The sequence below is a fragment of the Psychrobacillus sp. FSL W7-1493 genome (genome assembly GCF_038004905.1).
In the GTDB taxonomy this organism is placed as follows: domain Bacteria; phylum Bacillota; class Bacilli; order Bacillales_A; family Planococcaceae; genus Psychrobacillus.
Genome location: NZ_JBBOSB010000001.1, coordinates 1288529 through 1346199, shown reverse-complemented (window position 1 = coordinate 1346199; position 57671 = coordinate 1288529). Strand labels below are relative to the sequence as shown.

Sequence of the window (57671 nt, the reverse complement as noted above, 5' to 3'; positions counted from 1 at the left end):
TAAGCGAATGCTTCATCTGGAACCATATTTGTACGCTTACCGGCCTGGAAAAATTGGATCGTTTCGGTCTCAGAAGAACCTGTCTGAGAAAAGATTAAATTAGCAATTCCTTTTTCTGCATTGATAATCGGAAAGTCCGCATCCGGAGCAAAGCCTAGGTCAGGCATCTCTTCTTTCTCAAAATAACGAGTCACACATCTAAATCCACTTTCTTCGTCTGAACCTATGATCAGCCTTACACGTTTCGAAAGCTCAATCCCAGATTCTTTTACTAGCTTCATCGCCATCCACGCCGCAATCGTAGGACCTTTATCATCAATTGCTCCTCGACCGTAAATGCGATCATTTGCAACAACACCTTCAAATGGCGGGTAAGTCCACCCCGTCCCTTCAGGTACTACATCCACATGACAAAGTATCCCTAACAATTCCTCGCCACTGCCCATTTCAATGTGACCAGCCATATTGTCTATATTTTTGGTAACAAAACCTTCTTTTTCTCCTTCGTTTAACATATATTGAAGTGCCTCTAGTGGTTTTACACCGAAGGGAGCTTGCTCTGTAGCCTCTTTTTCATCTAAAACACTAGGTATTTGAATTAAAGCTTGTAGCTCTTTTATAATATCCGTCTTTCTTTGTTCTGCTATATCTAACCAGTTCATTGTAATCCTCCTATGTACTATTGCATATTTCTTATTTTACACTTATTTTATTCAAACACACAGTAAAAAGAAGGTTTTTTTGACTGCTGTTTAGTTAATACATCATTTGTTCTCATTAACCAATAGAAGCATTCAATACTCCACCTATTTGTGGTTATTCATTTATCAATATAATTCTATTTTGTTATGTAGAAAATTCAGTTATAACGGCTTTTTCTACTAGTTTCATATAAATTTCATGTATTTTTTTGTAAATAATCAGTAATTTTTATAGAAATTTCTTTGCAATTCTACTATAATAAAATTGTCAGACAATATAATTCTGACTACCAAAATTGTAAAGGGGCTGTCATTTGCAATACCACTGTTGCTTTTCGCCCAAGTCGTCCGCTAGTCTTGCCACGAGATATCAAGATGAAGGAGTGGTTATTTTTGAAACCTACTACTGATCGGATGCTCACTCGAATCAAAGATATGTATATGTTCATCCGAAACAACGGAACTGTTACTACACAAGATCTGGTCGATGAATTTGGCATCACTCCTCGAACTATTCAGAGAGATTTGAATGTACTTGCGTTTAATGATTTAATCATTAGCCCAACAAGAGGCAAATGGACCACGACGAACAAACGAGTTAAAATGACATCTTAGATACACCATATGAAAAAGAATGACCACGCCTAGGCATGGTCATTCTTTTGTTATAGACTTAATAATTCATCTTCCGTCAGCTCTCTGTAGGATCCTTCTTCCAATGACTCATCTAGCTTCAAAGCCCCCATAGACAACCGTTTTAAATATACGACTTCCTTATCTACTGCCTGGAACATTCTTTTCACTTGATGGAATTTACCTTCTGTGATGGTTAACTCAATTTCAGAAATTTGGTCACTCTTTAAAATAGTCAGGTAGCCTGGCTTCGTGTGATACCCATCATCAAAAATGACTCCTTCTTTGAATGCCACTATATCTTCTTCTGTTACTCTACCTGCTACTTTCGCATAATATACTTTAGGGACATCCTTCTTAGGAGACAACAAACGATGTGTTAGCGCTCCATCATTAGTTATAAGCAGCAGTCCAACCGTATCCTTATCAAGTCTTCCGACAGGATACGGCTCAAAATGCTTAACATCATCATTCAATAGGTCAATTACAGTTTGATCTCTAGAATCCTCCGTTGCAGAAACTACTCCTGGTGGCTTGTTCATCATTAAGTAGATAAACTCTCTATATTCCACTTTCTCTCCATAAACTGTTACTTTATCCTCTAATTCATTGACGTGATTAGATCCATTTTTAGCAACTACATCGTTTACTTCAATTGCCTTTGATTTAATAAGAACTTTTACTTCACTTCTTGTACCGTATCCCATATGAGATAGAAATTTATCTAATCGCATTTATTTCTCCTTAAAGCCTAATTTTTTCGCAATACGTGTAACTTTCTCACCTAGTAATTTCTGAGCTAATCCAAGACGAAGCGTCACATAGCCATAAAAGGCTGCTCCCACACCAGCACAAACTATAATAACTAGCAGCGCCTCCATTTTACTATCAATTACAAATAGGTTTTGTAACCCTGACTTTACAACATACACAAGTACAAGCATAACAGCATTGATGATGAGGATGAGAAGAATTCTTCTTGCTACCATAGTAGACTTATAATGCAACGTTTTTCGAATCGCAAACAAGTTCAATCCTATAGCTACTAAATAACCACATGCAGTCGCCATAATTGCACCATCGGTTTCAAATGCTTTGATGAAAGGTGTGTTTAACAACAGCTTTGTCAAAATACCTAATAAAAGATTTAAAATGATAAGCTTTTGACGATCAATACCTTGTAGAATTGCAGTCGTCACTGGATACAAGGCAAATAAAATGGCTACCGGTGCATAGTGTGCTAACACCGTTGAACCGGTTTCACTCTGTTCATAAAATAAGTGATAAAACTCCCCTGATAACACAGCAATTCCCATAGCTGCTGGAACGGTAAGAAATAATAATATTTGAAATGATTGATCGAGCGATTTTCTCACTTGAACAAAATCTCGCTTTGCATAATAGCTCGTAATATAAGGTATTAAAGCCATGCTAAATCCGGTAGCCAACATCACGGGAATCATGACCAATTTATGTGCAGAAAAATTCAGCATCCCTAATAAAATGTTGGAAATATCCCCACTTATACCGATAATAGACATAGCGCTATTAAAGGTGATCATATCGATGAATTGGAAAAGCGGGTTAATAACCCCAACTAGAGCAAATGGAACCGTATAAACTAAGATTTCCTTGTAAATATTTCTAAGAGAAACATCCGAGCTCGTTTTACCAGAATCATTCATCATTACATTAAATTCGGGCTTCAGCTTCTTCCAATACCAATATAGAACAACCATGCTCGCCAATGCACCAAGGAAGGCTGCAAATACTGCAAAGGAAACAGCTGTCTTTTCTGTACCCTTCAATATGTATACTACAAAAAATCCCCCAGCTAACACAAACATAATACGAACAACTTGTTCCCACAGCTGAGAAATCGCAGTAGGTGTCATGTGCTGATAACCTTGGAAGAAACCTCTTATCAAACTCATAAGTGGAACAACTATTACTGCAAAGCTGACATACTTAATCACAGTAGCTACATCACTCACAGAAAAAGCTGCTTCATCATCCTCAATAATCATATGAGCGATTGGATCTGCTAAAAAGAAAAGAATGATGAACCCTAACAATCCAGTGATACTCATTAAGAGCATGCTGGATTTCATTAGCTTCCTACCTGTCGCATAGTCCCCTAATGCATTGTATTTAGATACAAACTTGGAAACCGCAACCGGCACCCCTGAAACTGCTATTGCTAGCATGATTGAATAGGGAGTATAAGCGTATTGATAAAGGGCAATGTACTCTTCGCCGATTATCTGATAAAAAGGAATTACATAAAGAACTCCTAAAATCCTGGATAATAAGAGACCAACCGTTAAAATCATTGTCCCTTTTAGTAAATTCGATGCCATCTAACCCGTCCAATCCTTTAAAATGTCTATATTACAGTTTACAACTGTCTCATCAAAACTACAATCATGTATAATAAAGAAAAAAGTGAAAGTGTGAATATACTATGTATGACGTAATTATAATTGGTGGGGGTCCCTCAGGACTTATGGCCGCTGCAGCAGCAGGTGCTGAGAACAAAAAGGTTTTATTGATCGAAAAAGGCAACAAGCTAGGAAAGAAATTAGCAATATCTGGCGGAGGACGATGCAACGTTACAAATAGGCTTCCTCAGGAGGAAATTGTAAAGAACATTCCCGGAAACGGTCGTTTTTTATTTTCCCCGTTTTCCGTTTTTAATAATGAGGATATTATCGCTTTCTTTGAGAATTTAGGTGTTCCATTAAAAGAGGAAGACCATGGTAGAATGTTCCCGGTCTCTAACAAGGCAATGGACGTTGTGAATGCCCTTCTGGACGAATTAAAAAGATTGAAGGTAGATATTAAGCTAAACGCTCCCGTTGCTAAATTATTAATGAACGAAGAAAAGATAATCGGAATTCGATTGGCAACAGGCGAAGAAATTACTGCTGGAGCAGTAGTAGTGGCTGTTGGCGGTAAAGCTGTTCCTCAAACCGGCTCTACAGGAGATGGCTACCCGTGGGCAGAGAAGGCTGGTCATACGGTAACTGATTTATATCCAACCGAGGTACCTCTGTTATCTAGCGAGACATTCATCAAATCTAAGGAGCTTCAAGGATTAGCCTTAAGAGATGTGGCAGTTTCTGTTCTAAATAAAAAAGGAAAAGTAATCATTACCCATCAAATGGATATGCTCTTTACACATTTCGGCTTAAGCGGACCTGCTATTCTACGTTGCAGCCAATTTGTTGTAAAGGAAATAAAGAAAAATGGCGGCCCGGTTTCTGTTAGAATTGATAGCCTTCCCCACTTGAACGAGGAAGAAACATTCCAAACGCTTCTGTCTTCAATTAAAGAAGAGCCCAAAAAAGCAGTTAAAAACGTCTGGAAAGGATTAGTTCCTGAAAGATGGCTATTGTTTTTGTTAGAGCAAGCGAAAATTCAAGAAAGTGAGGATGGTCAAAATCTTTCTCACGAGAAGATAAGATCTCTTGCCCACCTTTTTAAACAATTTATCGTTAAGGTTCACGGCACCCAGCCACTAGAGAAAGCTTTTGTTACAGGCGGTGGAGTTTCCATCAAGGAAATTGAGCCAAAAACGATGGCGTCTAAGAAAAAAGAAGGATTATATTTCTGTGGAGAAATATTAGACATACATGGATACACTGGTGGCTACAATATCACCTCTGCCCTTGTTACGGGAAAGCTAGCCGGGATGAGTGCTGCAAAAAGCCTTCTGAATTAATTGGATAAAATTTGGATTCTTTTATAAGAATGCATTGAATTTTTAAACTATTTATAATACAATGGTCTTTAATGAGCGATGACGAAGAGTAGTAATCATATGTGACGCCATAGAGAGCTGACGATTGGTGCAAGTCAGTGCAAAGCATATGATGAATGGGCTTCTGAGTTCCAAGGCCGAAATGGCAGTAGGCCTTGGCGTTTGTCTACGTTATAGGACTAGCAGCTAATCGCTGCAAACAAGTGGATTACAATAGTAATCAATGAAGGTGGCACCACGGCTCTCCGTCCTTTTAGGATAGAGAGCCTTTTTGTATTCTTTTATAATTGAGCCGAGCTGAGAAAGAGGAGAGTGTAGAAATGACAGTTGAGACGAGAAGCTATGAAATGAAAGAAGTCCAAGGAGATATGATGACTCCCATCTCCATTTACCATGCACTAACAGGAAAAAAGAAAATGCTATTTGAATCCTCTGCTAAGCATGAGGAGAGCGGTCGGTATTCGTTTATCGTACTTAATCCAGTTGCAGAAATAATAGGCAACCAGTATCACTATGTCTTTACAGATGAACAAAGAAAGGAACACACAGGACATGGTATTTTAGAAAAACTAAAAACCATTCTCCCTGAACACAAGGAGCAATACCCCTTCTCTTTTTTTGGTGGAATGCTAGGTTACTTTGGTTATGAAACAGCATTTTACAGTGAACAGATTGGAGAGTATCTCCCCGATGATTTAAATATGCCTGATATACATGCTTTGTTTTATGATACCTTTCTTGTTTACGATCATTTGAAACAAACCATAACTATCGCAGCAATCGATTTGTTCCAGAACGGTCGCACTTCAAAAAATATGTTGGATTCGATTAATGAAATATATGAGGATCTTCAAGCAAGTGCTTCCCACCATGAGGAAGAGTTAGCACAGAAGCTTTCTTTTAAGCCTTCGATTCAAAAAGAAGACTTTAAAGAAATGGTAGAGAAAGCTAAGCAACATATTGTACAAGGCGATATATTTCAAGTAGTGATTTCCCAGCGTTTTAGCTCCCCTTTCACTGGGAATCCTTTCTCTCTTTATCGACAGCTTAGAACTTCTAATCCGTCACCTTACATGTTTTATATGGATTTCGGAAAGTACGTCGTTTTCGGCACCTCTCCCGAGAGTCTTGTAAAAGTAAAGAATGGATATGTCACGACAAACCCTATTGCTGGTACAAAGCCTCGTGGGAAATCTCCCGAAGAAGATCAGCAAAATGCTGCTAGTTTATTGTTAGACGAAAAGGAAGTAGCAGAGCATCGGATGCTTGTTGACTTGGGAAGAAATGATATAGGTAAAATATCAGAAATTGGTACGGTCCAAGTAAACAAGTATATGCAGATTGAATTGTACAAGTACGTCATGCATATAGTTTCAGAAGTAACTGGTCGTTTAAGAAAAGACACTCATGCATTAGACGTTTTAGCTGCTTGTTTACCAGCTGGTACCGTTTCAGGAGCTCCCAAAATCCGTGCCATGCAAATTATAAACGAATTAGAATCTATAAAGCGCGGAGTATATGCAGGAGCAGTTGGTTATATTTCCGTTACAGGAGATATGGACCTCGCCTTGGCCATCCGAACAATGATTGTAAAAGACCAGTTAGCTCATGTTCAGGCAGGTGCAGGAATAGTATATGATTCCGTTCCTGAAAATGAATATGAGGAAACCTTAAACAAAGCAAAAGCACTGTTGGAGGTGATTCGATGATCCTTCTAATAGATAATTATGATTCTTTCACGTACAACCTTTATCAACAATTAGGAATGCTTGGAAAAGATGTTATGGTTGTCAGAAACGACACTATTACCATTTTAGATATAGAGGAGCTTCACCCAGAAGCAATTGTCATCTCTCCTGGTCCAGGTAATCCATTAGATGCAGGTGTTTCTATTGAAGTGATTCAAGCATTATATAAGAAGTATCCTATCCTTGGAATCTGTCTAGGTCACCAATCTATTGGGGCTGCATTTGGAGCAAATATAGTGCAGGCTAAAACAATTATGCACGGTAAAACCTCCACTATTTCGCATAAACAAAATGACTTATTTTCCGTGTTTGATGGCCCTATCTCCGTCATGCGTTATCACTCCCTAGTAATTGAAGAGAACAGCTTACAAGATTGCTTTGAGGTACTGGCTAGAGCTGAGGACGACCTGGAAATAATGGCTATTAAACACAGTGACTACCCTCTGTATGGATTTCAATTTCATCCAGAGTCTATCGGAACTGAGCAAGGGACTCTGCTGATGAAAGGTTTTATAGATACGTTAAATTAACCGTTGAAAGGAGAGTTTCATGGTAGCTGCGATTGGTATTATTATTGTTCATGTTGTTGGGTTACTTTCATTGAAATTCATGTTTCGAAATGAAGAAGGCACTTCCTGATTTCTTAAGTAGTTACAACAAGATAAGACAGACTCACGTTCTAAGCGGACGCTTTCCATGGGGTTAGCGATCAGCAGGTGCTGTAATGTAATGTCCTCTTAATTAGAAAGCATGAATAATTTCATATTGAGGAAGAACACGAACAATTAATAGATGCTATGAATAGTAAATACTTTTATAAAAAGAAAGTAGAATTGATTTTCGCTTTCGGCGGACGCTTTCCGCAGGGGAGCGATAAGCCATCACCCATCGCTTACGCGCGTGGTTGTGACGTCTTATCTGTCTCCCTCCTCCCGCTGGAGTCGCCGCCTTTCGCTACAATCAATAACCTGTGAATGCTCGTGTTTAATAAGTAAAGCGTTAAATGTGAAAGTAATTGGTATATATAAAACAGATACGATGGACAACCATAATATTTAAGGGGTTTATATATAATGCGATTTAATGCAGTGGATTTGAAATTTCCATTATTTTTTAATTTCTTTATCATGTTAGTTGTTTTTATATTTTCTAAATGGTTTATTTTCTTGGTTTTAGCTTTAATGTTTCTTATTTTTACAAAGATAAAATACCAATTTGTTATAAATAATCATAACTTGTCTTTTATAGTTTCTCTATTTGGCTTAGATATTTCCAAAAGAAAGGTGAATAAAGAAAATATAAAATTGATTGAATTTAAAAGAATAGGTTGGCACCAAAAGTCAGTGTTTATTAGGTTAAAAAAAGGATTTACATGGAAAGTTTTTCGTTTTCAACCAGATAATTTTGATGAATACTTAGAGAGCTTTGCTACTACTAACTCAATAAAAATAAATAGGCATAAAAATTATTGAATTATTGGGTGCTTAGAAAGCTCTTTTTCTTATTGAACTATATCTAAAAGTTAGGGGGACCATTCAAATATTTGAGAAGTTTAATTTCGACTTAATTTATAGTGAACGCGATGATTTCACTCCTCTAGTGGTCATGATGTGTGGTGTAGCTGGTTCCGGCAAAACTACATTCTCACAACAATTAGAAAAGGAAGGCTTTGTGCGGCTTTCTATTGATGAGGAAATATGGGCCACTAATGGTCGGTATGGGATCGATTTCCCGATTGATAAGATTGAAGAATACAAGAAAGTTGCTGAAAGGAAACTGCGGAATTATTTAATTAAGTTAATTCACGATAAGCAGCAGGTAGTAATTGACTTCAGTTTCTGGGATCGTGCAAGAAGGAACGAATATAAGCAACTAATTGAAAAGTCCGGCGGTAAATGGAAGCTTATTTATTTAAAAGTTCATGCTGATGATTTGCGTCAACGGCTTAAAATTCGAAACAAACGCTTTGATGCTAATGCTTTTCCTATTACAGAAGAAATTTTAACTTCCTACCTTAATGGATTCGAAGTACCCATAGGTGAGGGAGAAATTGTAATTGATAATTAGTCCTATCAATCCATTACCTTAAAAATTTCCTTTTGGATAAGTGTATCTACAAAAAAAGCTGCTTATCTCCCATAAGAGATTAAGCAGCTTTATTATTTATTAAATAACGATGTTCACCATTTTACCAGGTATTGCAATGATTTTTTTGACTTCATTGCCATCAATCCATTGTTGAACCTGTTCAGATGCTAAGGCTAAGGCTTCTAGCTCATCCTTCGTAGCATCCTTAGAAACTACAAGCTTCGCACGAACCTTCCCTTTAATTTGGACAGGGATTTCAACTTCATTGTCCACTAGCTTCGACTCATCAAACGTCGGCCAAGATTCATAAGCGACAGACCCCTCATGACCTAGTATGCTCCAAAGCTCTTCAGAAATATGAGGTACGATAGGAGAAATAAGCTTAATGAAGCCCTCTACATATTCTTTAGAAATTTTCTCAGCTTTATAGCCTTCATTGATGAATACCATCATTTGTGAAATAGCCGTATTATAGTGCATTGCCTCATAATCTTCAGTTACCTTCTTCACGGTTTGGTGATACGCTTTTTCCATATTGTCAGATGATGTGTCGCTGACCTTAGGACTCAACGTACCTTCCTCTGTGACAAATAGTCTCCAAATGCGATCTAAGAATCTGCGAGATCCATCTAGACCGTTTGTGGACCATGGCTTAGAAGAATCTAGAGGACCCATGAACATTTCATATAAACGTAGTGAATCTGCACCGTGGCTCTTCACGATATCATCTGGGTTAACTACATTCCCTTTTGATTTAGACATTTTTTCGTGATTTTCACCTAGGATCATTCCTTGGTTAAATAACTTTTGGAATGGCTCCTTAGTTGCTACAACACCAATATCATAAAGGAATTTATGCCAGAAACGTGCATATAGCAAGTGAAGTACAGCATGCTCTGCTCCACCTACATAAAGATCCACTGGCAACCAGCGTTTTACTAGCTCAGGGTCAATAAGCGCTTCGTCATTATGTGGATCGATGTAGCGAATATAATACCAGCAGCTACCTGCCCATTGTGGCATTGTATTGGTTTCACGACGACCTTTTTTACCTGTGACTGGATCTACTACATTTACCCATTCTTCAATATTAGCTAATGGAGACTCTCCTGTTCCACTTGGCTTAATGTCTGTAGTCACAGGAAGCATAAGCGGAAGCTCTGATTCGTCTACTGGAGTTGAAGTTCCATCTTCCCAATGAATGATTGGAATTGGCTCTCCCCAATAACGCTGACGGCTAAATAACCAGTCACGTAGACGGTAAGTAATTTTCTTCTCACCTTTTCCATTTGCTTCAAACCATTCAATTGCTTTTGCGATGGCGTCTTGTTTATTTAGTCCGTTTAGGAAATCCGAATTAACAAGGACGCCATCCTCTGTGTAAGCAGCTTCTTCAACGTTTCCACCAGAAACTACTTCTACAATAGGAAGGTCAAATTGTTTTGCGAACTCATAATCACGCTCATCATGTGCTGGAACTGCCATAATAGCACCAGTTCCATATGTTGCTAAAACGTAATCAGCGATCCAGATTGGCATTTTTTCACCACTCACTGGATTAATTGCATAAGCACCAGTGAATACACCTGTTTTATGCTTAGCAAGATCAGTACGCTCTAAATCACTTTTCAATTTAACTTGATCTTTATATGCTTGCACTGCCTCCATTTGCTCTGGAGTTGTAATAGTATCCACTAATTTATGCTCAGGTGCCAATACCGCATACGTTGCACCAAAAATCGTGTCGGGACGAGTTGTAAATGCTTGGAATGATTGATCAGTATCCGCAACTTCAAATGTAAGCTCTGCACCTTCTGAACGTCCAATCCAGTTACGTTGCATTTCCTTTAAGCTCTCAGGCCAATCAAGATCATCTAAATCCTCTAACAATCTATCTGCATAAGCCGTAATACGCAGAACCCATTGACGCATTGGACGACGTTCCACTGGATGTCCCCCACGCTCGGATAGCCCATCAATTACCTCTTCGTTTGCTAATACTGTACCTAATGCAGGACACCAGTTTACCGGCACTTCATCCACATATGCTAAGCCTTTTTTATAAAGCTGGATAAAGATCCATTGTGTCCACTTGTAATAGGAAGGATCCGTTGTATTAATTTCACGATCCCAATCATATGAGAATCCAAGATCCATCATTTGACGTTTGAATGTTGCAATATTTTTTGCTGTGAATTCCGCTGGATCATTACCAGTGTCAATTGCATATTGCTCAGCAGGAAGACCAAAAGCATCCCAGCCCATTGGGTGAAGTACGTTATATCCTTGTTTGCGTTTATATGCACTTAAAATATCTGTTGCTATATATCCAAGCGGATGTCCAACATGCAGTCCAACTCCTGATGGATATGGGAACATATCTAATGCATAAAATTTTGGTTTGGAAGGATCGTCAATCATTTTATATGTTTTATTTTCTTTCCAATACCTTTGCCACTTTTGCTCAATTGCTTCATGATTAAAGCTCATTTTTCTTCCTCCTTCAGGTAATGGTGTTGTCTAAACCGTCATTTCACCAATAAAAACAACACCAAATAAAAAAACTCGCCCCTTAAAAAACTTAAGGGACGAGAGATATACTCACGCGGTACCACCCAAATTAGTGGAAAATTCCACTCAACTTGTCTCCTTAACGCGGAAAACGGTATAAGCTACTAATCGTTCACTTATACAGACTCAAAGGCGAGTTCAATAATTCGTAACACTAACTTGCACCATACGTTAGCTCTCTTTAGAAACGAGTGTTATTTACTATTCCTTGTCTTAGTCGAAAATTATTTATGGTTATTGCATTAATTCTAATTGAAATGAAAAGAAAACACAAGATGCACTCTCATCAAATATCGTAGAAAATAGTAAATTAAATAGCTACATTCTCTTTTACGTCTTTAATGATTAAATCAGCTTCCGTAGCATCTATAATATCCTGCACAGAATATCCCTCAAATACTTCTTTTAATTCTAGCCCATCTTCTGTTACTTCAATCATTGCCCGTTCTGTTATGATTTTATTCACAACGGCTTTACCTGTTAAAGGAAGCTCACATTGTTTTTTAATCTTTGCAGAACCGTCCTTCGCGCAGTGGTCCATAATTACGATAATTTTTTTGGCACCATGCACTAAATCCATTGCGCCGCCCATTCCTTTAATCATCTTACCTGGAATCATCCAGTTAGCTAAGTCTCCCTTTTCAGAAACCTCCATTGCCCCTAAGATTGCAACGTCTACATGTCCCCCGCGTATCATGGCAAATGACTCAGCACTTGAAAAGAAGGAAGAACCCGGAATGGTAGTAACTGTCTCCTTTCCGGCGTTGATAAGATCTGGATCGACTTCTTGCTCAGTTGGATATGGCCCAATACCTAAAAGACCATTTTCTGATTGAAGCACAACTGTTTTGTCTGGAGATATAAAGTTGGCAACTAAGGTTGGAATACCTATTCCTAAATTCACATAGTTCCCATTTTCTATTTCTTTTTCTGCTCTTCTCGCAATTTTTTCTCGTGTATTCATCCGAATCTCCCCCTTATGAACGTGTCGTTAAACGTTCGATTCTTTTTTCCTGTTCTGCTTGGAACAGACCTTGGACATAAATACTTGGCGTATGTATTTGAGCTGGATCTAAATCGCCTGTTTCTACGATTTCTTCTACCTCAGCAATTGTAATTTTCCCTGCAGCAGCCATCATTGGATTGAAATTTTGAGCTGTTTTGTTATAGATTAGGTTTCCAAATTTATCTGCCTTAGCTGCGCGAATCAACGCAAAATCTGCTCTAAGTGCCTCTTCTAGAACGTATTCTTTTCCGTCATACATTCGTACCTCTTTCCCCTCTGCAACAACTGTCCCTACACCTGCAGGAGTAAAGAACGCAGGTATTCCTGCTCCACCAGCACGAATTTTTTCTGCTAAAGTACCTTGAGGAGTCATCTCTACTTCAATCTCTCCTGAAATTACTTGTCTTTCAAACTCTTTATTTTCCCCTACATAAGAGCCTATCATTTTTTTAATCTGTTTATTTTTAAGTAAAAGGCCTAGACCCCAGTCATCTACTCCACAGTTATTAGAAATTACGGTTAAATCCTTTACCCCTTTTTCAACTAACGCTAAAATTAACTGCTCTGGAATACCAACAAGTCCAAAACCACCTACCATTAACGTCATGCCATCTTCAATACCTGCAACGGCATCTTTTGCTGAATTGTATATTGGTTTCATGCTCCCATCCCCTCTCAAAATAATTACTACTCTATTATATTCTCAAAAATCCAACAACTCCGCAAATTTTTTACATTAATCTCTAATTTTACAGTCGATTTCTGTAACATTAAAAAATGGAGTAAAACCCCATTTTTCACACAATACCAATTAAAATGAATCGGAATAGATAGATCATCTAATGACTAAACTCGAAGTCTTCCTTCATTTCATAAAGTTGAAAATAATCCTCTTTAATTACAATGGATATAATAGTCCCCTCTTTACTAAAAAAGTGGACATGCCCATTTTGTTCACTTTTCAACTCTTCCCAACCCCAATTTTTAATTTCCTCAAAGTATTCTTTAGGTGGATAAAGTCCTTGTTCCCCTCCAATATTTTTTAAAATATACTTCTCACCCTTTTCAATATTAGGATTGTCAAATTGATCTGTGCTTGATTTTGCATTAGCTGGTACTGGAATCTCTTCATTTATTCCCGCTTTTTTATAACTGCTAGTTTCGTTAATCGATGTTGAACATCCAAACAACAACATTATGCAAATGACGCATGTTATATATTTGTTTATGTTCATTAAATTCCCCCCCTAACAATGCATTGATATGGAGCTCTTTGCATATTAGACTCTTAGCCAGCCTCGGAACCCTCTGGATCCATAGTAGGATTCTGCTCCATTGTGGTACATAAAGACAGTATCGTAGCGACGATCACAAAAGATAGCGCCACCAAGTTTTCTAATATTTGCAGGTGTTTTTACCCAACTCGAAGTCTTCAGATCGAAATTTCCAAGTTTCTGCAATTCACGGTATTCTGCTTCTGTTAAAAGATCGATGCCCATGTCTGCAGCCATTTCCACTGCGCTATTTTCAGGTTTATGTTTTTTCCTTGACTCTAATGCTTCACGGTCGTAACAAACAGTTCGACGACCTTTTGGACTTTCTGTTGCACAATCATAAAAAATATATTCGTCGTGTTTCATATCGTATCCAACGACATCCGGCTCTCCACCTGTTCTTTCCATTTCATTAAGAGACCACAGTTTTTCTGTATGAGCTTCCAGCCTTTCATGAACATTAGCCCATTTCACTTCTGTATGGCGTTTCATATTTGCCTCAAAACGATTTTTTAATATTTGGAGTAGCTCTTCACATTGTTCCGATGACAGCTCTTTATTTTTTTGAGTCACAATCGTTTCTCCCCTTGTCATTAGTGATTTAACCATTTAGAAAGCTATTAGCGTTGAGTTAATATCATTTTCATCAGTTATATATTCTATGTTTGTGTAGCCAGTAGCTAATGCCTTGGAGAATATATGCTGAATGGCTAGTTGATCCTTTGAATAAATGATTACGTCTGAGCAATCTACCAGTAGGATTACAAACTGACATTCACTTGCAATAAATTCTTGATAAGTTGCGACTTCCCTTACATCAGACCCTTTTGGAAATCCCTTTAAATCAACAAATATAAGGTAATAATCTTTTTTTGAAATTTGTTTCCATAATTCTTCACCATTTAATGAGGAGCTATTTGGAAACAGAGGGTTTCCTAAAGTATTATTTTCAATAAAATATGATTCTCCGTCACCTATTTTCCAAGTTAATTCCCTAATATTAATACACTCTAATATTTCCCATAAATGTTTGCCATAAGAATTTGGAATTTTAAATGATATACCTCTCACTAGTAATCCCCCTAGCTCTTTTTTAATAACATTTGGGCTATCGAAAATAAGTCTATAAAGTTTTGCTCAGGTCGGTGTTGATTATTAAGAAATGAAATAAGAACAGTGTTTTAAAAGTCATTTCTCTCCTTGCAGTAAAGTAACCGTTAGCTTACCAAATTTCGCTTATACAGCCACTTTAAAATAAACCAAGCAGCGATTAGATATATAATGTATAAAATTATCGCAAGTGCTTGATTTAATAACCATGGTATAGTTGCTAAAAATACTTCTGATCCAACAGATTGGAACCAGTCCAAAAGAAAAATAAGCAATATAATACTAAGAACAAACATAAAGAAAAAGCCATTTTTGTGGTTTTTAGAGATTTTCATAATTGCAAAACCCGAAAAAAAACTAATAATACCTATGACCAATAAAATTAGGAAAAATATGTTCACAACCGTTTGTATATTCATATCCTACATCACCCTTCAACATAATTTATCAGTTAACTATTTAATCCAACTATCTTAATAATTTAAGTAACAGTAACCTATAAATAAACCAACAGGTGCTTTTCTTTAAGAAGAAAATTGCCATGAAAGATGGTCTTATTTAACAAAAATATCTTTTGTAATCATTTGCAAGACATAATGGCTGTTTATCTTACTTACCTTTATTTTATAAGTACACATTGAGTGAAAATATCATTTAGAACTATACGTTTTAAATGCTATACATTTTTTTTCATTAAAGTCTTTGTATTGCATACTTATGATTTGACCTGACAATGAGTGATTGAATATGAGTTCCTCATTAATCATTTCGGTTATAAAAGTGGTTTTTGATGCATTATGACTAACAGGCACTAGTTTAAACTTATATAATACCCCGTACATTTTAGGTACTGTTAAATATAATTCACCATTTTTTAGTGAGATATCTAAGATTTTGCTGTGGTCATCTTCGATAAAATATTTACCTGCAACAAGTTCAAAACTTGTAAAATTTATTGGTAGAGTAGGTATAGGTAATGAAACGTGTTCATCAAAAATTATCTTAGCCATTTCTTGAGTGATATGTGTTACGGGTGTAACGTTCATATTGCTAAGAAAAATTATTGTAACCTTTTCATCGATAAATCTAAGAAAATTACTTACAAACCCACTAATATCTCCAGAATGATGCATACATTTTCTACCCAACTTATCAGAGACTGCCCAACCTGAAGCGTATGAACCGAGGTTAGGGGTTAACATTCTTACCGTTAGTTCTTCGTTAAGGATCTGAAATGACACTAATGCCTGACTCCATCGGAACAAATCCGCTGTTGTTGAGTATAAACCATAGGCTCCTAGAGGAAAGGATAAATCAGCATATGCTGAGTGAATTGGACGCTCCCAATAGGAATAACCAGAAGCTAAATCTTCTACTATTTCAATCCCATCATTACAGCCTGTATTACTCATCCCCAATGGAAGACATATGTTTTCTCCTATATAGTTTGCATATGACATGCCTGAAACTTTTTCAATGATTGCTGTTAACAAAGAGTAGCCTGAGTTTGAGTATTCAAATTTCCTACCGGATTCAAAGTTCAATTCAAGATGTTTAAATGAATCAAGCAGTTGATGTAAAGTCATTGGTAGTCTCATTGTTGTAGACCAAAAATCAGAAGCACTTGTATAGTTTGGAATCCCTGATGTATTTGTTAAACAATGATATATTGTAATTTTTTCTCCTTGTGGATAATTAAGAAGATACTTCCCTATAGAATCATCTATACACAATTTCCCTTTTTCGTGTAATTGAAATATACTCATCGCTGTGAAAGCTTTACTAAGTGAGCCTATGTGAAATTTTGTAGTAGGTTTATTTGGTACACCATGCTCCCAATTAGCCATGCCAAATCCTTTGTTTAAAAGAATCTTTTCATTAGAAGCTATTAAAATTGAACCATTCAAATAATTGTTTTCTTCATACCTTTTTATCCATTTATCTAACCGTTCTTCATTCAAAGTAGTGGTTCCCCCTGTATTTCATGGTCTTTATTCACCTAGTATTTAATCATTTACTCAATCGGTAACTGGGTCAATAAGAATAACTCCACCTCAGTAGACTCTTCAAACATTTTCACCATCTCTAGCTCGTTAAGAAAAGAACTTCTAAATTATAGTTATGATTTATAAGGAATTGTCATTTATAACTAGCAGCTAACAGTTACTCTCTTAACATAAATAGATTCCCCTCTCATACTTATTCGACTTGTAGGCTGAATAACCTTTCAATTTATTTCCAAAGATTATCTTTCTTATATTTGAAAAAGACCTAAGCCACTAAGGACTTAGGTCTAAAATATTTTTATTCTTGCTCATTCAATGCTGCTTCTTTTTTTAAAGGTATATCGTATAGTAAGCTCGTAATAATTGAAACAAAAATTAGACTGGCTAAAATTAATATCATCGCTGGAGTGCCATGAGCTTCAACTAAAACTCCTCCTATCAATGGTCCAATCATACGTCCCACGGTCGCCATACTATTTACAATCCCTTGGTAGAAGCCCTCCCTGCCTTTAGGAGCCAGCTGGCTAGCAAGTGTGGGAACTGCTGGCCATACGAACATTTCCCCAAAAGTTAGAATAACCATCGCAGTGACGAACATCGTATAGTCTTTCGCAAATGCTACCACTATAAAGGAAATCATAAATATGACAAGTCCTAAAATCATCTGCGTTTTTATCTTATGTTCTAAACGATTAATAATTGGCTTAATAATCGGCTGTGCAACCAAGATCAGTATCCCATTGACCGTCCATAAAAGACTATACTGCTTTAATGTAATTCCTAAATCTAGTACATAGGTTGATATAGTCGAAGTCCATTGAACATAAATAATCCAAGTAAGCATATAACCAAATGTTACAATCATCATTGCATAAAAAGGTGCCATTTGTTTAATTTTCTTCTCTTCTCCTAAAATGGAGGCCTGATGGTTTGAAACGTTAGACATGTTTCCATAGAACTGACGAGCGATAACAAAAAAGAACACATAGGCGAGTAGATTTGCTCCAAAAATATTATTTATATTATGATCTGCAACTATTCCAGCTAAGGCTGGACCAATAGCAACACCTAAGTTTTGAGCTAAATAAATAGCATTAAACGCTTTACGTCCACCTTCCGGCCATACATTCCCCACCATCGCATACATGCTTGGGAAGATGATACCACCACTAAACCCGAGAATAGCGACTAGCCATACATATTCTGGCCAATCATGCCAAACGGTTAGCGCTGCTAACGAGAGTATGGATAACAGAATTCCAAACACTATAGATTTATAGCCGCCTATTCTGTCAAATAAAAACCCGCCTAACAAATTACCGATCACACCGGTTCCAGCGTTTAGCATCAACACTAACCCCGCCATCGTTAACGATTGACCAAGGTAGTCATGCATATAGATTGTATGTAAGGGCCATAAAAATGAATTCCCCAGTGTATTAATAAACATTCCAATAATTAAAAGCCAGACTGCTTTTGGCATTAATATTCCTCATTTCCTTAGACACTCAAAATATTGTAGCTTTTTTTAAACTGCACTTCAAGATAATTAAATCTACCAAGTCAAAGTTTCATGATAAAATAATCCTGTTAAGGAGTGAAACTAATGAACAATAACTTTCCATTCCCTTCAGACGGGAAGAGATACTTTACATGGAACCGATATTTGCGTGATACCTTTGATATGAAAATTTTCAAGGTGGCGCTTGATGCAGGGTTTGATTGTCCAAATCGAGATGGCACGGTCGCTTATGGTGGATGTACATTTTGCAGTGTTGCTGGTAGTGGCGATTTTGCAGGTGACAAAGTAGATCCTATACCAGTGCAGTTTGAAAAAATTCGAGATAAAATGCATGAGAAATGGAAGAAAGGAAAATATATTGCTTACTTTCAGGCTTATACGAATACACATGCCCCCCTCCCTGTGTTAAAAGAAAAGTTTGAAGCTGCTCTGGCACTAGAAGGAGTTGTGGGGATTTCTATTGCAACTAGACCTGACTGTTTACCAGATGACGTAGTAGAATACTTAGCAGAGTTAAATGAACGGACGTTTCTATGGGTTGAGCTCGGTCTACAGACAGTCCATGAAAGTACAGCAAGGCTAGTTAACAGAGCTCATGATTTTAATACTTATATAGAAGGAGTCTCTAAACTTAGAAAGCATGGTATCCGTATTTGTACTCACATTATAAACGGGTTGCCATTAGAAAATAGAGAGATGATGATGGAAACAGCCAGAGAGGTAGCTAAGCTAGATGTTCAAGGGATTAAGATTCACCTTCTGCACCTATTAAAAGGAACTCCTATGGTGAAGCAATATGAAAAAGGAATGCTGGAGTTTATGGGGCGAGATGAATATATCCAGCTAGTAGCTGACCAATTAGAAGTTCTCCCGCCTGAGATGATCATTCATCGTATTACAGGAGATGGCCCTATTGATTTAATGATTGGTCCAATGTGGAGTGCCAACAAGTGGGAAGTATTAAATGGTATTGATGCTGAACTAGCTAAGAGAGAAAGCTTTCAAGGAAAACTATTTACGAAGACTGGTGAGTTAATATGAAGCTAAAAAGAATTCTTCCCTATGCAAAGGAGCTTCTTCAGGATGTGATAAAAGAAGGAGATACGGTAGTTGATGCAACCGCTGGAAATGGTCATGACACCTTATTCCTTGCCAGCTTAGTTGGCGATCAGGGACATGTATTTGCATTCGATGTTCAAACAGAAGCAATTGAATCGACCTCTGAAAGACTGAGTAATGCGGCTGTCAGAGATCGTGTCTCTCTAATTTTAGATAGTCACGGCAATGTAAGTAATTATATAGACGAACAGATTTCAGCAGCTGTTTTCAATTTAGGCTATCTACCTGGAAGTAACCATGAGGTAGTTACTAGAGGTAACTCCACTATACAAGCTATTACGTCCTTACTAGATATTCTAAAAATTGGAGGTCTCATTGTTTTAGTAGTTTACCATGGACATGAGGGTGGTAAACAAGAAAAAGATGAAATCATTTCTTTTGTTCAACAACTCCCTCAATCTTTCGTTCATGTACTATGCTACCAATTTCTAAATCAAGAAAATGACCCTCCATTTATAATTGCCATAGAAAAAATGAAGGAAAGGTGAATATATGGACGAATAGTGGAGAAACTAACTCAAAAAGGAGATTACCATGCCAAAAATCGCTTCCGTTAGTACATATAAACCTCCATACTCCCTAGAACAATCCAACATAGAGCAATTAACGAAAGAGCTTTTTCAAGATAAAATCCCACAGCTTGAACGCTTGCTTAAAGTATTTGAAAACGGTGATATCAAATCGAGAAATTTTTGTGTACCACTAGAGTGGCATCAAACGAATCATTCATTTGAAGAGAGAAATTCTCTGTATATTGAGCTTACTACCAAATATAGTGTAGAAGTAATCCAAGCCTGCCTCCAAAACAGTTCATTCCTAGAGAATAACGTATCGCCTGAAGAAATTGATGCTATTATCTTTGTGAGCAGCACTGGAATATCTACTCCAAGTATCGATGCGCGGGTGATGAATCATCTCCCCTTCTCAGACAGGCTAAAACGAATTCCTTTGTGGGGACTAGGCTGTGCAGGCGGTGCAGCAGGCATAAGCAGAGCATTTGATTACTGCAAGGCACATCCTTCTGACAAGGTGCTCGTTGTTTGTGTTGAGCTATGTAGCCTGACCTTTCAACCCAATGATTATTCTAAGAGTAATCTAGTCGGAGCCTCTCTTTTTGCAGATGGAGCTGCCTGTGTGTTAGTTTGCGGGGACGATGTGGAAATTGGAACCAAAAGACCAGTACCTCATATCATTAATACAGCGTCCAAATGGATGCCAGATTCTGAAGATGTCATGGGCTGGGAAGTAAAAAATAGTGGCTTACATGTAGTATTCTCGAAAAGCATACCGACGATTATCTCCAAATGGCTTGGTCCGTTTATGCACGAATTCTTGAGCGAGGAAAAGATTACTAGTGAGGATATCGTTAACTTTGTTGCGCATCCAGGAGGAAAAAAAGTGTTAAAGGCGTATGAGGATAGCCTCCATCTATCCGAAGACCAAACAGCAACCTCAAGAGAAGTGCTAAAAAATCATGGAAATATGTCTTCTCCAACGGTTCTCTATGTATTAGAGCAATTTATGCTTAAAGAAAATGCTCCTAATGACTATGGCATGCTAGTCGCTCTAGGCCCTGGTTTTTGTGGCGAAGCAGTGCTATTAAATTGGAGGGATTGATATGTTATTTTTCATCGTTATAGCACTAGTCATTGTTCAGAGATTAGTCGAAGTAGCTGTTGCTAAGAGAAACGAGAAACGAATGCTAGCTCAAGGGGCCTACGAAGTGGGAGCTTCCCATTACCCTTACATGCTAGCACTTCATATAAGCTTCTTTCTTTTTCTAATTGCAGAGGTTGTTTTATTGGATCGAGGAATTTCTCCATTATTCCCAGTATTTTTATTTGTTTTCTTGTTAGTCCAATTGCTTCGAGTGTGGTGCCTGACATCTCTCGGAAAGTTTTGGAATACCAAAATAATTATCCTTCCCGGTGCCAACGTTGTTACAAAAGGACCTTATCTTTATTTTAGGCATCCAAATTATATTGTTGTATGCACCGAAATTCTATTACTTCCTTTAATGTTTCAGGCATATTTCACAGCACTTGCATTCACGCTATTAAATTTAGCAATGCTGTCGGTCCGAATTCCATTAGAAGAGAAGGCATTAATAGAAGCAACAGATTATGAAGAAGCATTAAAAAAGAAGAAGATTTCAGCTTCCTAGCTGGTATCTTCTTCTTTTTGCTTTTTAGATTAAGCTTGTTTCATTACAGCCTCTTCCACTGCGCGAGCGACAATATAATGGACTGCAGGATCTAATGGGTTTGGTATTAGCTCACCCGGTCTTGTATAATCCACAATTGCCTTCGCCGCTGCAATCAGCATTGGATACGTGATTTCTTTAGCTCCAGCATTTAAAGCACCTTTAAAAATTCCTGGGAATCCTATTACATTATTTACTGAGCGACCATCTGCAGCAAAAGCTGCTCCAGCCGCAATCGCTTCAGATGGAAGGATTTCTGGATTAGGGTTAGAAAGCGCTAATATGATTTGACCTTTTCGCACCATCTCCGGTTTTATCAAACCTTGAACACCAGTAGTAGCTACGATAATATCACAGTTCTCCATCATTTCTTCTAAAGAATTCATTGTCTGACCACCGTACTGAAGCAGACGCTCTTTGGCTGCTTCCTGACGATCCAATCCATATACCTCTTCTACTCCATAAGCCATTAACATACGGCATATAGCCAATCCTGCTGCTCCTAAGCCTATCTGACCAATCTTCGCATTTTTGATGTCTACCTCCGTTGCACGGCATGCAGAAAGTATAGCAGACAATGCTACCACTGCAGTTCCATGCTGGTCATCATGCATAACAGGGATAGGAAGCTCTGCTTTTAATCTTTCTTCTATTTCAAAGCAATGTGGTGAACCGATATCTTCCAGCAATATCGCACCAAACCCTTGGTGAATATGTTTGATCGTTTCTACAACTTGGTCTGGATCACTAGTATCTAATAGAATCGGTATACCGCTCAATCCTACAAACTGATCTAACAGTACAGATTTCCCTTCCATTACAGGCATACCTGCAACAGAACCGATGTTACCTAATCCTAATATAGCAGTTCCATCCGTAACAATAGCTACAGATTTTCCGATAGAAGTAAAATATTGAGCCTTATCTGGTTCATTTACAATTTCCATGCAAACGCTAGCTACACCAGGTGTATATATTCTTTGAAGGTCTCCTAATGAACGAACGTCATATCTGCTCTTCATCGCAATCTTTCCACCTTCATGTGCTTTCAACACATCATCACTGATCGCTTGAATTTTCACACCGTTTCCAATAGCTTCTATATTACTTATAATTTTTTCAAAATCTTTTTTAGACTTGCTTGTAACAGATATGTCGCGAATAGTAGTTAAAGCACCACTTTTTAAAGTTGTAATATCCCCTATATCGCCTTCTCCCATTCCAATGGCAGTTGCTACCTTAGCAAAGTTACCAGGTTTAGAAAGTGTTTCTACTATTATATTACGAATAATATGTTGGTTTTCCATAGTTTTCTCCTAATCTCTCACTATTTTTGAATTATATGATTATAACACAAAAATTCTATTTGTTTGATAATGAAGACATTTATTATACACATAAAAGTGATAGTTAAGTAAGTGTTTATCTTATCTATTGGGAGCATGAAATTATTAATTTAGAAATAGAGATAAGGAAAATTCAAACTTACTAATATATAACCAATAACTCTTCTCTTTAAAATTACTTTTTTCACCATTATAAAGTGGTATAATTAGGAAGATATAGGAGGTCATTATGGATATTATTATGTTAATCATTATTTTGGGTTTAATCATGCTAGGAGTAATATCATTCACACTTTTTATAAGAAGAATATTAATAAATACCACACCAAGATCGTCTCATACCTCTTCTGACTCAGATATTGACAAAAAGTTGGACAAAATTATCATGTTGTTAGAAGAGAATAAATCTTCTAAATAGAAACGCTGTATCTATTTGTTATAGAGGGAAAACTTGTTCGAGCGGAGAACTACAGCGAAGAAAAACCACCAAAATTTTACTGTTCATAAAATTTTAGTGGTTTTTTATTTGACTATGTTAAAGGCTAGGGTTGGTTTTTCGTGCGTTGGTTTTGTTTGTGAAATGTTACACTTAAACTAACGCAGCAGGTTAGTTCAATAAGAAAAAAATTTAAAATAACGAAAAGAAGGAGTTATTGAATGAAGAAAAAGATTAACATAGGGTCATTTATCTTATCAATAATTTGTATTTTACTATTTCTCCTTGTTTCATTTTCAGGTCTGATTGATTATTCCGTTATGGGTACACACCCTTTAAATCTGGTTTTATATATTACATTGCTAACTTTAATTTTAGGAGTATTAGGTTTTTCAGGTATTCATGATTGGAAGGGAATGGCGAGGAGTGTAACTACAATAGTTATCACTTTGGGATTATCAGCGTTTTTGACTTTCGTTATTTTTTTCGGAAGTTTATTAAGCTAAACCAGCCAATAGTTTGTCAATATTTATTAATGAAAAACAAAAATAGTTCATGCTATACTAAATTTGTGCATGCCAAATAACCTTTCAAATTTCTACGTTTGGAAAGGTTTAGGATATTTGGATATATTTTGAACTAGGCTAGATCTTGGAAATCTGACTTGCTTTTTAATAGTGCATAAATCCAATGTAAAAGCTTATTTGCACATGCTATTACAGCCACTTTAAAGGGCTTTCCTTCTTCACGTTTCTTATCATAAAACTCACGTAACCTCTTATTTCGAGGAATGAGTTCATCTGTCGTTTTCTTCTTGCGACAATCACGAATGGCACTTTTTACGGCCATATATAAGGCGTGTCGTAGTCTACTAGAACCTCTTTTGGTAATCCGATTCAAAGTACCTTTGAATGTACCAGATTCAAAAACACTTGGATCAATTCCTGCAAAGGCAACTAATTTTTTAGGGTGATTAAACCGATCGATTTCCCCAATCTCAGAAATAATCGTTGCCGCGATTTTCTCGCCGATACCGGGAATAGATTGGAGAATCTTATATTCTTCCATGTTTTTCGCTAAAACATCTATCTCTTCTTCCAGATTGGATAGGTGTTTTTTGTATTCCAGAAGCATTTTAATATACATATCCATGCTTAAAATAAGGCTGTGGTATAAGGTTTTCTGAAATGGATTACGATTTGCGGCTGTCTTCAATTTTTCTGACTTGCTGTTTGCCCATTGTTGCGAACGGCTTTTACAGAATTCTTTTATCTTTTTTGCGATTGTTTCTTCACTAGTAGCCAATACTTCCTCTGAAGTAGGGAATGATTGGAGCGAAAGTAAGGAAACGTCTGAATACAAATCTCCAAAAACACCACAGTATTCAGGAAATACTTGGTCTAAAACGGACTGGAATTGTAGTTTGGTTTGTACATACATACCAGTAATATTTTCATGTTGTCTTGTAAGGTTACGTAAATTTAAGAGCTGGATTCCTCGTTGTTTATAAGGCTCTAGATCCTCTTTATAAAACATCTCGCAGAGATGACGAGCGTCTATGATATCCGTCTTTACTTTACGTAAACTTGAACTCTTTGCTCGATACGAAACGAGTGGATTAACCATGATTAATAAATATCCTCTCTCTTCGAAAAATTGGACAACTGGTGTATGATAATGGCCTGTAGATTCCAAAACAATCGGGGGCCTTTCTCCAGAAGCCTCTTCTATTTCTCTAATAAACTCTAAAAGAATTGTAAGCCCTTCAAGTGTATGAGCCACTTTAAAGCTCTTTTTGTACGGTTGCTTTTTCTCCAAGAATGCTTGAACCTGACTTTCGCCTTTTGCCACATCCAGACCAATTACTGGATTCATCATTATTTTCCTCCTTGTCATACAATTAACCGGTAACCCCTATTCCTCCATGTAGTATCATAGCTTCGCTTGTTATACGAGATCAGAGTCCCAACCAGCCTCAATCATGTTTCTACAAGTAGGGGGCGAACTGTTTAATTGACGGGATCATTAGCCCCACGGGTGCTTACGTTCTACCCCGGCTACCGCAATCATATATCGATATAAAAAAAGGTCAACCAGAAATATCTGGCTAACCTTATAATACGAACGGGTGCTTTAGCAAAATATGGCCATCATTTTGGATGGTCTATTTTTATGTCCAAAACGTTAAGTTGATCTCAGATATGCATTGTGAAATGTTACACTTAAACTAAAGGCGAAGGTTAGTTTAATAGAAAGTGTTAAAATAATGGAAATGTTTATGGTGAGGTGATATAAAAATGAAAGGTTATCTATATGGGGTATATGCTCTAATAATTGCAATAATCTCGATGTTTACAGGAGAAATAGTAACATTTATTATGCTTGGATTTATTTTAATAAGCCTTCAAAATATTCATTTTACTTTAAAGAAGATACTAGAAGTTAACCAGAAGAAGATTGACTAACGGGTGCTTTCCAAAGTAAAATGAGCCAGGAGAAAAATATCCTTGCTCATTTTTTAAGTCTATTTAAAATCAAACTTTACCTTTAACATAGCCTTTTATTTCTAAGGTGGCTTTGTCCTAGCCTCATATTAATGTTTATAATATTTTTTTCAAATGATGGATTATTCGTTTGTATATTTTGAGGAATTGTAATTCAAATTATACATGTCCTTCGTTTCGTTTAAAGCATTTCTATTAGAACTTCAGTTTCTAGTGGTTAGTTAATTATTACACGATATAACCAATGGATCTTAATACATTATTAATGAAGGAATGAGAATAAGTAAATATTTCTTCTCTTTCTGGCTCTAGATACAAGTCATGAAAGCAATTCTTCCATTCCTTAAATTGATAATCCGATAACTCTTGTTTTTTCAGCCATACTTTAGCTGCAGTTGTATCCGTAATTTTATCTCTTTCCCCTGTCATCAATAGCAAAGGAACATTAGGAATAGATTCATGATATTGACTTACCGTTTTCATCTCATTTTCCAGCTCTTTATACCAGCCATGTGAAATTATTGTTCGATAATAAGGATCATCAACTAGATTTTGATAAGCGCCGTAGTTTCTAGTGAGTTCCTTGAGCTGAATATCATGGTTTATCTTTTGCTGCACGGAGATTTTAGCTAAAGTCTTCGTCCATTTAGATGGAAGCTTGTTTAACTGTAGCCATGGAGATGTCAAGATAACACCTGCATACTGGACCTCTATTTTATGTAACATTTTCATCACCAGGGTTGCCCCAAGACCATGTCCAATTATGAATATAGGAAGATCATAGGAAACTGCCACCTGTACTGCTTGTTTTATGTATTCTTTGTAAAGATCAAAAGATTCATCATGAATGGTTTTTGCTCTCACCAACTCCCCATGTCCTGGTAGATCTCCCATTACTATATGGCAATTAGAGCTTCTCAATTTTTCGATTAACCAAGCATAGCGTCTGTGATGTTCATAGGCACTATGAACAATTATTACTACTGCTTTTGCTTTTTCATCTGATTCCCATTTCCACATGTTCAACATACCTCATTTCTAAAACACTCTCCACGTACTATTTATTTCCTTCTTCCCATTTGTTTGATAGGATTAATTATATTCTAATAAAATAAAGGAGTGTGTCTATTTTGATTTATCCTTACAAAGATAAGAAACCTTCGATTGATGAATCAGTTTATATTGCTGATTATGTCACAATTACAGGGGATGTTACAATCGGACCAGAGACTACAATTTGGTTTAATACGGTAATTAGAGGGGACGTTGCCCCTACTGTGATCGGAAGTAGAGTAAGCATTCAAGATTTAAGTTGCCTACACCAAAGTCCCAATAACCCACTAATCATTGAAGATGAGGTCACTGTCGGCCATCAGGTCACTTTACATAGCTGCACAATACGTAAAGGTGCATTAATTGGCATGGGTTCCATTATATTAGATGGCGCTGAAATAGGTGAAGGTGCTTTTATTGGAGCAGGAAGCTTGGTTCCCCAAGGCAAAAAAATTCCACCTAATACGCTTGCTTTTGGAAGTCCAGCAAAGGTTATACGAGAACTAAATGAGGAAGATAAAAAAGATGTCCAACGAATTATTCATGAGTATGCTGAAAAAGGACAATATTATAAATCAGTAAAACCAATTTAAAATTTTTTAAGAAACTAAAGCATTCTTATATTTTATATAATTTATACCCATTAATCCATTATGAGTAAACGCACCCAATTATTAATCTCCTTTAAATACACTTAGTTTTCAGATCATCTGTATAAAAGTATAAAAAGAACAGAAGGTATTAAGAGATCAATCTCTTAATACCTTCTGTTTTTATAAGAGGCATTCTGTAATAGAAGACTCTTTTATAGACCAGCTTTTTGCTTTAATAGCTCTGCTTTGTCTGTTCTTTCCCATGGTGCATCAATATCTGTACGTCCAAAATGTCCGTAAGCAGCAGTTTGCTTGTAGATTGGGCGACGAAGGTCTAACATTTTAATAATGCCAGCTGGGCGAAGGTCAAATAGCTCACGGATATAAGTTACCAAATCTGCTTCGGATACTTTACCTGTTTCAAATGTATCAATAGCAATTGATACAGGCTGTGCTACACCGATTGCATAAGCAAGCTGTACCTCACAACGATCAGCAAGACCAGCTGCAACAATATTCTTTGCCACATAACGAGCTGCATAAGCTGCAGAACGGTCTACTTTTGTTGGATCCTTACCAGAGAAAGCTCCTCCTCCATGACGAGCATACCCACCGTAAGTATCTACGATAATTTTACGACCTGTCAAACCTGCATCCCCTTGTGGACCACCGATAACAAAGCGACCAGTCGGGTTGATAAAGTACTTTGTTTCGTCTGTTATTAAATTAGTAGGAACTACTGGTTTAATCACATGCTCTTTTAAATCTCTTTGAATTTGTTCTAACGTTACTTCCGGATGATGCTGTGTGGAAATAACAATCGTATCGATATGAACTGGATTGTTATTTTCGTCATATTCTACTGTTACTTGTGTTTTACCATCTGGTCGTAAGTAATCTAATGTTTCATCTTTACGAACCTCAGCTAATCGGCGAGCTAGTTTGTGGGCTAGGCTAATTGGAAGTGGCATAAGCTCTGGTGTTTCATTACAAGCATAGCCAAACATTAAACCTTGGTCCCCAGCTCCGATTGCTTCAATATCAGAATCAGACATCGAACCTTCTCGAGCTTCTAGTGCTTGGTCAACTCCCATAGCGATATCAACCGATTGCTCATCGATAGCTGTAAGAACTGCTGACGTTTCTGAGTCAAAACCATATTTAGCTCGCGTATATCCAATTTCTTGAATAGTAGCTCGCACTACTTTTGGAATGTCTACATAAGTAGAGGTTGTGATTTCTCCAGCAACTAAAACCAAACCTGTAGTAACTGTTGTTTCACAAGCTACACGAGCGTTTGGATCTTCCGTTAAAATCGCATCTAAGATAGCATCTGATATTTGGTCACAAATTTTATCTGGATGACCTTCTGTTACCGATTCCGATGTAAATAATCGTCTTTGTGTCAAAAAATTCCCTCCTATGTCCTGCGAGATTTCTCTCAGGAATTGATACGGTACTCATTCCCATGTCAAGCCTATAGTAAACTTGAAGCCGTTTCGGACTTGGCACACAAGGATTTAGGGCGATGTAATATAAAAAAACCTCTCACTCACGTAGTTACATGAGGAAAGGGATTAATATCATAAACACCTTTCACTCTTATCAATCAAGGAATTTCACCTTGTATCAGGTTTGGCACCTTTGTAACTTAAGTACAATTACAGGTTGCCGGGTTTCATAGGGCCTGAACCCCTCCACACGCTCGGAATAAGAGTATCCGTTCAATTCACCATCATACGTATATTAGCAAAATAAGTCAACAGGTAAATTTGTTATTTATTCACAATTACAAAAAAAAATCATTTTTTGAGCTTTAATTAGTGTAGACTATTTAGTTTAATGTGTTATACTATTTCACATATCAACGAAAAATCCTCTTTATGATGTTTCCGTGAAGAGCTAAAAACTTTAATAAAGGATGGTAATACTATATGAATTCAATCGATACTGTGAGCGAACTGAACGAATTGTTAGCTGGTAACAACATTAGCCTGCAATTATCAGTACCACAATTAGTGGAAAAAGCTACGTCAAGAGGAGAAGCAGTACTAACTTCCACTGGAGCTGTTAAAGCAGAGACGGGCAAATATACAGGACGTTCTCCAAAAGACAAGTATATTGTTGATGAACCTATCTCAAAAGACAAAATCGATTGGGGATCTGTAAACCAACCTATCTCATCTTCGCACTTTGAAGCATTATATTCAAAAGTTATGAACTATTTAAAGGAAAAAAATGAACTATTCGTCTTTAAAGGATACGCTGGAGCAGACAAGGATTCACGTTTAAGCATTCAAGTTATCAACGAATATGCTTGGCACAACCTTTTTGCTCATCAGTTATTCATTCGTCCTTCTGAAGAAGAATTGTTATCTCATAAAGCAGACTTCACTGTAATTAGTGCACCGAACTTCAAAGCAAATCCGGCTGTTGATGGAACTAATTCAGAAACGTTCATCATCGTATCCATGGAAAAACGCATCGTTTTAATCGGTGGTACGGAATACGCAGGAGAAATGAAAAAGTCTATATTCTCTATTATGAACTATTTATTGCCTGAACAAAATATTTTACCAATGCATTGCTCAGCTAACGTTGGAGAAAAAGGCGATGTAACATTGTTCTTTGGTCTTTCAGGTACTGGAAAAACTACCTTATCTGCTGATTCAGGAAGAAAACTAATTGGTGACGATGAGCATGGCTGGTCAGATAATGGCGTATTTAATATAGAAGGCGGTTGTTACGCAAAATGTATCGACCTAACAAGAGAAAATGAACCACAAATTTTTGACGCTATCAAATTTGGTACAGTTTTAGAAAACGTAGTTGTAGACCCTACTACTCGTACTGCTGATTATACTGATAGCTCTTTAACTGAAAATACTCGTGCAGCTTATCCAATTCAATATATAGATAATATTGTTGATCCATCTGTTGCTGGTCACCCAAATACAATCATCTTCTTAACTGCAGATGCATTTGGAGTGTTACCTCCAATCAGTAAGCTTACTAAAGAGCAAGCAATGTATCACTTCTTGAGTGGATTCACTTCTAAGCTTGCTGGTACAGAGCGTGGAATTACTTCTCCACAGCCTGCTTTCTCAACATGCTTCGGTTCTCCGTTCCTACCATTACATGCAACTGTGTATGCTGAAATGCTTGGTAAGAAAATCGATGAGCATGGAGCACAAGTATTCTTAGTAAACACTGGCTGGACTGGTGGAGAATATGGTGTAGGAAGCCGCATGAAGCTTTCTTACACGCGTACGATGGTTCGTGCTGCAATCGAAGGTAAATTAACTGATGTGGAAACAACTAAAGATGCAGTATTTGGATTAGATATTCCTACTAGCATTGACGGAGTTCCTTCTGAGGTATTAATCCCTCGTAACGCATGGGAAGATAAAGCTGCTTATGATCAAAAAGCGTCTGAGCTAGCTCAATCCTTCCGCGAAAACTTCAAAAAGTTTGGAACTGTCTCTGAAGAGATATCATTAAAAGGCGGTCCTACTGCTTAATACACTTTAAACTTAAGAAGCTAATACAATAAAGCCTACTTCTAAAAACGAAAAGCTCTGTCAATTTTACTCTGAATGTAAAATTGGCGGAGCTTTTTTTGATAAAAAAATGTTATAAATGTCTAATGGGTTTGTAGTTGGAAAGAAAACAACGAAAAACATAGTGCCGTTTAGATGTGTGTTATTTATTGTAAATTTTTATAAACAAAAGAAAATTATGTTAGAATGTATTTAAGATTGTAATTAATTTGGAGGTGAAATTAATCTAAGTTGACACTCTTAATAATTATTGGAGCTTTTTTAATGCCGATATTAGCTATTATTTTTTGTCTTAACCTAGTAACAATCATAAAAAAAGTAAAGAGCGACGAATCTACTACTAAAAATACATTTTGGATGACAACGTCTTTTATACTAATTGTATGGAGCATGTCTCTTAGCGCTATATTCAGCTTTACTACCAATCCCCAATAAGAATATCCTTTTAAACACCGGTACTAGCCTTTTTTAATAAAATGATAAAATATTTAAAGAAAAAAACGCTTAAATTCTGAGCGTTTTTACTGTTTTCATAAAGATATTGTTGAAATATATGCTGTTTAAGCCAATTATCCTCTATACTCAGCTAACTATTTCCTAGGAAATCCCCTCTCCTGCATCGCTTATGCTTGGACTCCGATCTTAAAGCTTAGCACTATATCTTAACTAGAATATTTTCAAAAGAGTTTGAAGAAACCAAAAGGCAGAGTATATACCAATAAATTAAATAAAAGGTTATTTATGTTTACACATTAATTACTCATAAAGACTCGTTAATGTAAGTGATCCTCTTAATAAGGGCAAGGATGTACACTAATCTCTTAAAATTTCACGAAAGATGGGAGTATCATAAATGAAAAAATGGTTGTTGCTAATGTTATTTTGCGTCACCTTAGGTCTATCTGCTTGTTCTCAAGGTGAAGAAGACACACTGAAATATTTGGGGGTTATTAGTGAGGGAAAAGTTTTGGGTTATGAATACACTGTAATAAAAGAGCAGAATAATTATTTATGGAAGATAGGATACAAAGAAGATATAACGATTATCGAAGAGAGTACTTACAATAAAGAAGATTTATTAAAATTTAGGAATGCTGTAATTGACAGTAAATTGGTATTATCAAAACTTATTATATCGGTATCATACTTACTAATTGTTACTATAACAACATTTCTCCTTTATAAAAAAAATAGAAAGATGCTTAAAGATGCCAGTGCAGTGATAACTATTTTTGTAGGCATTGCTGTATATATTGCATTTAAAGCGTCATTTGATTTAAATAGTTTATTACACGACATTAAATACTTCTATTTAATCCTTACTATTTAAATTAAAATGTGAATGTCAATCGTCTTTATCATACGTACAACTCCACATGAAAGAGGTTATGCTAATGAGTATGAATGCTACCTTTCTACTCCGTTTTAAGTTTTGACCGCCATTTTTACTAAGAAAAAACAGTCTTTGTATGCAGGAACAGAGGTTGTTAAGAGATAAAACTTTAGTGAAATAAGGGGGAATTCGATTGAAAAAACTCTGCTTACGAATATTCGCAATGGTGCTGATATTAGTCATCACAGGCTGTTTCTAGCTTGAACCTATGACTTTTGAGGGAATTTACTCAGGAGACTTATCAGAAGTATCCAAAATAGAGATTAGACACGGTAATGGAGAACTTAAAGAAATTACAGATCAATCAATTATAAACTCTTGGCTTGATAGTATAAAAAACATCGTATTTGAGCCTTCTACAAACCAAGAGGGGCATGTTGGTTATCTGTATAATGTAAGCCTTTTTGAAAAGGAAATTTTAACACTTTCCTTTTCTACTACACAAATAAATGATTTTTATTACAATGAGAATGAGCAAGTTTTGCAGCAATTACATTCGTTATTCAATGAAAATTAAACGATCCCACGAATCTGTAATAAACTGACAAAATAATAAGAGGTAACAGACTAAGTCCATTACCTCTCCCATATATAAAGGAATACTAATCCTCAAAGTCGTCATGATATTCCATTTCAGTTGAAATTGGGAATATTGCTTTTATCTCTTCAGCCTTTTCTTCATCTACGTTTGAAAAAATGATTTCAGCTCCATATTGCCCAATTTCTAATTGTTCTTCTCCATTTGTGTTGAAAAACATGGTGAACCATTTCAGTCCCCCTATTGGGTCTTGAGAATAGTTTCGGAAAAACAATCTGTTCTCATCGGTTAAATTTACGGTAAAAATCTTCATTAACCCTTCATTCAGTGCCTCAAAGCTTTTTTCAGAAAGCTCATTGACTACTTCCTCTTCCTCAGCCCAGCAATGTATCACTACTTCCGAATACTCATTCGTATACTGATCCCATAAGTCCTCCCAAAAGCTTAAATCTATTGGGAACACCGACTTTTCCTCTAAACTCATTGACTCTACTTTAACAACTAACTGACCCACTTATTTGCCTCCTCCATGTTTTTTCATCCATATACACACGTCCTTCACTACTTGTCGATTTACTTTAGAAGGAAAGTAATGTGTGAAGTCTGGATAATACCATGTCTCTACAATTTTGTTATACCCTATTAAAGCCTGTTCTAACACTTTTGCATGCTCAATTGAAACATTCACATCTTCTCTCCCATGAATGATTAACACAGGGGCATGAATTTCTTCGATTTGGTTCAATACATTCCTTCCCTCATATTCTTCCTCACGGTTTGAGGGAGTCCCACCTATTACGCGTTTCATCATTCTTCGCATATCCAGTCTTTCCTCATATGTTAGATAAATATCAGATACTCCCGCCCAGGAAACAAGCGAGGTGATGTCTTCTCTTATAACAGCTGTCCATAAGGCCATCATGCCACCCCTAGAAAAGGCAAAAAGATGGACTTTGTCGGGGTTGCAAAATTGTTTTAATACATCCACCGCATAAACGGCATCCCATCGATCCTCGCCACCAAACTCATCTCTTCCTTCTCCGCCACGATTTCCACGATAATAAGGGGCAAAGATAACAAGTCCTTGAGAAGCAAATTGAGCAATTCGTGCAGGGCGAACCATGCCAACCCCTTGGATCCCTCCTCTGCAATACAGCATTCCATCATAAATTCCCTCTTTGATCGGATATGCTAGCATTCCTTTTATCCGTAAGCCACAGGACCAGTATGTAATTTCTTTTAAATGCACATTCGGATTTGGAGATGGATATACACGAATTCTATCAATCGTTCCATCTTTCTTCATAAATCATCACCTCTTTAAGAATGACTTCCATTCCTTTGTCCTTCATATGAAAGCTTAAGTTAGGACAAGATTTTAGCTCCTTTGACGTGAGCCAGACTGCTCCATCTGTTTCATACTGTACTGCCTCTGTATGTATATCCTTCACCTCTGCTATAAATACCGCCTTACAAAATGGTTTCACATCATGAACTACATATTCGGCAAACCATTCTAATCGGTATACTGCTACATTCGTTTCTTCTAAAGTTTCTCGGATAGCAGCTTCCTCTATAGTTTCATATACCTCTTTTTTACCACCTGGAAACTCTATTCCTCTTTTAGGATGGTTAGTTAATAACCATTTATGATTTTTCTGTGCTAAAACGAGCACATGCTGAGGCACTATTGAAAAGTTACCTTTTTCAAAACTAAGATCCACCCTATATCCATTTAAATCATTAAAAGAAATCATATATGTACTCTCCCTTGTAATTCATTGCTTGATGTTGCTGTTTGACTGTATATTTACTTTAAAAGTTTATCATAGGCAATAAAAAAAGGTTTAGCATAAAACTAAACCAGGAGTCTAAATAATAATAAACAAGTAAACAAGCATGATTCCTAAATCCGCTATACTATGACTGACAATGGATGGAACAATAGTATGAAATTTTGAGCGAAAAATGCCCCACATAATTCCTGCAAGGAATACCATCAAGGTAGCGAAAACAGGTATATGGAAAATAGGCATGACCACTACAAAATGATATAGGGCATAAAAGAATGCCGTTATAATAATTGTAAGCTTCGAGCCTAGTCTATGTTGTAATCGGTCATACATAAACCGTCTCCAATAAAATTCTTCCAGTATGGGGTTAATGAAGATAAGGAAAAGTACAAGGAAAATTACTTTCGCTCCTGTAAAATCCCATTGGACAAGTGCTACTTCTAAGCCTTCTCGATCTATAACTACCGCTTGAAGTAAATAGGCAAAACCGTAAATAGCTACTAAGCAAATTATTCCGCTAATAATTCCTACTGTCATTGAGTATTTTGGCTGAGGTACTATTAAACGAGTACGCTTTTTACTTCTGTAGCTAACCAGAATGGGAACAAGAAGTAACCAGCCATAGAAAAGCAAAAAAGTAATGGGCACATTCTTTATAAGAAGAAGACCTAAAATGATCATAATAGTAGGTCCAATTAGTAAAATAAGCTGTTTAACCATATAACCTCCTAATTTTTTTGAGATTTATCATAAGAAAAAAGACTTGGTAATGCACCAAGTCTTAACCTTCCCACTTTTCTTGCTCCTGTTGTTTATAATTTTTGCCGCCTTCTTGACTGTTTTGGCCAGCGTTAACCTTTGCCTTGTCTTGTGGGGAAAGATTTAAAAGTGAGCTTGCATTACGGTAAGTTGTTGTATCATTACCTTTTCCATTAACATTTTTAGTCATTATAGATGCCTACTTTCTTTAAAAAATGGAAGCTGTTCAATAAATGCTTGCGAGTCCCTGTCACTAAACTCATGAATAAGAGCATACAGCTTTTTTATACGGTTGTCGTATTCTTCATTAGAAAAATCATTACTATAATATTTCAATGGCACATGCGCTCTCCAAAAGGTGTTCATATCTTTATGATACAGCTGATAAAACAAAGTTTCAAAAACTGGGATAATATCCTGCCTTGCTGTTATTTCATATTCCCATGGCGATTCATCTGGATACAAGTATACTCTCCGTTGACTCAACGAAACGTAAGCTTTAATTTCTGTCATATCACACATCCTTTTCGTGTAGTATGTTCTCAAAATAAAAAAACATGCACCATATATGGTACATGTTTTTCTCTTACGCTTGTACGTCTACTACTGATCCTTTAAAAGGATGTGTAGCAGGTTGAGGCATACTCTCTAGCATTTCCACTGCTGCTACAGTTTCCATATTAAGTGCATTTTTCATAACACTCATTTGAACTGTTTGTTGTAGCTGTGCTAGCTGAGAAGACATGATGGAGTTAATATCCAAAATAATTCCCCCTTACAAGCTTATTATCGACATAAAGTTCACTTATTCCATTATTTATTGGAATCTCCTAAAAATGCATTTAGCATCCATTGGTGTTTCTCGATTTTTTGATAGATGGCATTTAGGACATCCTCTGTCATATCATCTTCATCCTTAGCAGCCTCTTCCATCCCTTTTTTCAAGGACTTCATGATTTTATCAAAATCTTTTACTACTCCTTCTACCATATCCTCGGCAGTTTCTTTGTTATTTGCTTCCTTCACCTCAGAAAGCTCTAAATGCTCTTTTAAGGTAGCACTTGGTTTTCCACCTAAAGTTAATAAGCGCTCTGCTATTTCATCCATATTTAAAGTTGTTTCGTTATATAGTTCTTCAAATTTTGCATGTAGCGTAAAAAATTGTGGCCCTTTTACATACCAATGATAATTATGTAGTTTTGTATACATTACTGAAAATGTTGCTACTAGATTATTTAGTTCTTTATTCAATGCTGCTGACATAAAATTGACACTCTCCTCTAAAATTATAGTTGCTTTCTCTTTTCATATACCTCTTATTTTCTTACAATAAACATAAGACATTAAAATGGAGTGAGCTAATATGGTATTTTGGATCTTAGGTATAGCAATTATATTCAGTATTGTTGGTTTTACCTTTCTATATAAATTAGCAACAAAAGAAAATATATCCGCTATTGACCCTAAACCGAAGGATACAGACGTATGAAGCGAATCCTATTAAGTATTTTTCGCTTTTATCAAAAATTTATATCACCATTGTCTCCACCTAGCTGTCGCTTCTATCCAACATGCTCCCACTATGGAGTTGAGGCTGTAGAAAAACATGGTGCCATAAAAGGTAGCTACCTAACGGTTAAACGTATATCTAAATGTCATCCATTTCATGAGGGTGGATTTGACCCAGTTCCAGAAGAATGGCCTTTGAAGAAAAAATAATTCAAAGGCTATTTTTTCTTGCCTTTTTGAACAAAATACTGTAAGCTAATAAAGTTCTCATCCATTAAAACGTAATCATTACTATTTAGAAGGGTTGATAAATTTGAAACGTCTTTTCCTATTATGCATATTAACGTTTATTTTATTCATCGCTGCTTGTGGGAAGCAAGAAGAAGCAACCACAGCAGAAGGTGGCCAATTAGATATATATACAACTGTTTATCCGCTCCAATATTTCACAGAACGAATTGGAGGAAATGAAGTAAAGGTCCAATCTATTTATCCACCAGGTGCCAATGAGCATACATTTGAACCTACTCAAAAGGATATGATTGCTCTGGCTGATGCTGATTTATTCTTTTACATCGGTTTGGGGCTAGAAGGATTTGTGGAAAATGCAAAAAAGACTTTAGCTGAGGAAAATGTAGAAATGGTAGCCGTAATTGATGGCGTGCCAGACAGTGCTTTAGAAGTGAACGTGGATGAACATGACCACCATGATGAAGAAGACTCAGAAGCTCACGATCACGCTTCAGATACAACAGAAGAAGGACACGAAGGGCATGATCATGGCGATACTGATCCTCACGTATGGATTTCACCAAAAATTAGTCAAGATCTTGCTTTAACAGTTAAAAATAAGCTAGTAAAATCTTCACCTGAAAATGAAAAATTATTTGAAGAAAACTATCAAGCACTTGTTAGCGAGCTTCAACAATTAGATACAGACTTTGAAGAAATGTCTCACGCTGCATCATCTAAAACGTTTTTTGTTTCCCATGCAGCATTCGGTTATTTGGCAGACACATATGGCCTAGAACAAATTGCTATAGCGGGGTTAAACTCTCAGCAGGAGCCTTCTCAAAAGGAGCTAACTAAGATCATTGACATGGCTAAAGAGAAAAATGTAGAGTATATTCTATTTGAACAAAATGTAAACTCTAAACTGACAGAAGTCATTCAAAAAGAAATTGGAGCAGAAAGCCTAGTGCTCCACAATCTAGGTGTCCTTTCTAAAGAGGATATAGCAAATGAAGAAACCTACTTTACTTTAATGCAAAAAAATCTAGAAACTTTAAAAACAGCTTTAAATTAGAACAGTTTTCTAGTTAGAAACGCGAGAATGTTGATATAACGACATTCTCGCGTTTCTTTTATTATGAAGAGTCACCTACATTAGTTGGTCTACTGATATTATTGGTGTGACCGACCGATTTTGTGGCAGATCCGACCGATTATTCGCTGTGACCGACCGATTCTTTGAGGTAACCGACCGATTATCTCGCTAAACCGACCGATTATTGACTATAACCGACCGATTCCTAAATTATTAACATCAGCTTCTTATTAAGAAAGTCTACCTAGGTACTGTTTTATTTCATCGTATAACGCTTCGACTTCTTTGGAGCTATCTAGCTGGAGGACGGGACTATTGGATAATTCCATTTCATAGCGCTGTGCCACATATGTCCCTCCTTGACTTTTATCGGTTTCCGTCAAGTATGTTTTGCACCATTCTATAAAGTCATTCGTATATAATCCATGCTCGTCTAGCCACGATTGTTTACCAGTTTTGCGGGAAATTTCTCTTTTTCTTATGCGGTCCATTCTTTCATTCTCCGGTAAAGACAGAAAGACTAAAAGATCCCGATTGGAAAAGCCATCTGGATGCCATGAAAAAATAGAGCCTGAGACTACATAACACTTATTAGAAGTGATATCAAGCTGATACATTTCTCTTCTTATTTCAATTGGATTATTTTCTAGAAACGTATCGTCCTTCCACAGATAGGAATCGGTATCGATCCATTTTATTTGCTCTCGCTGTGCAATATATTCACCTAATGTACTCTTCCCCGTTCCAGATCCACCTATAATTTGAATTCTCATATGTTTCCCCTCCTCATAGCAAAAGAATAACCCGTAAAAAAAGCCGAGAATGCTGTTCTCTCGGCTTTATAAATATTCATGAAGCTTTCTTCTTAAAATTTTATTGGAAGCATTTCTAGGTAGCTCCTCGATAAAATAATAACGGACAGGCTGTTTATACGTAGCAAGCTGGGGTTTCATAAATGATTTTAATTCTTCTTCGGTAACCTCGCTCTTCAACACAACAAAGGCAATCGGTACGTGTCCCCATTTATCATCCTGAATACCAGTTACTCCGGCTTCTTTTACAGCACTATGCTTAACTATGGCCTGCTCCACTTCAGCAGGATAAATATTTTCCCCACCCGAAATGATTAAATCTGATCTACGGTCGACGACGTATAAATAACCTTCGTCATCTATATAGCCCATATCTCCCGTATGGAGCCACCCATCATCCTGTGGATCCTTGGAAGATGATGCTCCAACATAACCTTTCGTAACATGTGGTCCTTTAATACAGATTTCTCCTATCTCCTTTTCTCCAGAAATACGTATTTCTGCGAAAAAGAGTGGCTTTCCTGCTGAGCCTAGCTTACGAATAGCATCCTCACTAGACAATGTCGTGGTTTGTGAAGACGTCTCCGTCATACCATATGTCTGTAAAACAGGTATCTTACATTTAATGGCTCGTTCCAAATAATGGAGAGGAACAGGCCCTCCACCGACTAGCATAGATTGGAAAGTATCCGGGAATGTTAGATTCCGTTCCTCTAAGACACTAATCAATCTTTCTAACGTTACAGCGACTACAGACATTCTAGTAACAGTTCCATTTAAAATTTCCTCTATAGACTTATATGCATCAAACTTTGTATGCAGGCTGACTGTCATACCATATAGAACGGAACGCATTAGAATAGAAAATCCGCTAATATGAAACAATGGCATTGCGCATAACCAGCAATCATTAGGCTGAACACCTAGATTTAAAGCAGATCCAGTTGCACTCATCACATGGTTTTCCAGTGTTTGGCGGACGCCCTTTGGCTTCCCTGTCGTACCAGATGTGTACATAATAGTGATTGTTCTATCCTTTGGCCATTCATAGTCTATTTGAAATCTCTTGTTAGAGGCTTCTGTAACCTGATTAAAGGATATCCGGTTACCATACGTCAAGCTTCTATCTAACCGATCGACTAATAATACGTCAGACTGACTATCATTTAATTGATAAATCAGCTCGTCCTCTGTTAAACGTTCATTAAGCATGACAAGCTCACAGCCCAATTGCATGCAGCCATGTAAAACTGTCACTAGCTGTGGGCTGGAGGACGCCAATATAGCAATTCTCATCCCTTTGTTAACACCTAATGTATGTAGCTTCTCGGCAAAGTCTATTGCCTCCTGATGTAATTGGGAGAATGTCCATTGTTGGTCTTCAAATATGATAGCTAATCTATTTGGCGTAAGACTTGCTCGTTTAACCAAGAGATTAGGGTACATAAAAAACAACTCCTTTATTAAGTAAAGCACAAGCAAATGTATTCTATCTTTTAAAAAAAGCTGCCCTTTAAAGGACAGCTTAGGAAAACTCATAAATTTCTAATCACGGGAAACGTGGGAATTGACCAAAGTCTGGTTTACGTTTTTCTTTAAACGCATCGCGACCTTCTTTAGCTTCCTCAGTTGTGTAATAAAGAAGTGTTGCATCTCCAGCTAATTGTTGAAGACCAGCAAGTCCATCTGTATCAGCATTCATAGCTGCTTTTAAGAAACGAAGTGCGGTTGGGCTCTTTTCTAGCATTTCCTCACACCATTGAACAGTCTCGTCCTCTAGTTGCTCATAAGGAACAACAGTGTTAACTAAGCCCATATCTAACGCTTGTTTTGCATCATATTGACGGCATAGGTACCAAATTTCACGTGCTTTCTTGTGACCAATGATACGAGCTAAATAGCCTGAACCATATCCAGCATCAAAGGAGCCTACGTTTGGACCAGTTTGTCCAAAAATAGCATTGTCCGCAGCGATTGTTAAGTCACAAACTACGTGTAATACATGACCTCCACCAATTGCATATCCAGCTACCATAGCTACAACTGGCTTAGGAATTATACGGATTAAACGTTGTAGGTCTAATACGTTTAGACGAGGAATTTCATCCTCTCCTACGTATCCACCATGTCCGCGAACCTTTTGGTCTCCACCAGAACAGAAAGCTTTTTCGCCTTCTCCAGTTAGAATAATTACACCAACATTTTTGTCATCGCGTGCGCGAGAAAATGCGTCGATCATTTCCATCACTGTTTTAGGACGGAAAGCATTTCGCACTTCTGGGCGATTAATCGTTACTTTAGCAATTCCATTATAGAATTCATATTTAATGTCTTCATATGTATGTAATGTTGTCCATTCACGAGTCATCTTACATCCTCCTTCAAAATTATATCCTCTACTATTGTAGCAAACAATTTGGGATTTTCCACATGAATTGCATGGCCCACACCATTTATTATTTTCCAGTCAGCATTTGGTAATATAGCTAACATCTTTTTAGCAATTTCACAGAACTTCTTATCTAGCTCTCCCGTTAACATGATTACTGGAAATTCAAGAGAGCCTAGCTTATCCCATAACGAAGGCTGCACTCCAGTGCTAAATCCCGTCAAGCTATTCGACAAACCCATTGCTGTTTGAGATATTCGCTCTTCTCTTATCTGTTGCTGCTTCTTCAGTGATAAACTCTTTTGCGAATCAAACAAAGGGATCTGCTCCCAGTGATCTGTAAATGCAAGGACACCGTCTACTAGAATTTTTTCAGCCAGCTTGCTATCCGCTAATTTTCTTTGTATACGAGCTTCCTCATCCTTTATGCCTGGAGAACTGCTTTCTAGTATTAAACAGTCGACCTCATACTTACTTGCATAGGCAAGTGCCAATCTACCACCCATAGAATACCCTATAAGCGTAAAATGATCCCAGCCTATCTGTTGGATTAGTGCATGGAGATCCTCCACCTGCTCCCCAGCAAAGTAACGGCTAGCATTTTCAGGCTTGTCACTTTCCCCGTGGCCAATTAAATCAATGGTTAGCAGCTCAATAGAAGGATCTAGAGAAGCAATAACTTCCTCCCATGTCCTACTAGATCCAGTAAATCCATGCAGAAAGACTGCCTTCTTCTCGGCACCTGTATTGTACCTATTAACTTTCATTTGAATGGACCTAACGGTTATTAAGCTTTCCAAGTGACATCCAGCTCCTTAGTGATTGCTGCCCAAAGCTTTCGATGAGTTTCTGTATTGTTCTGTCGATCTGTACGAACTTCAATCATACGAATATTCTTCGTTTTATCCTTACTTAAGACAGCTTGAAAATCTTCCTTAGTATGTACTACATCATATTGAGCATCGTACATAGTAGCAATAGCTGAAAATTCAAGCCCTGTAGGTGTCCCGAACAAATGCTCAAAGTAATTAGTTTCCGTAGATTGTGGCAAGTAAGAGAATATGCCCCCTCCATCATTATTCATAATAACAATGGTTAAATCTGTTTCGCTAAAACGAGTGACTATTAATCCATTTACATCATGGAGAAATGCCAAATCCCCGATTAATAGATAGCCAGGTCTTTTAGTTGCTACTTGAATTCCTAAAGCAGTAGACACGACTCCATCAATTCCGTTTGTTCCTCTATTGGCATATACATGGATATCCTTAGCGGTTTTATTGAAAAAGGTATCTACATCACGTATAGGCATGCTGCTACTAGCTATTAAATCCGTTTTGTCTGGAAGCACCTCAAATAATGTTCCTGCTAAGGCACCCTCGTCTGTTTGCTCTGAAATATACGTCTGAATATGATTCGTTGCTATATCATTGGCCTTAGACCAATTTTCTAGATAGCTAGATGGTTGTTTTTCTCCTACCTGCAACCAAAGAGATGACGGATCTACTTGTAAGTGATGGGTTACGACATGAAGAGAGTCTCTAAATAATGGGCTTTCATCTACAGCTATAAAGGTTTTAGGAGGGTTTGCCTCTAAAAACTTCATAAGAGGCTTAGAAACCGGCTGAGCTCCAAAACGAATGACAGCATTAGGGATAGCTGATTGCATAAACACTTCACTTTTTAAAATAGCGTCATATTGGTCTATACATAAATGCATACAATCCTTAGGTACATTACTTCGAAGCGTGGACAATGGATCCGCTAGTACTGGCCATTGTATAGCTTTCACAAACTCCCAGAAACCTACTGTTGAGTTTAAGGAATCCCCTGCAATAATAAGTCCCTTCTCTGTGTCTGTTATTAACTGAGTATACCAATGGATGCATTCTTTACTTGGCACAAGCATCCCTAATTCTGTTTGCTGCATTTGAGGCACGGAAGCAGGCCGATCCATTTCTAACAATAGTGGCTCACGAAACGGCACGTTGATATGAACTGGTCCCATCGGTGCATTCCTAGTAGAAGAAACTGCACGATGAATATGTCTCTCTATAAACGCGAGGCTTTCTTCTCTTTCCTCAGGTAAGGGAAAATCAACCGACCATTTTACATGCTTACCAAATAGATGTATTTGGTCTATCGCTTGAGGAGCACCTACCTCTCTAAGTTCATGTGGGCGATCCGCTGTCACAATAAGTAATGGTATTCTTGCATAATATGCTTCCACTATCGCCGGAAAGAAATTCGCAGCAGCAGTACCAGAAGTACACAATAGAACAACAGGGTTCTTTTTCGCTTTGGCAATTCCTAAAGCAAAATATCCTGCAGAACGCTCATCAATTTGTCTATATAAGTTAAAGCCTGTCGTTTTTGCAAACCCATATGCTAAAGGAGTGGATCTAGATCCTGGGCATAGCACGATATCCTCTATGCCCGCTTGTTTAATAGTTTCTACAAATTGATTGACATAAGATGTTAGAAAGCTCGCGTTAGTCATTCATATTTCCTCCCAAAGTTCGAAGCATTGGTCGGAATTTGACTCTTGTTTCTTCAAACTCTTCTAAAGAGGTGGACTCGGAAACTAATCCGCCTCCAGCATATAAATAAGCGTATTGGTTTTCTATGAGAGCGGAACGAATACCTACCGCAAACTCTCCATCTCCCTCGGCATTCACCCAGCCGATTGGAGCGGCATAGTAACCACGGTTCATTTGTTCAGATTCTCTAATAATCTCAATGGCCTCTTGTCGAGGTTCACCACCAAGTGCTGGTGTCGGATGCATAGCTTCTACAAACTCGAAAAGAGAAGAGCTTCCTTTAATTTTTCCCTCTATAGGTGTAAACAAGTGCTGAATATCTCTTATTTTCATAAGCTTTGGTCTAGCTGGAATCTTAACCTGCTCACAATATTGCTCAAATACTTTTCTAATCATCTGAACAACATATTCATGTTCCATTAAGTTTTTATTATCCGATAATAGCGCATCTCCAAGCTTCTTATCTTCCACTTGGTCTTTTCCTCTTCGAACGGATCCAGCCAAACCAGCAGATTCAACCTTGCCATTTTCCAGTTTTACTAATCTCTCTGGAGTCGCCCCAAAGAAAGTCTTGTCTTCTTTCTCAAGACCAAATAAATAACTTTCAGGTTGCTCCATCGATGCATTGTAAATTGCTGTAGATGGTGAAAAGATATCATCAAAGGTTAACTTTAGGGAGCGCCCAATGACTACCTTGTTTACTTCCTTATTACGAATTCTTTCCGTTACAGTTTCAACCGCTGATAAGTATTCTTCCTTTAATCTATCTTCTCGTTGAAGAAGATGTGGCTTTTTATGGACCTTTAGTTCTTTCACTTGAGCTGTATGAATTAATGTATCTCTTTCTATACGTAAACGCTCAAAAGCTGCAGAGCTGTCCTCTTCCTCTGTAATATGATGAATACTTACAAAAGCCTGGTCGTCCTGTATGACTAATTGAAATGTAGCCACAGCAAAAAAACTAGACGGGAAGCTATTCCATTCCGATGATATATTATTTGAAGGATCGAAAGAGAATCCACCAAATAGAATTGGAGACACATCTGCTTTCTCTATTAATGAGCATGCACAAAGGTCGTCCCATTTTTGAGCTATATCGGTGTATCTATTTTTCTCTAAATCATTAGACAGAACATAGGCATGTCCAAGTCCAACCAATGTGAACGTTTTCTCTTTGTTTTGCCAAAAGAATCGTTTCCCTTTATAGTAATCCTCTCCTGCCTCAAAAAAAGCATGAGCAGACATTCTAGATACTTCTATTGTTTCTGTATAAAAACGTAATGTTGATTTATTTTGCCCGGTGGTGTTCGGCATATATATGACCTCCGTATAAATTACCTGCTAGTTTAAGTTCATGTTTTATTACTCTACCCTTTATCATACAACTTTCTCCGCGTTTCGGCACACATTTAGCTACAAATGTATGCTAAAATTGAAGTTGATTCTTTAAAAGGAGAGAAATTTATATGTCACAAGAACTACAAGCTGATAAAGGCTGGCGTATATGGTGGAAGTTAACAAGACCACACACGTTAACTGCATCGTTTGCCCCTGTATTTTTAGGTACAATGATTGCCCTTTATTACGTAAATATTGATTGGCCTTTATTCTTAGCAATGCTCATTGCGTGCTTGTTTATACAAGCTGCTACGAATATGTTTAATGAGTACTACGACTTTGAAAGAGGTCTAGATAGTGAAGAATCTATCGGCATTGGTGGCGCAATAGTCCGCAATGGTGTCAAACCAAAGACAGTGCTTCAACTAGCCTTAGTACTATACGTCCTAGCCGCTCTGTTAGGTATTTATATTTGTTCCCAATCATCTTGGCTTTTATTGATCATTGGTGCCGTTTGTATGCTCATTGGATACTTATATACCGGTGGACCTTACCCAATAGCTTATACACCGTTTGGAGAACTATTCAGTGGCGTGGTTATGGGAATGTTTATTGTTTTAATTGCTACATACATTCAGGTAGGTTCTATACCAAACTTTGCCTTGTTCCTATCTATCCCTAGCACTCTGCTTGTCGCTGCTATTATGCTTTCTAATAATATTCGAGATATTGTAGAGGATACAAAAGGCGGTAGGAAAACAATGGCTATCTTAATAGGTAGAGACAATGCTATTAATGTGTTAGCCTTATTTTTTATCGTTTCTTATGTATGGATCATCTTACTAGTAATTCTACAAATTATTACACCTTGGGCTTTACTAGTCTTCCTAAGTGCTAAGAAACCACTAGATGCTATAAAGCTATTTAAATCTAAAGAGAATCACCTTGAAGTTGGATTAGCAATGAAAAACACCGCACTTACCAATACCATTTTCGTATTTCTTTTAGGTATTGGCTTGTTAATAGGATTTTTAATATGATGATCAGTCAGGAAGTTAAACGCTTCCTGGCTTTTTTATTTGTGAAGTTTAAATTAGAGGTTGGAGAAGTGTAAACGAAGAAAGAAAAATCTAACCAAATAATAGATTTTGAGTAGTTTCTTTAGAATCGGACGGTTTTGTTCAATAATCGGTCGGTTAGGCATAATAATCGGTTGGTTCCCTTCAACAATCGGTCGGTTTTACCTGATAATCGGTCGGTGGAAGAACTTTTAGGAGTAAATCTCTTCACAAGAAGATAACGCTCCAAATGCTATAATGTAGAACCTACTCGATCACTTTAATGTAATCGTTCTGCTAACAATATTTGAAAGGAATTTCACAAACATGACAGGGAAGTTATTATAATTAAGTGCAGTATAGATTTACTACAATAAATACATTACTTTTCTTAATACCTCTTCCCTTAAGGACCTGCAGTGTTATAACGATCCTTACATATCATAAAGATAAAATAAAAAAGACAACCACCGAAGTGATTGTCTTTTTAAAGTTATGACCCCTACGGGATTCGAACCCGTGTTACCGCCGTGAAAGGGCGGTGTCTTAACCGCTTGACCAAGGGGCCTTATATATGGCGGAGAAGGAGGGATTTGAACCCTCGCGCCGGTTGCCCGACCTACACCCTTAGCAGGGGCGCCTCTTCAGCCACTTGAGTACTTCCCCATATATATGGCTCCGAAGGTAGGACTCGAACCTACGACCAATCGGTTAACAGCCGATTGCTCTACCACTGAGCTACTTCGGAATAATGGTGGGCCTAAATGGACTCGAACCATCGACCTCACGCTTATCAGGCGTGCGCTCTAACCAGCTGAGCTATAGGCCCATTAATTGGAGCGGGTGAAGAGAATCGAACTCTCATCATCAGCTTGGAAGGCTGAGGTTTTACCACTAAACTACACCCGCGTGATAAATGGTGGCTCAGGACGGAATCGAACCGCCGACACAAGGATTTTCAGTCCTTTGCTCTACCGACTGAGCTACTGAGCCTCTTCGATTTACGCTAAGCGGCACAACTCTTTGTCAGCTTCACTCACTCATTCAGTCACGTACTTTAGTACGCTTCTTCTTTCGTTCGATTGCTTCCTCGATTTGCTTGCTTATCCTAAATCTCTAACATATTGAATAATAAATGGCGGTCCCGACCGGGATCGAACCGGCGATCTCCTGCGTGACAGGCAGGCATGTTAACCGCTACACCACGGGACCATTTGGTTGCGGGGACAGGATTTGAACCTGTGACCTTCGGGTTATGAGCCCGACGAGCTACCGAACTGCTCCACCCCGCGACAATAAAATCGTTGAAATTTAAATCAACTATGTATTTAATAACTTTTCCGTTTCCAAGCTTACTTGCATAGATGTTATGTATAATTTCCCACTAACAATAAGATGGAGGAGGAAGAGGGATTCGAACCCCCGCGCGGTATGACCCGCCTGTCGGTTTTCAAGACCGATCCCTTCAGCCAGACTTGGGTATTCCTCCGAAAAATTATGTTGGTGGACCTTGCAGGACTCGAACCTGCGACCGGACGGTTATGAGCCGTCTGCTCTAACCAACTGAGCTAAAGGTCCTTAAGATGGCGGCAGAGGGAGTCGAACCCACGACCTTTCGGGTATGAACCGAATGCTCTAGCCAGCTGAGCTACGCCGCCAGGAACTTTAAAAGAAAATTTTATATTTGGTGGAGCCTAGCGGGATCGAACCGCTGACCTCCTGCGTGCAAGGCAGGCGCTCTCCCAGCTGAGCTAAGGCCCCAAATTTTTATTAATAACTGGTCGGGAAGACAGGATTCGAACCTGCGACCCCTTGGTCCCAAACCAAGTGCTCTACCAAGCTGAGCTACTTCCCGTATATATATTGGCGCGCCCGGCAGGAGTCGAACCCACAACCTTCTGATCCGTAGTCAGACGCTCTATCCAATTGAGCTACGGGCGCTAATGTTACTTAAAAGTGGTGCCGAGGACCGGAATCGAACCGGTACGGTAGTCACCTACCGCAGGATTTTAAGTCCTGTGCGTCTGCCAGTTCCGCCACCCCGGCACTTAGTGAATCTTTGGAGCGGAAGACGAGGTTCGAACTCGCGACCCCCACCTTGGCAAGGTGGTGTTCTACCACTGAACTACTTCCGCTCGGTTATTAAATTAAATGGTGCGGGTGAAGGGAGTCGAACCCCCACGCCTTGCGGCGCTAGATCCTAAGTCTAGTGCGTCTGCCAGTTCCGCCACACCCGCATATTTATTTCACAAAAGTGAATGAGCCATGAAGGACTCGAACCTTCGACCCTCTGATTAAAAGTCAGATGCTCTACCAACTGAGCTAATGGCTCGGAAAATGGTGCCGGAGAAAGGACTTGAACCCTCAACCTACTGATTACAAGTCAGTTGCTCTACCAGTTGAGCTACTCCGGCAGGAGTAAGTAATGGTGGAGGATGACGGGCTCGAACCGCCGACCCTCTGCTTGTAAGGCAGATGCTCTCCCAGCTGAGCTAATCCTCCTGGGTATTAAAATGTGATTTTATGTATTTTTATTGCAAGCCCAGCGACGTCCTACTCTTGCAGGGGGAGACCCCCAACTACCATCGGCGCTGAAGAGCTTAACTTCCGTGTTCGGTATGGGAACGGGTGTGACCTCTTCGCCATCATCACTAGACTTGAATAATTATTGAAAGACAAGTTTTATTATATCAACTATGTAGATTATTACAAGTGTTTTTTTAATAAAAATTTATTCTTTCAAAACTGAATAAACTGACATCTTAGAAACAAACAATTTGGTTAAGTCCTCGATCGATTAGTATTCGTCAGCTGCACGTGTCGCCACGCTTCCACCCCGAACCTATCTACCTCATCGTCTTTGAGGGATCTTACTTACTTGCGTAATGGGAAATCTCATCTTGAGGGGGGCTTCGTGCTTAGATGCTTTCAGCACTTATCCCGTCCACACATAGCTACCCAGCGATGCCCTTGGCAGAACAACTGGTACACCAGCGGTGTGTCCATCCCGGTCCTCTCGTACTAAGGACAGCTCCTCTCAAATTTCCTACGCCCACGACGGATAGGGACCGAACTGTCTCACGACGTTCTGAACCCAGCTCGCGTACCGCTTTAATGGGCGAACAGCCCAACCCTTGGGACCGACTACAGCCCCAGGATGCGATGAGCCGACATCGAGGTGCCAAACCTCCCCGTCGATGTGGACTCTTGGGGGAGATAAGCCTGTTATCCCCGGGGTAGCTTTTATCCGTTGAGCGATGGCCCTTCCATGCGGAACCACCGGATCACTAAGCCCGTCTTTCGACCCTGCTCGACTTGTAGGTCTCGCAGTCAAGCTCCCTTCTGCCTTTACACTCTTCGAATGATTTCCAACCATTCTGAGGGAACCTTTGGGCGCCTCCGTTACACTTTAGGAGGCGACCGCCCCAGTCAAACTGCCCGCCTGACACTGTCTCCTACCCGGGTTACGGGTATGGGTTAGAATTTCAATACAACCAGGGTAGTATCCCACCGACGCCTCCTCCGAAGCTGGCGCTCCGGGCTCTAAGGCTCCTACCTATCCTGTACAAGTTGCACCAAAATTCAATATCAAGCTACAGTAAAGCTCCACGGGGTCTTTCCGTCCTGTCGCGGGTAACCTGCATCTTCACAGGTACTATAATTTCACCGAGTCTCTCGTTGAGACAGTGCCCAGATCGTTACGCCTTTCGTGCGGGTCGGAACTTACCCGACAAGGAATTTCGCTACCTTAGGACCGTTATAGTTACGGCCGCCGTTTACTGGGGCTTCAATTCGCACCTTCGCTTGCGCTAAGCACTCCTCTTAACCTTCCAGCACCGGGCAGGCGTCAGCCCCTATACTTCACCTTACGGTTTTGCAGAGACCTGTGTTTTTGCTAAACAGTCGCCTGGGCCTATTCACTGCGGCTCTTCTAGGCTATTCACCCAAAAGAGCACCCCTTCTCCCGAAGTTACGGGGTCATTTTGCCGAGTTCCTTAACGAGAGTTCTCTCGCTCACCTTAGGATTCTCTCCTCGACTACCTGTGTCGGTTTGCGGTACGGGCACCTCCCACCTCGTTAGAGGCTTTTCTTGGCAGTGTGAAATCAGGAACTCCGGACATACGTCCTTGCCATCACAGCTCAATGTTACAGAGTGCGGATTTGCCTACACTCACACCTCACTGCTTGGACGTGCATAACCAACAGCACGCTTACCCTATCCTACTGCGTCCCCCCATCACTCAAACGGTGGGGTGGTGGTACAGGAATATCAACCTGTTGTCCATCGTCTACGCCTATCGGCCTCGACTTAGGTCCCGACTAACCCTGAGCGGACGAGCCTTCCTCAGGAAACCTTAGTCATACGGTGGATGGGATTCTCACCCATCTTTCGCTACTCATACCGGCATTCTCACTTCTAAGCGCTCCACCAGTCCTTCCGGTCTGACTTCAACGCCCTTAGAACGCTCTCCTACCACTGATACCAAAGGTATCAATCCACAGCTTCGGTGATTTGTTTAGCCCCGATACATTTTCGGCGCAGCGTCACTCGACCAGTGAGCTATTACGCACTCTTTAAATGATGGCTGCTTCTAAGCCAACATCCTGGTTGTCTAAGCAACGCCACATCCTTTTCCACTTAACAAATACTTTGGGACCTTAGCTGGTGGTCTGGGCTGTTTCCCTCTTGACTACGGATCTTATCACTCGCAGTCTGACTCCCAAACATAAATCATTGGCATTCGGAGTTTGTCTGAATTCGGTAACCCGGGATGGGCCCCTAGTCCAAACAGTGCTCTACCTCCAAGATTCTAACGTTTGAGGCTAGCCCTAAAGCTATTTCGGAGAGAACCAGCTATCTCCAGGTTCGATTGGAATTTCTCCGCTACCCACACCTCATCCCCGCACTTTTCAACGTGCGTGGGTTCGGACCTCCAGTAAGTGTTACCTCACCTTCATCCTGGACATGGGTAGATCACCTGGTTTCGGGTCTACGACCACATACTCATTCGCCCTATTCAGACTCGCTTTCGCTGCGGCTCCGTCTTCTCAACTTAACCTCGCATGTAATCGTAACTCGCCGGTTCATTCTACAAAAGGCACGCCATCACCCGTTAACGGGCTTTGACTATTTGTAGGCACACGGTTTCAGGGTCTATTTCACTCCCCTTCCGGGGTGCTTTTCACCTTTCCCTCACGGTACTGGTTCACTATCGGTCACTAGGTAGTATTTAGCCTTGGGAGATGGTCCTCCCGGATTCCGACGGAATTTCACGTGTTCCGCCGTACTCAGGATACACTCTGGAGGGAATGAACTTTTGACTACGGGGCTTTTACCCTATCCTGCGGACCTTTCCAGGTCGCTTCGTCTAGCTCATTCTTTTGTAACTCCGTATAGAGTGTCCTACAACCCCAAGAGGCAAGCCTCTTGGTTTGGGCTCTTCCCGTTTCGCTCGCCGCTACTCAGGGAATCGAATTTTCTTTCTCTTCCTCCAGGTACTTAGATGTTTCAGTTCCCTGGGTGTGTCTCAGATGCGCTATGTATTCACGCAAATGTACTGCCCCATTACGGACAGTGGGTTTCCCCATTCGGAAATCTTCGGATCGAAGCTCACTTACAGCTCCCCGAAGCATATCGGTGTTAGTGCCGTCCTTCATCGACTCCTAGTGCCAAGGCATCCACCGTGCGCCCTTATTAACTTAACCTAAAAGTTAAAAGTACTACACTTGCAATCACGTAAGTGATCACAATTTGAATATCTTGCGTTTGTTTCTTTTTTTGATGTCGTTTTATCCAGTTTTCAAAGAACAAGTTAAAAAGCTTTAAATGCTCATATAGAATGAACATTCAAAACTGAACTGCAAAACGTTAAGATACAGATAAAAATCTGTATTCCGAATATATCCTTAGAAAGGAGGTGATCCAGCCGCACCTTCCGATACGGCTACCTTGTTACGACTTCACCCCAATCATCTGTCCCACCTTCGGCGGCTGGCTCCCAAAAGGGTTACCCCACCGACTTCGGGTGTTACAAACTCTCGTGGTGTGACGGGCGGTGTGTACAAGGCCCGGGAACGTATTCACCGTGGCATGCTGATCCACGATTACTAGCGATTCCGGCTTCATGTAGGCGAGTTGCAGCCTACAATCCGAACTGAGAACGGTTTTATGGGATTTGCTCACCCTCGCGGGGTTGCGACCCTCTGTACCGTCCATTGTAGCACGTGTGTAGCCCAGGTCATAAGGGGCATGATGATTTGACGTCATCCCCACCTTCCTCCGGTTTATCACCGGCAGTCACCTTAGAGTGCCCAACTGAATGCTGGCAACTAAGATCAAGGGTTGCGCTCGTTGCGGGACTTAACCCAACATCTCACGACACGAGCTGACGACAACCATGCACCACCTGTCACCGCTGTCCCCGAAGGGAAAAGCCTATCTCTAGGCCGGTCAGCGGGATGTCAAGACCTGGTAAGGTTCTTCGCGTTGCTTCGAATTAAACCACATGCTCCACCGCTTGTGCGGGCCCCCGTCAATTCCTTTGAGTTTCAGTCTTGCGACCGTACTCCCCAGGCGGAGTGCTTAATGCGTTAGCTGCAGCACTAAGGGGCGGAAACCCCCTAACACTTAGCACTCATCGTTTACGGCGTGGACTACCAGGGTATCTAATCCTGTTTGCTCCCCACGCTTTCGCGCCTCAGCGTCAGTTACAGACCAGAAAGCCGCCTTCGCCACTGGTGTTCCTCCAAATCTCTACGCATTTCACCGCTACACTTGGAATTCCGCTTTCCTCTTCTGTACTCAAGTCCCCCAGTTTCCAATGACCCTCCACGGTTGAGCCGTGGGCTTTCACATCAGACTTAAAGGACCGCCTGCGCGCGCTTTACGCCCAATAATTCCGGACAACGCTTGCCACCTACGTATTACCGCGGCTGCTGGCACGTAGTTAGCCGTGGCTTTCTAATGAGGTACCGTCAAGGTACGAGCAGTTACTCTCGTACTTGTTCTTCCCTCACAACAGAGTTTTACGATCCGAAAACCTTCTTCACTCACGCGGCGTTGCTCCATCAGACTTTCGTCCATTGTGGAAGATTCCCTACTGCTGCCTCCCGTAGGAGTCTGGGCCGTGTCTCAGTCCCAGTGTGGCCGATCACCCTCTCAGGTCGGCTACGCATCGTCGCCTTGGTGAGCCGTTACCTCACCAACTAGCTAATGCGCCGCGGGCCCATCCTGTAGTGACAGCGAGATGCCGTCTTTTAACATTTCCTCATGTGAGGTAATGGATTATTCGGTATTAGCCCCGGTTTCCCGGAGTTATCCCAATCTACAGGGCAGGTTGCCCACGTGTTACTCACCCGTCCGCCGCTAAATCAGAAGAAGCAAGCTTCTTCATCATCCGCTCGACTTGCATGTATTAGGCACGCCGCCAGCGTTCGTCCTGAGCCAGGATCAAACTCTCCATAATAGAGAACTTAAAAAGCTCATTTTGTTTTGCTGGCATCATCATTAAATGATGTCAAAAATTGTTTTGCGTCAATCAAGCCGAAGCTTGTTGATGCTGTATGTCTTAACGTTTTGCATGTTCAGTTTTCAATGTTCATTGTGTCGTTTTGTTTTTGACGACTTTATTAGTATATCTCGCTTCAGTTAAGTTGTCAACAATTTTTTTAACTTCTTTTAAGTCGTTACTCACATGTTCTGAAGGACATGTATTAATATACAACGATTAAAAACAAAAAGCAATACCTTTTATTAAAATTTATAGGTTTTTCTTTAATTATTTGATCTTTTCCTTCTCTTTTACGTTAAAAACACCGATTTATAAAGGTTTTACCTTACTTTCACTAGTTCCTGCTTATAAAAACATCTTTATTACTACTGGATTATCTATTATAAATGCTACCTTGGCTTCTGGAAAAAACTATTTTTATCTCTAAGTGATATTAAGCAGAAAACTGGGTATGTAAGTATAAGATTAAAATTTCCACATATTCTTAACTATCTATATGAAAGGAGGCACCACGGTGGATTGGATTCCCTATCTAAACGGATATGGTGAAATATTAATAAAATTAGGTTTTGCGGCAACCCTAAGTTTAGTTATAGGGATTGAAAGAGAATTAAAAAAGAAACCAATTGGCCTTAAAACAAGCATCGTCATTGCAACCTTTAGTTGTTTACTAACATACATATCAATAGAGTCAGCTTACAAAGCACATCATGGTCATGATGGAGTAAATATAACTATGGATCCTTTACGATTGGCCGCACAAATAGTAAGCGGTATCGGCTTTCTTGGAGCAGGTGTCATTCTACGCAAGGGCAACGACAGTATAAGTGGACTTACTACGGCAGCAATGATTTGGGGAGCCGGCGGAATAGGTATAGCGGTAGGTGCGGGTTTTTATCTGGAAGCTGCCCTTACCGTTGTTATCGTACTAATAGGTATAGAAGTAATCCCTCCTCTTCTATCTAAAGTCGGTCCGAAGCGCTTACGATCCAAAGAATTATCATTAAAGGTTATTGTATTAAAACAAGAAAGCATATCTAAAATGTACTATTACTTAAAAGACTGTGGCTTTTATATCGATAGTATTCGGATAAAAGATATTAAATTAGAGAATGATGAGATAAAACATGAAGTTCATATCAGATTATCTATTCTAACTAAGAAAAACACGGTAGAATTTTATCATTCCATTGCAGAATTGGAATTTGTGGAAACTTTGGAATTAGAATCAATTTAAAAAAGGAGCAACTATCTATGGGACAATTTTTCACTTTACTAAAGGGTGGTAATAAACCATCTTTAATCGCAGCAGTTGTTAATACAATTATCGCAGCTTTAAAAGGAGGAGCATTTTTCTTAACAGGGAACGTAGCAATGTTCGCAGAGATGATGCACTCAATAGGAGATGCAGCCAATCAATTCTTCGTCTTTATAGGCTCTGCTCTTTCTAAAAAAGCGCCTACACCAAAATTCCCAAATGGTTTTGGTCGATTGGTAAACCTCGTTTGCTTGGGAGCAGTTATATTAGTAGGAATCTTGTCGTATGAAACGATAAAAGAAGGATGGCATCATATACAGCACCCAGTAGCATCAGGTGGGCTAGCAATTACGTTATCCGTCCTTGCTATTGCAATAATATTAGAGTTTATCGTCTTATATAAGGCAGGAAAAGAAATTTTACATGAAGTTGGTATTAAAGGAACCTTCCTTGCCCCCCTCACTACAAGCTTTACACACTTAAATAGAGCAAAACCTGCTACAAAGCTTGTGTTTATGGAGGATTTAGTTGCTACTTCAGGTGGTATCCTTGCATTTGTAGCTGTATTAATTTCACACTTTACAGGTTTTCTACAAGCTGAGGGTATTGCTTCTATCCTAATTGGTTTAATGATGTTCTATGTTGTAGGTAAAGTGTTCCTTGATAATGCAAGAGGAGCTCTTGGAGAAACCGATGAACAGATGCTAGTGCATATTGCACATGTAATTTCAGATGTAAAAGAAGTTAAAGACATTCAACAGTTAGAAGTTATTAAAGAAGGAGAATATCTACATGTAACATTAATTGCTGAAGTTGATGCCTCACTTTCCTTTGCAACAGTCGATGATATCCATGATGTCCTAAAGAATCTTATCCTAAGTCAACAAGGTGTATCTGACGTTACGATCTCCTTTGATGAAGATGATGGAGTTAAAACCTGGAAGCATCATAAAGATACTAAAACTGTTTTAAAAACTAAAAATAACTAAGTATGATTAGACATCCATTTCATTGGATGTCTTTTTGTTTCTATATATCTTTCTACTTTAATAAGGGTGCTCAGTCTCGAATCCAGTTGGTTTACTATTAGTCCCCCTATCTTAAGTAAGCAAAATCTTCAATACTCGTTAATTTTATAAGCTTTGTTAAAGCTATTGGTTGATTTTGACTAACAATTCTTTTTAATAGTGACTGTAAACATTGAAAAAGGAGCATTCAAATGGCTATTAAGAACATAAATAGATGATGAAATTGGGGTTGGTGGCAGTGTTTCAGCTTTGTTTATGTGAGTAAATTGATTCGATTTATAGTTTATAGATGCTAAAGCTGTTCCCATTTATTGATTGGAGCTCCAGACGGCGACATAAGCAGGGATGAGTGAGACAGATAAGACCTCACAACCACGCGCTTAAGCGATGGGTGAGGGTTTATCGCTAACCCCGCGGAAAGCGTCCGGCTGGGGCGGAAATCAATTCTACTCTCTGATTTAAAGATTTCTTTGCATTATAAATCAACCCTACCCTTTAACATAGCCAATTTATATAAGAATTCTCCTATCCCCTATCATTCAAAAAAGCACTGCATTTGCAGTGCTTTTGTTCATCGTTTTTCAGTATAGATCAAGGCTTTATAAATGACTTTCTTCTATTAGTTAGAGGCAAGCTGTTAAAATTGCTTTTGTATCGTCGGCATTTAACTTATTAAAATTACCATACTCGCCACGTACCATTGCTTTTTCTATCATTAAATCAATATTAGAATCATCTATATTATAATCTGACAGATTTTTCGGTGCCCCTAAGGAAGCCCAAAATGCAGCTAATTTCTCGATGCCTTCTAATCCAACTTCCTCCGTTGTTTTTCCCGAAGGATCTACTTGGAATACTTTAACAGCCAGCTTAGCAAAGCGCTCAGGATTTACATGTAGGTTATGACGCATCCATCTTGGGAAAATGATTGCCAATCCTCCAGCATGAGGAATATCATAAACAGCAGATACCGCGTGCTCTATGTTATGGCTCGCCCAGTCACCGTTATATCCCATTTGTAAGAATCCGTTTAAGCCTAGTGTTCCTGCAAACAATATGGTTTCTCTTAGTTCGTAGTTTTCTAAGTCCTTTACCAGCTTAGGAGCGGCATCTATAACTGTACGTAGAGTCCCCTCAATCATTTCATCTTGAACTGGAGTATTATTGCCATTGTTATAATAT

At 38.7% G+C, this 57671-nt stretch carries 54 protein-coding genes, 20 tRNA genes, 3 rRNA genes, 1 riboswitch and 2 other annotated features (2 of these 80 running past the window's edge); of the genes, 23 read left to right on the top strand and 54 right to left on the bottom strand.

Annotation, left to right across the window (positions count from 1 at the left end):
- On the bottom strand, window positions 1-662 hold the beginning of the coding sequence (gene pepV, locus MKX96_RS06875; protein ID WP_340882967.1) for a dipeptidase PepV. 730 nt of this gene lie to the left of the window's left edge; the window shows 662 of its 1392 coding nt (coding positions 1-662); its start codon is at window positions 660-662; the stop codon falls past the left edge of the window.
- Between the two features lie 432 nt (window positions 663-1094).
- Between pepV and MKX96_RS06870 the strand changes: the two genes are divergently transcribed.
- Window positions 1095-1316, top strand: coding sequence for a DeoR family transcriptional regulator (locus MKX96_RS06870; protein ID WP_169360007.1), 222 nt, complete (start codon window positions 1095-1097; stop codon window positions 1314-1316).
- A gap of 50 nt (window positions 1317-1366) precedes the next feature.
- Here MKX96_RS06870 and MKX96_RS06865 read toward each other — a convergent pair whose 3' ends face one another.
- Window positions 1367-2068 (bottom strand): pseudouridine synthase, encoded by a 702-nt coding sequence (locus MKX96_RS06865; protein ID WP_340882966.1) that lies wholly within the window; start codon window positions 2066-2068, stop codon window positions 1367-1369.
- Window positions 2069-3694: a putative polysaccharide biosynthesis protein gene (locus tag MKX96_RS06860; RefSeq protein ID WP_340882965.1), complete on the bottom strand. Its 1626-nt coding sequence runs from the start codon at window positions 3692-3694 to the stop codon at window positions 2069-2071.
- Between the two features lie 104 nt (window positions 3695-3798).
- Here MKX96_RS06860 and MKX96_RS06855 point away from each other — a divergent pair, with 104 nt between their 5' ends.
- From MKX96_RS06855 to MKX96_RS06835, 5 genes are all read left to right on the top strand, one after another.
- Window positions 3799-5058, top strand: a complete 1260-nt coding sequence (locus MKX96_RS06855; RefSeq protein WP_340882964.1) for a BaiN/RdsA family NAD(P)/FAD-dependent oxidoreductase — start codon at window positions 3799-3801, stop codon at window positions 5056-5058.
- Between the two features lie 69 nt (window positions 5059-5127).
- Window positions 5128-5353 (top strand) — a binding site (T-box leader).
- 64 nt (window positions 5354-5417) lie between these two features.
- Window positions 5418-6806 (top strand): anthranilate synthase component I, encoded by a 1389-nt coding sequence (gene trpE / locus MKX96_RS06850; protein ID WP_340882963.1) that lies wholly within the window; start codon window positions 5418-5420, stop codon window positions 6804-6806.
- Window positions 6803-7375: an aminodeoxychorismate/anthranilate synthase component II gene (locus MKX96_RS06845; protein ID WP_340882962.1), complete on the top strand. Its 573-nt coding sequence runs from the start codon at window positions 6803-6805 to the stop codon at window positions 7373-7375. The genes trpE and MKX96_RS06845 overlap by 4 nt, the downstream gene beginning before the upstream one ends.
- Window positions 7376-7918: 543 nt before the next feature.
- Window positions 7919-8317 (top strand): hypothetical protein, encoded by a 399-nt coding sequence (locus tag MKX96_RS06840; RefSeq protein WP_340882961.1) that lies wholly within the window; start codon window positions 7919-7921, stop codon window positions 8315-8317.
- Between the two features lie 67 nt (window positions 8318-8384).
- A complete protein-coding gene (locus MKX96_RS06835; protein ID WP_340885903.1) occupies window positions 8385-8912 on the top strand; it encodes an AAA family ATPase in 528 nt (175 codons plus the stop codon).
- Between the two features lie 99 nt (window positions 8913-9011).
- Here the strand turns inward: MKX96_RS06835 and leuS are convergent, their stop codons facing one another.
- From leuS to MKX96_RS06790, 9 genes are all read right to left on the bottom strand, one after another.
- Window positions 9012-11423 (bottom strand): leucine--tRNA ligase, encoded by a 2412-nt coding sequence (leuS, locus tag MKX96_RS06830; RefSeq protein WP_340882960.1) that lies wholly within the window; start codon window positions 11421-11423, stop codon window positions 9012-9014.
- A gap of 91 nt (window positions 11424-11514) precedes the next feature.
- Window positions 11515-11728: a binding site (T-box leader), on the bottom strand.
- An 86-nt stretch (window positions 11729-11814) separates the two neighbouring features.
- Window positions 11815-12468: a 3-oxoacid CoA-transferase subunit B gene (locus MKX96_RS06825; RefSeq protein WP_169359999.1), complete on the bottom strand. Its 654-nt coding sequence runs from the start codon at window positions 12466-12468 to the stop codon at window positions 11815-11817.
- A 13-nt stretch (window positions 12469-12481) separates the two neighbouring features.
- Window positions 12482-13171, bottom strand: coding sequence for a CoA transferase subunit A (locus MKX96_RS06820; RefSeq protein WP_340882959.1), 690 nt, complete (start codon window positions 13169-13171; stop codon window positions 12482-12484).
- Between the two features lie 178 nt (window positions 13172-13349).
- Window positions 13350-13745 (bottom strand): hypothetical protein, encoded by a 396-nt coding sequence (locus MKX96_RS06815; protein ID WP_340882958.1) that lies wholly within the window; start codon window positions 13743-13745, stop codon window positions 13350-13352.
- 45 nt (window positions 13746-13790) lie between these two features.
- A complete protein-coding gene (locus MKX96_RS06810; RefSeq protein WP_340882957.1) occupies window positions 13791-14357 on the bottom strand; it encodes a DUF4256 domain-containing protein in 567 nt (188 codons plus the stop codon).
- A gap of 36 nt (window positions 14358-14393) precedes the next feature.
- Entirely contained in the window at window positions 14394-14855 is a 462-nt protein-coding gene (locus MKX96_RS06805) for a DUF2691 family protein (protein WP_340882956.1), read from the bottom strand.
- A 146-nt stretch (window positions 14856-15001) separates the two neighbouring features.
- On the bottom strand, window positions 15002-15313 hold the full coding sequence (locus MKX96_RS06800) for a hypothetical protein (protein ID WP_340882955.1): 312 nt from the start codon (window positions 15311-15313) through the stop codon (window positions 15002-15004).
- Window positions 15314-15544: 231 nt separating this feature from the next.
- The gene (locus tag MKX96_RS06795) at window positions 15545-16855 is read right to left on the bottom strand and encodes a serine hydrolase domain-containing protein (protein ID WP_340882954.1); all 1311 of its coding nucleotides are present in this window, start codon (window positions 16853-16855) and stop codon (window positions 15545-15547) included.
- A 343-nt stretch (window positions 16856-17198) separates the two neighbouring features.
- Window positions 17199-18383 carry an MDR family MFS transporter gene (locus tag MKX96_RS06790; RefSeq protein WP_340882953.1) on the bottom strand — a complete coding sequence of 395 codons (1185 nt, stop codon included), beginning with the start codon at window positions 18381-18383 and terminating at the stop codon, window positions 17199-17201.
- A gap of 123 nt (window positions 18384-18506) precedes the next feature.
- On the opposite strand from MKX96_RS06790, the gene MKX96_RS06785 reads away from it, so the two are divergent.
- Genes MKX96_RS06785 through MKX96_RS06770 form a run of 4 tightly spaced genes read left to right on the top strand, consistent with a single transcriptional unit; the run spans window position 18507 to window position 21705 of the window.
- On the top strand, window positions 18507-19463 hold the full coding sequence (locus tag MKX96_RS06785) for a TIGR01212 family radical SAM protein (protein ID WP_340882952.1): 957 nt from the start codon (window positions 18507-18509) through the stop codon (window positions 19461-19463).
- Window positions 19460-20029, top strand: a complete 570-nt coding sequence (locus MKX96_RS06780; protein ID WP_340882951.1) for a class I SAM-dependent methyltransferase — start codon at window positions 19460-19462, stop codon at window positions 20027-20029. The genes MKX96_RS06785 and MKX96_RS06780 overlap by 4 nt, the downstream gene beginning before the upstream one ends.
- Window positions 20030-20075: 46 nt before the next feature.
- Window positions 20076-21158 (top strand): type III polyketide synthase, encoded by a 1083-nt coding sequence (locus MKX96_RS06775; protein ID WP_340882950.1) that lies wholly within the window; start codon window positions 20076-20078, stop codon window positions 21156-21158.
- A gap of 1 nt (window position 21159) precedes the next feature.
- A complete protein-coding gene (locus MKX96_RS06770; RefSeq protein WP_340882949.1) occupies window positions 21160-21705 on the top strand; it encodes an isoprenylcysteine carboxyl methyltransferase family protein in 546 nt (181 codons plus the stop codon).
- 29 nt (window positions 21706-21734) lie between these two features.
- Here the strand turns inward: MKX96_RS06770 and MKX96_RS06765 are convergent, their stop codons facing one another.
- Window positions 21735-23051: an NAD-dependent malic enzyme gene (locus MKX96_RS06765; protein WP_340882948.1), complete on the bottom strand. Its 1317-nt coding sequence runs from the start codon at window positions 23049-23051 to the stop codon at window positions 21735-21737.
- A gap of 268 nt (window positions 23052-23319) precedes the next feature.
- On the opposite strand from MKX96_RS06765, the gene MKX96_RS06760 reads away from it, so the two are divergent.
- Both MKX96_RS06760 and MKX96_RS06755 read left to right on the top strand, forming a co-directional pair.
- The gene (locus MKX96_RS06760; protein ID WP_340882946.1) at window positions 23320-23508 is read left to right on the top strand and encodes a DUF4083 family protein; all 189 of its coding nucleotides are present in this window, start codon (window positions 23320-23322) and stop codon (window positions 23506-23508) included.
- Between the two features lie 239 nt (window positions 23509-23747).
- Entirely contained in the window at window positions 23748-24032 is a 285-nt protein-coding gene (locus MKX96_RS06755; RefSeq protein ID WP_340882944.1) for a hypothetical protein, read from the top strand.
- Between the two features lie 133 nt (window positions 24033-24165).
- Here the strand turns inward: MKX96_RS06755 and MKX96_RS06750 are convergent, their stop codons facing one another.
- Window positions 24166-25401, bottom strand: coding sequence for an IS110 family transposase (locus MKX96_RS06750; protein WP_340885901.1), 1236 nt, complete (start codon window positions 25399-25401; stop codon window positions 24166-24168).
- 422 nt (window positions 25402-25823) lie between these two features.
- On the opposite strand from MKX96_RS06750, the gene MKX96_RS06745 reads away from it, so the two are divergent.
- Window positions 25824-25991 (top strand): hypothetical protein, encoded by a 168-nt coding sequence (locus MKX96_RS06745; protein ID WP_340882942.1) that lies wholly within the window; start codon window positions 25824-25826, stop codon window positions 25989-25991.
- A gap of 267 nt (window positions 25992-26258) precedes the next feature.
- Here the strand turns inward: MKX96_RS06745 and MKX96_RS06740 are convergent, their stop codons facing one another.
- On the bottom strand, window positions 26259-27050 hold the full coding sequence (locus MKX96_RS06740; RefSeq protein WP_340882941.1) for an alpha/beta hydrolase: 792 nt from the start codon (window positions 27048-27050) through the stop codon (window positions 26259-26261).
- 110 nt (window positions 27051-27160) lie between these two features.
- On the opposite strand from MKX96_RS06740, the gene MKX96_RS06735 reads away from it, so the two are divergent.
- Window positions 27161-27676: a gamma carbonic anhydrase gene (locus tag MKX96_RS06735; protein WP_169359985.1), complete on the top strand. Its 516-nt coding sequence runs from the start codon at window positions 27161-27163 to the stop codon at window positions 27674-27676.
- Between the two features lie 212 nt (window positions 27677-27888).
- Here MKX96_RS06735 and metK read toward each other — a convergent pair whose 3' ends face one another.
- Window positions 27889-29085 (bottom strand): methionine adenosyltransferase, encoded by a 1197-nt coding sequence (gene metK, locus MKX96_RS06730; RefSeq protein ID WP_340882939.1) that lies wholly within the window; start codon window positions 29083-29085, stop codon window positions 27889-27891.
- Between the two features lie 190 nt (window positions 29086-29275).
- A riboswitch (SAM riboswitch) is annotated at window positions 29276-29393 on the bottom strand.
- Window positions 29394-29610: 217 nt separating this feature from the next.
- Here metK and pckA point away from each other — a divergent pair.
- The 3 genes from pckA (at window position 29611) to MKX96_RS06715 (ending at window position 33146) form a co-directional block, all read left to right on the top strand.
- Complete coding sequence (gene pckA, locus MKX96_RS06725; RefSeq protein WP_340882938.1) at window positions 29611-31197, top strand: phosphoenolpyruvate carboxykinase (ATP); 1587 nt, start codon at window positions 29611-29613, stop codon at window positions 31195-31197.
- 892 nt (window positions 31198-32089) lie between these two features.
- On the top strand, window positions 32090-32566 hold the full coding sequence (locus tag MKX96_RS06720) for a hypothetical protein (RefSeq protein WP_340882936.1): 477 nt from the start codon (window positions 32090-32092) through the stop codon (window positions 32564-32566).
- Window positions 32567-32837: 271 nt separating this feature from the next.
- A complete protein-coding gene (locus MKX96_RS06715) occupies window positions 32838-33146 on the top strand; it encodes a hypothetical protein (protein ID WP_340882934.1) in 309 nt (102 codons plus the stop codon).
- A gap of 85 nt (window positions 33147-33231) precedes the next feature.
- Here the strand turns inward: MKX96_RS06715 and MKX96_RS06710 are convergent, their stop codons facing one another.
- The 8 genes from MKX96_RS06710 to MKX96_RS06675 form a co-directional block, all read right to left on the bottom strand.
- On the bottom strand, window positions 33232-33681 hold the full coding sequence (locus tag MKX96_RS06710) for a hypothetical protein (protein ID WP_340882932.1): 450 nt from the start codon (window positions 33679-33681) through the stop codon (window positions 33232-33234).
- Window positions 33682-34473, bottom strand: a complete 792-nt coding sequence (locus MKX96_RS06705; protein WP_340882931.1) for an alpha/beta hydrolase family protein — start codon at window positions 34471-34473, stop codon at window positions 33682-33684.
- Entirely contained in the window at window positions 34451-34924 is a 474-nt protein-coding gene (locus MKX96_RS06700) for an NUDIX domain-containing protein (protein ID WP_340882929.1), read from the bottom strand. The genes MKX96_RS06705 and MKX96_RS06700 overlap by 23 nt, the downstream gene beginning before the upstream one ends.
- 114 nt (window positions 34925-35038) lie before the next feature.
- Window positions 35039-35680 (bottom strand): CPBP family intramembrane glutamic endopeptidase, encoded by a 642-nt coding sequence (locus tag MKX96_RS06695; protein ID WP_340882928.1) that lies wholly within the window; start codon window positions 35678-35680, stop codon window positions 35039-35041.
- A gap of 61 nt (window positions 35681-35741) precedes the next feature.
- On the bottom strand, window positions 35742-35909 hold the full coding sequence (locus MKX96_RS06690) for a hypothetical protein (RefSeq protein WP_340882927.1): 168 nt from the start codon (window positions 35907-35909) through the stop codon (window positions 35742-35744).
- The gene (locus MKX96_RS06685; protein WP_340882925.1) at window positions 35909-36232 is read right to left on the bottom strand and encodes a transposase; all 324 of its coding nucleotides are present in this window, start codon (window positions 36230-36232) and stop codon (window positions 35909-35911) included. Before MKX96_RS06685 ends, MKX96_RS06690 begins: the two co-directional genes overlap by 1 nt.
- Before the next feature lie 73 nt (window positions 36233-36305).
- Window positions 36306-36482, bottom strand: a complete 177-nt coding sequence (locus tag MKX96_RS06680) for a putative motility protein (RefSeq protein WP_340882924.1) — start codon at window positions 36480-36482, stop codon at window positions 36306-36308.
- Window positions 36483-36532: 50 nt separating this feature from the next.
- Window positions 36533-36982: a Dps family protein gene (locus MKX96_RS06675; protein ID WP_340882923.1), complete on the bottom strand. Its 450-nt coding sequence runs from the start codon at window positions 36980-36982 to the stop codon at window positions 36533-36535.
- Window positions 36983-37082: 100 nt separating this feature from the next.
- Between MKX96_RS06675 and MKX96_RS06670 the strand changes: the two genes are divergently transcribed.
- The 3 genes from MKX96_RS06670 (at window position 37083) to MKX96_RS06660 (ending at window position 38534) form a co-directional block, all read left to right on the top strand.
- Complete coding sequence (locus MKX96_RS06670) at window positions 37083-37208, top strand: hypothetical protein (protein WP_340882921.1); 126 nt, start codon at window positions 37083-37085, stop codon at window positions 37206-37208.
- On the top strand, window positions 37205-37438 hold the full coding sequence (yidD, locus tag MKX96_RS06665; protein WP_169359972.1) for a membrane protein insertion efficiency factor YidD: 234 nt from the start codon (window positions 37205-37207) through the stop codon (window positions 37436-37438). The genes MKX96_RS06670 and yidD overlap by 4 nt, the downstream gene beginning before the upstream one ends.
- Before the next feature lie 103 nt (window positions 37439-37541).
- Window positions 37542-38534: a metal ABC transporter solute-binding protein, Zn/Mn family gene (locus MKX96_RS06660; RefSeq protein WP_340882919.1), complete on the top strand. Its 993-nt coding sequence runs from the start codon at window positions 37542-37544 to the stop codon at window positions 38532-38534.
- A gap of 251 nt (window positions 38535-38785) precedes the next feature.
- Here the strand turns inward: MKX96_RS06660 and MKX96_RS06655 are convergent, their stop codons facing one another.
- The 6 genes from MKX96_RS06655 to MKX96_RS06630 form a co-directional block, all read right to left on the bottom strand.
- Window positions 38786-39328 carry an AAA family ATPase gene (locus MKX96_RS06655; RefSeq protein ID WP_340882917.1) on the bottom strand — a complete coding sequence of 181 codons (543 nt, stop codon included), beginning with the start codon at window positions 39326-39328 and terminating at the stop codon, window positions 38786-38788.
- A gap of 66 nt (window positions 39329-39394) precedes the next feature.
- Entirely contained in the window at window positions 39395-40813 is a 1419-nt protein-coding gene (locus MKX96_RS06650) for an o-succinylbenzoate--CoA ligase (RefSeq protein WP_340882915.1), read from the bottom strand.
- A gap of 103 nt (window positions 40814-40916) precedes the next feature.
- Window positions 40917-41735 (bottom strand): 1,4-dihydroxy-2-naphthoyl-CoA synthase, encoded by an 819-nt coding sequence (menB, locus tag MKX96_RS06645; RefSeq protein WP_340882913.1) that lies wholly within the window; start codon window positions 41733-41735, stop codon window positions 40917-40919.
- Window positions 41732-42556 carry a 2-succinyl-6-hydroxy-2,4-cyclohexadiene-1-carboxylate synthase gene (gene menH, locus MKX96_RS06640; RefSeq protein WP_340882910.1) on the bottom strand — a complete coding sequence of 275 codons (825 nt, stop codon included), beginning with the start codon at window positions 42554-42556 and terminating at the stop codon, window positions 41732-41734. The genes menB and menH overlap by 4 nt, the downstream gene beginning before the upstream one ends.
- On the bottom strand, window positions 42544-44256 hold the full coding sequence (gene menD, locus MKX96_RS06635) for a 2-succinyl-5-enolpyruvyl-6-hydroxy-3-cyclohexene-1-carboxylic-acid synthase (protein ID WP_340882908.1): 1713 nt from the start codon (window positions 44254-44256) through the stop codon (window positions 42544-42546). Before menD ends, menH begins: the two co-directional genes overlap by 13 nt.
- Entirely contained in the window at window positions 44249-45610 is a 1362-nt protein-coding gene (locus MKX96_RS06630) for an isochorismate synthase (RefSeq protein ID WP_340882906.1), read from the bottom strand. Before MKX96_RS06630 ends, menD begins: the two co-directional genes overlap by 8 nt.
- A gap of 152 nt (window positions 45611-45762) precedes the next feature.
- Between MKX96_RS06630 and MKX96_RS06625 the strand changes: the two genes are divergently transcribed.
- Window positions 45763-46674 (top strand): 1,4-dihydroxy-2-naphthoate polyprenyltransferase, encoded by a 912-nt coding sequence (locus MKX96_RS06625; RefSeq protein WP_340882904.1) that lies wholly within the window; start codon window positions 45763-45765, stop codon window positions 46672-46674.
- Window positions 46675-47188: 514 nt separating this feature from the next.
- Here MKX96_RS06625 and MKX96_RS06620 read toward each other — a convergent pair.
- The 23 genes from MKX96_RS06620 to MKX96_RS06510 all read right to left on the bottom strand — a co-directional run bounded on the left by MKX96_RS06620 (window position 47189) and on the right by MKX96_RS06510 (window position 54158).
- Window positions 47189-47260: transfer RNA gene (locus tag MKX96_RS06620), tRNA-Glu, on the bottom strand.
- Between the two features lie 7 nt (window positions 47261-47267).
- A tRNA-Ser gene (locus MKX96_RS06615) sits at window positions 47268-47358 on the bottom strand.
- A 7-nt stretch (window positions 47359-47365) separates the two neighbouring features.
- A tRNA-Asn gene (locus tag MKX96_RS06610) sits at window positions 47366-47440 on the bottom strand.
- Between the two features lie 4 nt (window positions 47441-47444).
- Window positions 47445-47521, bottom strand: a tRNA-Ile gene (locus MKX96_RS06605).
- Between the two features lie 6 nt (window positions 47522-47527).
- Window positions 47528-47601 (bottom strand) — tRNA-Gly (locus MKX96_RS06600).
- A gap of 8 nt (window positions 47602-47609) precedes the next feature.
- Window positions 47610-47685, bottom strand: a tRNA-Phe gene (locus tag MKX96_RS06595).
- 143 nt (window positions 47686-47828) lie between these two features.
- A tRNA-Asp gene (locus MKX96_RS06590) sits at window positions 47829-47904 on the bottom strand.
- A gap of 3 nt (window positions 47905-47907) precedes the next feature.
- Window positions 47908-47984: transfer RNA gene (locus MKX96_RS06585), tRNA-Met, on the bottom strand.
- Window positions 47985-48088: 104 nt separating this feature from the next.
- Window positions 48089-48181, bottom strand: a tRNA-Ser gene (locus tag MKX96_RS06580).
- Window positions 48182-48193: 12 nt separating this feature from the next.
- Window positions 48194-48270: transfer RNA gene (locus MKX96_RS06575), tRNA-Ile, on the bottom strand.
- Between the two features lie 6 nt (window positions 48271-48276).
- Window positions 48277-48350 (bottom strand) — tRNA-Met (locus MKX96_RS06570).
- 27 nt (window positions 48351-48377) lie between these two features.
- Window positions 48378-48453, bottom strand: a tRNA-Ala gene (locus tag MKX96_RS06565).
- 17 nt (window positions 48454-48470) lie between these two features.
- Window positions 48471-48547, bottom strand: a tRNA-Pro gene (locus tag MKX96_RS06560).
- A 9-nt stretch (window positions 48548-48556) separates the two neighbouring features.
- Window positions 48557-48633, bottom strand: a tRNA-Arg gene (locus MKX96_RS06555).
- A 16-nt stretch (window positions 48634-48649) separates the two neighbouring features.
- A tRNA-Leu gene (locus MKX96_RS06550) sits at window positions 48650-48738 on the bottom strand.
- A gap of 14 nt (window positions 48739-48752) precedes the next feature.
- A tRNA-Gly gene (locus MKX96_RS06545) sits at window positions 48753-48827 on the bottom strand.
- Window positions 48828-48844: 17 nt separating this feature from the next.
- A tRNA-Leu gene (locus tag MKX96_RS06540) sits at window positions 48845-48929 on the bottom strand.
- Between the two features lie 22 nt (window positions 48930-48951).
- Window positions 48952-49024 (bottom strand) — tRNA-Lys (locus MKX96_RS06535).
- Between the two features lie 6 nt (window positions 49025-49030).
- Window positions 49031-49106, bottom strand: a tRNA-Thr gene (locus MKX96_RS06530).
- Window positions 49107-49118: 12 nt separating this feature from the next.
- A tRNA-Val gene (locus MKX96_RS06525) sits at window positions 49119-49194 on the bottom strand.
- 38 nt (window positions 49195-49232) lie between these two features.
- Window positions 49233-49348 (bottom strand): 5S ribosomal RNA (gene rrf, locus MKX96_RS06520).
- 121 nt (window positions 49349-49469) lie between these two features.
- Window positions 49470-52398 (bottom strand): 23S ribosomal RNA (locus tag MKX96_RS06515).
- Between the two features lie 205 nt (window positions 52399-52603).
- A 16S ribosomal RNA gene (locus MKX96_RS06510) occupies window positions 52604-54158 on the bottom strand.
- The 16S, 23S and 5S rRNA genes sit together here with 20 tRNA genes alongside, the layout of an rRNA operon.
- A gap of 559 nt (window positions 54159-54717) precedes the next feature.
- Here MKX96_RS06510 and MKX96_RS06505 point away from each other — a divergent pair.
- Both MKX96_RS06505 and MKX96_RS06500 read left to right on the top strand, forming a co-directional pair.
- Complete coding sequence (locus MKX96_RS06505) at window positions 54718-55440, top strand: MgtC/SapB family protein (RefSeq protein ID WP_340882902.1); 723 nt, start codon at window positions 54718-54720, stop codon at window positions 55438-55440.
- A 17-nt stretch (window positions 55441-55457) separates the two neighbouring features.
- On the top strand, window positions 55458-56450 hold the full coding sequence (locus MKX96_RS06500; RefSeq protein ID WP_340882899.1) for a cation diffusion facilitator family transporter: 993 nt from the start codon (window positions 55458-55460) through the stop codon (window positions 56448-56450).
- Between the two features lie 662 nt (window positions 56451-57112).
- Here the strand turns inward: MKX96_RS06500 and MKX96_RS06495 are convergent.
- Window positions 57113-57671: the 3' end of an iron-containing alcohol dehydrogenase gene (locus MKX96_RS06495; protein WP_340882897.1), read on the bottom strand. The gene runs 605 nt beyond the window's last position; 559 of the gene's 1164 nt are visible here — the last part of the coding sequence; its start codon lies off the right edge, out of view — the gene reads right to left on this strand; the stop codon is at window positions 57113-57115.

Bases quoted from the DNA above. Each gene is read 5' to 3' on its own strand.
- MKX96_RS06700 (WP_340882929.1), bottom strand. From the start codon at position 34,924: ATGATTTCTTTTAATGATTTAAATGGATATAGGGTGGATCTTAGTTTT.
- trpE (WP_340882963.1), top strand. From the start codon at position 5,418: ATGACAGTTGAGACGAGAAGCTATGAAATGAAAGAAGTCCAAGGAGAT.
- MKX96_RS06820 (WP_340882959.1), bottom strand. From the start codon at position 13,171: ATGAAACCAATATACAATTCAGCAAAAGATGCCGTTGCAGGTATTGAA.
- MKX96_RS06690 (WP_340882927.1), bottom strand. From the start codon at position 35,909: ATGACTAAAAATGTTAATGGAAAAGGTAATGATACAACAACTTACCGT.
- MKX96_RS06815 (WP_340882958.1), bottom strand. From the start codon at position 13,745: ATGAACATAAACAAATATATAACATGCGTCATTTGCATAATGTTGTTG.
- menD (WP_340882908.1), bottom strand. From the start codon at position 44,256: ATGACTAACGCGAGCTTTCTAACATCTTATGTCAATCAATTTGTAGAA.
- MKX96_RS06630 (WP_340882906.1), bottom strand. From the start codon at position 45,610: ATGCCGAACACCACCGGGCAAAATAAATCAACATTACGTTTTTATACA.
- yidD (WP_169359972.1), top strand. From the start codon at position 37,205: ATGAAGCGAATCCTATTAAGTATTTTTCGCTTTTATCAAAAATTTATA.
- MKX96_RS06775 (WP_340882950.1), top strand. From the start codon at position 20,076: ATGCCAAAAATCGCTTCCGTTAGTACATATAAACCTCCATACTCCCTA.
- leuS (WP_340882960.1), bottom strand. From the start codon at position 11,423: ATGAGCTTTAATCATGAAGCAATTGAGCAAAAGTGGCAAAGGTATTGG.
- MKX96_RS06845 (WP_340882962.1), top strand. From the start codon at position 6,803: ATGATCCTTCTAATAGATAATTATGATTCTTTCACGTACAACCTTTAT.
- MKX96_RS06675 (WP_340882923.1), bottom strand. From the start codon at position 36,982: ATGTCAGCAGCATTGAATAAAGAACTAAATAATCTAGTAGCAACATTT.
- MKX96_RS06780 (WP_340882951.1), top strand. From the start codon at position 19,460: ATGAAGCTAAAAAGAATTCTTCCCTATGCAAAGGAGCTTCTTCAGGAT.
- MKX96_RS06740 (WP_340882941.1), bottom strand. From the start codon at position 27,050: ATGTGGAAATGGGAATCAGATGAAAAAGCAAAAGCAGTAGTAATAATT.
- MKX96_RS06625 (WP_340882904.1), top strand. From the start codon at position 45,763: ATGTCACAAGAACTACAAGCTGATAAAGGCTGGCGTATATGGTGGAAG.
- MKX96_RS06765 (WP_340882948.1), bottom strand. From the start codon at position 23,051: ATGGAAAACCAACATATTATTCGTAATATAATAGTAGAAACACTTTCT.
- MKX96_RS06865 (WP_340882966.1), bottom strand. From the start codon at position 2,068: ATGCGATTAGATAAATTTCTATCTCATATGGGATACGGTACAAGAAGT.
- MKX96_RS06840 (WP_340882961.1), top strand. From the start codon at position 7,919: ATGCGATTTAATGCAGTGGATTTGAAATTTCCATTATTTTTTAATTTC.
- MKX96_RS06825 (WP_169359999.1), bottom strand. From the start codon at position 12,468: ATGAATACACGAGAAAAAATTGCGAGAAGAGCAGAAAAAGAAATAGAA.
- pckA (WP_340882938.1), top strand. From the start codon at position 29,611: ATGAATTCAATCGATACTGTGAGCGAACTGAACGAATTGTTAGCTGGT.
- MKX96_RS06785 (WP_340882952.1), top strand. From the start codon at position 18,507: ATGAACAATAACTTTCCATTCCCTTCAGACGGGAAGAGATACTTTACA.
- MKX96_RS06705 (WP_340882931.1), bottom strand. From the start codon at position 34,473: ATGAAGAAAGATGGAACGATTGATAGAATTCGTGTATATCCATCTCCA.
- MKX96_RS06655 (WP_340882917.1), bottom strand. From the start codon at position 39,328: ATGAGAATTCAAATTATAGGTGGATCTGGAACGGGGAAGAGTACATTA.
- MKX96_RS06760 (WP_340882946.1), top strand. From the start codon at position 23,320: ATGGATATTATTATGTTAATCATTATTTTGGGTTTAATCATGCTAGGA.
- menB (WP_340882913.1), bottom strand. From the start codon at position 41,735: ATGACTCGTGAATGGACAACATTACATACATATGAAGACATTAAATAT.
- MKX96_RS06855 (WP_340882964.1), top strand. From the start codon at position 3,799: ATGTATGACGTAATTATAATTGGTGGGGGTCCCTCAGGACTTATGGCC.
- MKX96_RS06715 (WP_340882934.1), top strand. From the start codon at position 32,838: ATGACTTTTGAGGGAATTTACTCAGGAGACTTATCAGAAGTATCCAAA.
- MKX96_RS06800 (WP_340882955.1), bottom strand. From the start codon at position 15,313: ATGAATATACAAACGGTTGTGAACATATTTTTCCTAATTTTATTGGTC.
- MKX96_RS06790 (WP_340882953.1), bottom strand. From the start codon at position 18,383: ATGCCAAAAGCAGTCTGGCTTTTAATTATTGGAATGTTTATTAATACA.
- MKX96_RS06755 (WP_340882944.1), top strand. From the start codon at position 23,748: ATGAAGAAAAAGATTAACATAGGGTCATTTATCTTATCAATAATTTGT.
- MKX96_RS06500 (WP_340882899.1), top strand. From the start codon at position 55,458: ATGGGACAATTTTTCACTTTACTAAAGGGTGGTAATAAACCATCTTTA.
- MKX96_RS06670 (WP_340882921.1), top strand. From the start codon at position 37,083: ATGGTATTTTGGATCTTAGGTATAGCAATTATATTCAGTATTGTTGGT.
- MKX96_RS06650 (WP_340882915.1), bottom strand. From the start codon at position 40,813: ATGTACCCTAATCTCTTGGTTAAACGAGCAAGTCTTACGCCAAATAGA.
- MKX96_RS06720 (WP_340882936.1), top strand. From the start codon at position 32,090: ATGAAAAAATGGTTGTTGCTAATGTTATTTTGCGTCACCTTAGGTCTA.
- MKX96_RS06745 (WP_340882942.1), top strand. From the start codon at position 25,824: ATGAAAGGTTATCTATATGGGGTATATGCTCTAATAATTGCAATAATC.
- MKX96_RS06860 (WP_340882965.1), bottom strand. From the start codon at position 3,694: ATGGCATCGAATTTACTAAAAGGGACAATGATTTTAACGGTTGGTCTC.
- MKX96_RS06685 (WP_340882925.1), bottom strand. From the start codon at position 36,232: ATGACAGAAATTAAAGCTTACGTTTCGTTGAGTCAACGGAGAGTATAC.
- MKX96_RS06750 (WP_340885901.1), bottom strand. From the start codon at position 25,401: ATGAATCCAGTAATTGGTCTGGATGTGGCAAAAGGCGAAAGTCAGGTT.
- MKX96_RS06695 (WP_340882928.1), bottom strand. From the start codon at position 35,680: ATGGTTAAACAGCTTATTTTACTAATTGGACCTACTATTATGATCATT.
- MKX96_RS06770 (WP_340882949.1), top strand. From the start codon at position 21,160: ATGTTATTTTTCATCGTTATAGCACTAGTCATTGTTCAGAGATTAGTC.